This window comes from Streptomyces sp. NBC_00523 (assembly GCF_036346615.1).
Taxonomy (GTDB): domain Bacteria; phylum Actinomycetota; class Actinomycetes; order Streptomycetales; family Streptomycetaceae; genus Streptomyces.
Genome location: NZ_CP107836.1, coordinates 2,164,648 through 2,219,145, shown reverse-complemented (window position 1 = coordinate 2,219,145; position 54,498 = coordinate 2,164,648). Strand labels below are relative to the sequence as shown.

Below are 54,498 nucleotides of genomic sequence, written 5' to 3'. Positions count from 1 at the left end.
TTCTCGGCCTCGGCCCGTACCGCTTCGGCGTCCCGCAGCACGCGGTCAGCGCGCTGCAGCGTCTCGGTCACGCCGTGGCGCCCGGCGCCCTGGTTGAGCTTGGTCAGCTCGGGGGCGAGGGCGGCGAGCCGGGCGGCGAGATCGTCCGCCCGCAGTCCGGACGCCCGCACCGCGTCGAGAGCATTGCTCGCGCCGAGGAGCGCCTGTCGCGCGCGCTCGACGGCGGGGGCGAGCCGGGCGAGCTGCGTCTCGGCGCTCCCGAGGAGCGGCCCGAGCGCGGCGCCGAACCGGTCGAGCTCCCCCTTGACCCGTACCAGCTGCTCCTTCGCGGAGGTCAGCTCGGCCCGGGCCCGGGACGCGACGGACGGTTCGAGATCGTCGCGGTCGAGGTCGTGGGCGTCGACGGCGGTGATGTACGCGTGACTCGCCTCGTCGATGCGCCGGCCGAGCGCGTCGAAGTCGTCCACGGCCTTGCGGGCGGCCGGCGAACTGTCGACCGCGGTGATGGTCTCGATGGAGATCTTGAGGTCGCGCTGGGCGGTGTCCAGCTCGTAGAACGCCTCGGCGGCGGCGTCCTTCGCCGCCTGGGCTTCGGCCCGCTGCCCCTCGCCACGCCCGCCGAACCACCGCCGCGTACCGCCGCCGGTGACGGCGAACGGGAGGGCGACGGCAAGGAGGGGGAGGGGCGCGAGGACGAGAACGCACAGGTCACGGAGGCCGGTGGTGCGCCGGGGGTACCGCTCGCGCGGGCCCGTGGCGCGGCGGGCGTCCTGGTCACGCGGGCCGGGAACGGGCCGGGCACCCGGATCCGCCCCCACCGCACGACGCCGACTCCGCTCCCGGACCGCTCCGGCGATTCCCGCCCGCGGCTGCGCGTCTGTCGCCGTCACATGCCTCTCCCGTGCCGTTCCGCCCTGCTGGATACATTCTCCCACCAGTAAGGACGAACACACGTGCCGGTTAGTTCACGGCGAGCGGGACGACCGCGCCGATTTCTCAGCCGGCGTGCCGGACGGCGACCCCGCCGTTGTCGCTGTGGGCCTTCACCACGTGCCGGCTGTCGTCGCTGCGCGGCACCTTCACGTCGACGTGCCCGTTGTCGGCCGACGCGGAAACGGCGTACGAGGTCGTGCCGGCGGGCAGGTCGATGGCGATGCGCCCGTTGTCGCTGACGGTGTCCACGAGGTCCGGGACCCGGGTGAGGTCGAGGTCCACGGACCCGTTGTCCGACCGCGCCACCACGGACCGGGAGGAGACCCGCTCGGCGCGTACGGACCCGTTGTCGCTCTTCAGCTCCAGGGGCCCGCTGACGTCCCGGACGACGACGCCGCCGTTGTCGGAGTAGAGCTTGAGCGGGGTGGTGAACTTGGACGCGGTGACCTTCCCGTTGTCCGCGTCCACGGTCAACGCGAGGTCGCGCGGCACCTTCACCGTGTGGCGGGCCTCGCAGTTGCTGATCATCGCCTTGCACTTCACGCGAAGGGTGAGCGTGTCCCCCTCCAGCTTCCACACGGGGTCCGGCCCGCTCCCGAGGACGACCCACCCGTCGACCCGCCGGGTCACCTCGATCTCCTTCACGTCGGCCGGGACGACGTCCACCACGGAGTTCTCCGCCTCGATGGTCAGCGCCTTCCCCCCGAACGCGAACGACTTGTGCTCGGCGGGCGCGTCCTCCGCGTCCGTGCTCCCGCACCCGGCGAGCGCCGCCACGAGCAGAACGGTGCCCCCGACGGCCACGAACGCGCTGCGATTACGGATGGTCATGGTGATCAGGTCCCCCTGGGCCGGCGCTGCGATGTGCCCCCACGGTAGGCAACCGGGCCCACCCCGGACGATCCGGACGGCTACCGTCTCCGGGGTGGGGCTATCCCCCGTAACCCCACCCCGAACCGATTGTCGACACGCCCCACGAGCCATGTAACCTGTTCCTTCATCCACGGGTGCGTAGCTCAGGGGTAGAGCGCTGCTCTTACAAAGCAGATGTCGGCGGTTCGAAACCGTCCGCGCCCACCAGTAGAAAGGCCCCCAGTCGATCTTGGCTGGGGGCCTTTGACGTCCTAGTGGTGGTGGGCGAACACTTGCTGCTGTTCTTCCTGCCAGGTCCAGTCGGCTGGGCGGGTGAACGGTTCGGTTCGGGCGAGGGTGGAGAACTGGTCGGACGGCTCCCGGGTGGCCTTGTTCACCACGAGGGCCGAGAGCATCGGTGAGCGGCCGTCATCGTTGTCGTGGAGGCAGACGTCCTTGAGAAGGTAGGTCATGACTCCGCGGTGTGGCGGGATGGAGCCGAACCCCTGCGCCGCCAGCTCGGCGCTCAGTTCCCCGTAGGTGATGGTCTGACCCCGGCGGGCCCGCTGCCGGAGAATATCGACGGCCGCCTCGACCGCTGCAGGGTACTGCGGGTCCTTGGTTCTCATTGCCGTCCCCCTCAGCTGGTTCTGTCTCTCGCCCGCATCGTAGCGGCGAGGAACACTCCTGCTACACGATCACGGTTCATGAGGGGGAGACGGTGGACGATTTCCGCTTCAGTTGGGAACTGAGTGGCGCCGGGGGTGCCACGTATCGGATCGCCGATGGCGTCTCGGAGCATGAGACCCATGTCGGCTACTGCACGGACGCCCTTGCCGACCTGCTGTACGCCATGACGGGGCTCTACGGGGACTTGTCCGGTGAACGCTTCTCCTTCGACCGTGAGCCCATGGAGACGAGGTGGCTCCTGCGGCGCCAAGGGGTGGACGTGACCATCGACATTTTTGGTGACGACGGGGCATGCGCGATGAGCAGCGCGATGAGCCACTGTCGGGCGAGGAGCTGAGGCTCTTCACCCAGTACCTGCACCGGTTCGCCAACCATGACGTGGACATCTCCCTGAGCATGGAGGTCGGGCATCCCGACCACCCCGTCTACGTGGTGTTCGGCAGGGACTATCCCCCGGTCGGGGATGCTTCGGACTATCGGCGGCCGTTCGCTGAACGGCGACAGGCGACATCCAAATCTGACATCAACGACGGTGGATGACGGCAGCCCTGAACGGCTCTTCGTGACGCCCTCGAGCTGGGGCGGTCCCTTGCGAACTGCGGTCCGCGCGAGCTTACGAAGCGGGTGGGGATCGGGCGGCGCAGATTCGGATGCTCGGCAGAGGTCGACTGTCAGTGCGTGGTGGGAGGGTGCTGTCATGCGGGGCGCACTCTTCGGCTTGCTGGGGACGCCTCCGGAGCACGCCGTGATTGCTCGCGCCGGTCTAAGGTGACGTCCCTGCCCTGCGTGATTCTGCGACGTGGGAGGGGAATGCAGCCGTGTGGCGGAGCAAGGCCAGGGAGGGATAGCAGGTGGCGCAACGGGGCAGCGGCCGAGGCAACGACTATCAGCGGCAGCAGCAAGCGTTACGACGTGCCCAGGAGCAACAGGCGCGACAAGTGGAGCGGGAACGCAAGGCCGCTGAGACGGCCAGCAAGCGGCAGGAGCGCGAGCGGAAGGCCGCGTATCAGCAGCACCAGGCCGAGCAGGCGCAGGTGTGCACGATCGCGGTCGAGCATGAGGCCGAGCAGCTAGGGAAGTTGCTCCGTGACGCGGTGGTGGGCGACCCGCCTACAACCTTTGAGCGTCGGCGGAGGACTCACACGCCGAAGAAGTTTGACGAGCGTCCTTGGTCTCGTCCGGAGCCTTCGCCGCGCTGGGAGGAGTTCGCGCCACCGGAGCCTGGCGGTCTGGCTGCTGTCTTGGGTCTTGGCCGGAAGCGCTATGAAGCTGCGGTTGCCGAGGCGCGAGCGCGGTTCGGCGAGGCACAAGAGCGCCACAGGCGAGCCGAGGAGATGCGCCTGGCGACGTTGGAGCGGAAGCGCGCTGAGCATCGCCAGGCCGAAGCGCAGGCCCTTGACAAGGTGGCGGCCTTCAATGCGAAGTTGGACGAAGAACGCGAGGCGTACAGGGCTGGGGAGCCAGCAGCGGTCGAGGCTCATCTAGGGGATGTTCTGGATGCGTCGGAGTATCCATTGGGCTTCCCCCACGAGCATCGGATCGCCTTTCGACCTGCCACGGGTGACGTACTCGTTGAGATCCACTTGCCGCCTGAGGCGATCGTCCCCACCGCGCGGGGCTACCGTTACGTGAAGAACCGGGATGAGACAACCGTGTTGCCGCGTCCGGAGAAAGAGCGCAAGGAGATCTACGCCTCCGTCCTGGCCCAAGTCGCTCTGAGGACTGTCCACGAGGTCTTCACGAGCGATCCGGATCGGATCGTCAATGGGGTGATCCTGAACGGCCATGTGAGAACCATCGACCGGGCCACCGGTCAGGAGGTCTCACCCTGTCTGGTGACGCTTAGTGTCAGCAGGGAGCAGTTCGGGAAGCTTCGTCTCAGTCAGGTTGATCCAGCGCAGTGCCTCAGGAGACTCAACGCGCTGGTGTCTCCCAACCCCTACGATCTCGAACCGATCCGCCCCATCATCGAGTTTGACCTGTCGAAGTACCGGCTTATGGACAGCATGGACGTAGTCGCAGGCCTGGACAGCAGGCCCGTGTTGGTGAAGCTGACGCCCACCGAGTTCGAGCACTTGATTCGTCAACTGTTCGAGGCGATTGGCATGGAGGCCTGGAACACCCAGGCGTCCAAAGACGAGGGCGTTGACGCGGTGGCTGTCAGCAAGGATCCCGTCTTCAACGGTGAGTGCATCATTCAGGCGAAGCGCTACAGCAAGCTCGTGGGTGTGGAGTCCGTCCAGGCGTTGGCCGGAGTGGTCGAGCACAAGCGTGCCGCCAAGGGAGTCCTGATCACCACATCGTGGTTCGGCAGGGCCAGCCACGACTTTGCCCGCCAACATGGGAGGCTCCAGCTCATCGAAGGCCCGGAACTGAAGTACTTGATTAAGGAGCACCTCGGCAAGGATGTGATCCCGGGCCCGGTTCCTCCGAAGAGGCGCCCCGCACGCTGAGGCCGGCGGCCCGCCCACTCAGATCGAGTCGCTGACATCAGCAAAGCCAGTCGGAGGCGATTTCGGTAGGGAGGGGTTTTCGTCTTTTCCTACGGATGTGATGCGGACGCTTTGTACCGGGTGATGGAGCCGAGCTTGCGTGCGCTTCCGCTTTGGCCGGCTCACGTCGTGCTGCGCTACGGGGAGCCTGGCGCTGACGTCGTGAGCAAGCGAATTGTGCTCTGAGCGCGCGTGCCAGTTGCGTGCCAGATCGAGCGGTCAACCACGGTCACTGGAGGGCTGCTGCGGGATCGACAGCTCGGGAGAGCCGTCGCAGCGCGCGATGGGGGTGAGCTGCGGTGACGCATCAGGCGCGGGCGCCAGGCTTACAAAGCAGATGTCGGCGGTTCGAAACCGTCCGCGCCCACCAGCACAAAGACCCCCAGCCGATCATGGCTGGGGTCTTTGACATCCACTTCTGACATCAACGGGCACGATCCCCACGCTCGGGACGCTGCCGCTTCAGCATCCGGTCGAGGTGGCTCACGGCCTCGCGCTGCGTGTCCTGGACGACGTGGGCGTAGATGTTCATCGTGACCGCGATCTGACTGTGCCCCAGGAGGCGAATCACGCGAAGTCCGGCGGTCGCTGCAACGCCGGTGAACGAGCGGTACAGGTTGCGGGGTTGGGTCGACGGCGGACGGGATGGGAGCAGGAGCGGCGGTGATCAAGTTCGGCTCCGCAACTGCTGGGCTCGGACTGGACTTGTGACTGCCTCGCACCCGCTTGGCGAAGCTATGCTCGTGGAGCATCCCGTATGACTGGTAGACCGGGGGAGCTAGTGGACGAGGAGATTCGACTGCGGGCCACTGCTTCTGGCGATGGCCGTGTGTATCAGGCCGCGGGTGACCTTCACATCCATCGAGGCCCGGAGAGTGACGAAAGCGGTCACCGGGCCAGTGGTCCCGCAGTCACTCTGGCTAGCCAAAGGCAGAAGTTCTTCTTCAACTTCCTGGGCCAGTCGCTGCGGCAGGCAGAGATCACGTTTCGATTGAGTGTGATCTTCATGTCGGCCGGTGCTGCCATCATCCTTGCTGGTGGCGTGCTGGCCCTCGTGCACGCCGGGAATCCCGACCTGAACTATCTGCCTTTGGTGACCGCGCTGACGGGTGCTTTGGTCACAACTGGCGGCGGAGCCCTGGCTATTCACTCGAACAGGGCTCGGAAACACGTGACAGACCAAGCGGACCGCATGGATCTTAAGATCGAGGAAGATCATAAGCTCGAGAGGGCTCATGCGCTGATCGATCGCGTCCAAGATGATCGACTCAAAGATCGTCTCAATGCCATTACGGCCATGCGCGTGCTGGGCATGGCGCCCGATCCCGAGACAGTGGTCAATCGTGTCATCCCCGAAGAAGGCAACGTGACCGGTGAGATCGAAACGGGAACACCTACACCTAACACGCCCCTTTAAGGGTGTTCGGTGACATCTGGGCGCCGAGACCGCCTTCGTGCATTCTAAGTTTTTTTGCGACGCTCGTCACAGCTAGCGATACAGCAGCAAAGTACCGAAACCGCAGCAACCACCAGCGATCTGCCATGTCCATCTAGGGCCTTCTCATGGCCCACATGACCGTCAACACCCGGTCCACATAGCGCTACGGATCAGAAGGTCTCTGGCATCTACCGCTGACGTCAACGACGATGGACAGGGGCGTACGTGGGCGTTCCTGTCCGGCCGTCGCTGTTGCAGGAGATTGGGGCCGCGGCGGCGCCCGGCCGAACTTACAAAGCAGATGTCGGCGGTTCGAAACGTCCGCGCCCACCAGCCACAACGCCGCCGCAGCGAGCCGCTGCGGGGGCGTTGACGGTAGTGGGTGACGTGCGTGACAAGCCCGGGATTGTTGGATCTGGGATATGCGACGGCATCATGGGTTCCATGAATTTCGGATCCGACCCAGTGCCGATCGAGAGCACTCATGTCACGGCTGCCGTCGAGGGTTTCGTGCTCCGCTTCTCGTGGGATTCTGATGCCCGAATCGAGGTGCGCAACCTCGGGAGCGAGATCGCCGTCGAGGCGAATGCTGCAGGTCTCAGGACGCTCGCCCGGCATCTTCTGGTGTTGGCGGCCGAAGGAGTTCCGGATGGGGCCCATCTGCACCTCGACGACGGCAACGGGTTGGCGGACGGGTCTGTCGGCCTGGTCCTTGAGCGAAGCGACGAAGAGTGATCGTGCCTCCCCCGTCTACGACGGTTCGGATGACTGCCGTCGTGCGCGATTTGCCGGGGCGGCAGCAGCAGGGGGGCCGCTGTTGACCAGGGCACAGTGAACGGGCTTGCGCAGCAGGCGTTGGCGCCAGGGCTCGTGCCAGTTCGAGCAGCCCGCTGCGAGGCCCGCAGCGCAGGCCGCCTGTCGACAGGGCGGGGGCCACAGCTGCCAAGCGGCCCTACGGCTCCTGGCATCTGGTCGGTCGGGAGGCCCTTCGTCTGCGTCGGTCAGGGCTTCGGTTCGCCGAGGGCTGTGCGGAGCCAATCCAGTGAGTCCTGGCCCAGGAGTTCGGCAGCGAGGCGCTGGCCGGTTTTGGTGACCAGGCGGGCTCGGCTGTTGTCGATCCAGCGTTGGGCGTTCTCGTAGCCCTGGGCCTTGTACTCAATTCCTTGGAGCAGGCACTCCAGTTTGTCGGCATCGCGGGCGCAGACGGCCTCCGGTGATTCCTTTGCCTCGTACTCGGCGACGACATCTTGGATTGCTGACGCCAGGGCTTCGGGCATCCCTGTCGTCTGGTCGGCGGTGACGGCTTGTGGGTCGCCGGCCGGAGCGTACTTCTTCCCTACGTAGTTCACGTCGCCGGTACGGGTCTCCTGGGTGTCGTGCCATACGGCGAGAAGCGCGGCCTTGGCCGGGTCGGCGCCTTCGAGCTTGGCAATGAGCGAGGCGATCAGCGAGGTGCGCCACGAGTGCTCCGCCACGCTCTCCGGGTCTTTGACGCCTGCCATCCACCAGCCGGTTCGGCGGGTGTGCTTCAGCGTTCCGGCCTCGAACAGGAAGCGTCCCACTGCAGACAGATCGTCAGTCACGCCCGTCTCCTCTCACGCCTCGGCGAGGCGGATCGCGTACCGGATGCCGTCGAGCTCCCGGCGTGCCTGCGCCGACAGCTCTTGGTTATCCAACATCACGGGAAGGGCTGCGCGTAGCTCGTTGCTGGTCGCGTTTCCTGGGTGAAGCAGGTTGGGCCGGACAGCGAGTAGGGCCCACAGGGTGTGGACGTTCAGGTCGAAGAAGCCCTGGTTCGGGGTCATGCCCCGCACGAGGTGGCGCATGAGCTTGTCGCCCGGCCATGGGCCTGGGTTCGTTTCGGCAATGAAGTCGTCGGACAGTTGGAGGTGTGGAGCCTCGCCGAGCCAGTACGCCCAGTAGTTGAGGTTGGCCGCCTCGCCCGCGTCGTTGTCTGTGAGGCTCGTTCGAATGAAGTACTCCATGCGATCACGGTCACCCTGCCTGGCGGCGACGGCGGCAACGGAGCGAGAGTTGAGCCAGCCGGCCAGCCAACCGTCCGGGCGCTCAATACGTTGCTGTCGGGCCAGCCATGCGGAGGTATCCGGTGCGTCGTCGTAACCGGCCAGATAGAGGGCTTGGCGGCGGAGCAGGAAGTCGTCGTCGCCCCGCGCCTGTTCGGCGGTTTGGCGCATACGGGAAAAGAAGCGACGACGGTCGTCAGCGGGGAGTTCGGGTCCGCGTGGTACAGGGCCGCGGCGCGGTCGGGGCGGGTCGGGCAGATCCCTGAGCGGGGTGGGGGTCTCGCCGTTCAGCGGCCAGGACAGTACTTCGACCAGGTCTCGTTGCATCACCCATGCGCCGATGGGGCTGGTACCGGCAGGACTCTCCTCGCCGAGGGTGCTCGCCAGAAGGATGTCCGCTTCCATGGCCCTTTCCAGAGCTTGCAGCAGCGCAGGCACGCTGCCCAGATGCAAGAGCTGGTGGCGGTACACGAGCATCTGTCCGACCGGTACGGCAGTCAGGGGCCGACGCCCGGACTCCCACCCGGCGACCGTGTCGGCAGAAATGCGAAGCCGTTCGGCGAGGGTGTCCTGGGTGTGCCCCAACTGCTCGCGGATCAGGCGGAAGACGTAGCCGGAGACGACGCCGCTACGGCCGCGTGGTGCCGTTCCCCGACTGCGGGTCAGGGTGGTTTGTGGGCCAGCTTTCATCGTGTCCCCCTTGATGGCCGGCCGCGGTCGGGTACCCGTACTCACGGTCAGTTCAAGCGGCGGTCTGCGCTGCCTAACGTCTGGAGTGCAGTAACGCCCAGACAACTCAGCGTAGTGGAGGGAGCGGCATGTGGGCCCCATTCTTCGGCGACCGCGGCGGGAGGATCCCGCGGTGATGACGATCAAGGTGTATGAGGTGGACCGCGCCACCGGGGCCAGGAGGGTGGTGCGCGAGACGGAGCAGGTCGTGCCTGTACCCGAGCCGGACTGGACGTCGGCCATGGCGCCCTGCGAGTGCCCGCGCTGCAGCAAAGGCGTCGCCTCGTGACCGCCGCTGCCCGTGCCACCACGGACCAGGCGTACAAGACGTGGCTCGGCCACACTCTCACCTGCGCCGCATGCCGTGCCGGCACGGCATGCGCCACAGCCGTACACCTCGGGCGTGTGTGGCGGAAAGTACGAGCATGAGGTGCGCCAACTGCGGTCGCACACTCGCCGAGGAGGCGACGGTGCGCTACCCGATCGACGGAGCCAGTACCGCCGGCCGCACGGTTGTCCTGTGCAAGTCGCCGTGCCGCCGTTCGCCGATGCACCCGCGCACGTACCCGACGCGCTGATCTTCCGGCTGGGACCACTCCGCCTCGACCGCACGTTCCCTGCGGGGACAGTGGTCGAGGCGGCCCATGCGCTACCCGTCCGAGAGGGAGATGAGCGAGGTCAGCGAACGGTTCGGGATTCCGAGGGGAGGTAGGTTCGTTCTGGCGACCTGGTGGGCGGTCGTTGTGGCTCGGGCGATATTGGAGTGGAACGTGCTGATCACCGTCGCGGATGTGGAAGCCGAGGCCGAGCGGATTGCCGCTTACGTGGTGCGGACGCCGACTGTGGCGAGTCCCGGGCTCTCCGCGCTTCTGGGGGCACCGGTCACCACGAAGCTGGAACTGCTTCAGCGCACCGGGTCCTTCAAGGCGCGCGGGGCGACGGCGAAGTTGCTGGGGCTCAGTGAGGCCGAGCGGGCCGCTGGGGTTGTCGCCGTGAGCGGGGGCAACCACGGCATCGCGGTCGCGGAGATGGCCGGTGCGCTGGACATCAAGGCGACCGTCGTCATGCCCCGGTCCGCTCCCGGCCGCTCCGTGGAGATCGCCGAGGCGGCCGGGGCGAACGTCATCCTCGCCGACACCATGGGCGGAGCCTTCGCTCTCGTGGGCGAACTCCAGGATTCGGGGCTCGCGTTGGTCCATCCCTTCGACGACCCCGTCGTCGTCGCGGGCCAGGGCACGGTCGGGCTGGAGTTCGCGGAGGATGCCGGTGAGCTCACCGACGTACTCGTCAGCATCGGCGGCGGGGGTCTGATCTCCGGTGTCGCGGCCGCGCTGCACGCGCGCCGTCCGGGTGTACGGGTCTGGGGCGTGGAGACCGAGGGTGCGCGAGCCATGTCGGAGGCCCTGGCCGCCGGGGGGCCGGTGCCCGTCGAGCTGTCCTCGATGGTGTCGACGTTGAGCGCCCCGAGCGCCTCAGCGCTCACCTACGAACACGTCTCGGCTCTGGTCACCGATGTCCTCACCGTGACCGATGCCGAGGCCGTGCAGGGGATTCTCGATCTGGCCGACCACGCGAAGGTCTGGGCCGAGCCCGCCGCCGGGTGCCTGCTGCCCGCGGCACGCCAGGTGCTCGAACGCGTCGGGGGGAGCGCCAGGCTCGGCCTGGTCATCTGCGGCGGAAACGCGACCACCGCCGATGTGACCGCCTGGGCCGGACGCTTCGGGCTGCGCTGACCCGGACCGCGCGGCGCACAATGGCCGGATGACGCTGACGATTTGGGTCGATGACTGGCAGATGCAGTGCTGCGGGGACCCCTTCGCGCCCGGGGACGTCGTGTCGTGGGCGTTGATGGAGGTCGATGCCGAGGACTACGCCGACCTCGTCGGCGAGGAGCGCGCGGAGGGGATCGACTTCTGCGAGGAGCATCACGGCGGAGAGGACGGGGTCCCGCCGGTCCCGTTGGAGGTGGTGTCCGTCGTGGAGGTGCACTGCCGTTACGCGGCGCTTCCCGGCGAGACGGACCGGGTTCTCGGGCCCGTTCCCGGCACGACCGTGTTGATTCCGGTCGAGGGCGCGGCGGGCGGGTGGGCGAAGGCCCAGGACGGGGTGAGCTTCGCGGGCTACCTGGTGACGGCCAGGCGGCAGTGAGGGAACGGCCGCCCGTGACGTCAGCGGTCGTACGTGAGCCGTGCCGCCCCGGTCAGGTACGCAGGTGGGGCCAGCCGTCCTTGTTGGAGAAGGATTCGTAGCAGTACCGGGTCATACGGTGCCACTCCTTGCCCGTGGCCCGTTCGTAGGCCTCGTCCGGGATGTACAGCAGGCGTTCGCCGTCGTAGTCGAGTGAGGTGTACGGGGCGAACACGGCGGGGTCCGCGAGGGCGTTCTCCCAGGTCTCGCGGCCCGCTGCCACCACCGCGCAGCGGGCGTAGAGGAAGGAGTCGCCGGACTGCGGGAAAGGGCCGCCGGTCTCGGTCGTCATACCGACCACCGGGAGGGAGCCGAACTGCTCCTGGTCCAGGCGGTACAGCGCTTCCGCGTGGTGTTCCGCGAAGGCGGTGATGTCGGGGAGGGGGCGGCGGCTCAACCGCTCGGCGAGGCGGTGGCAGTTGGCTTCGGTGGCTTTGCCGTTCAGGGTGGCTGTCAGCGCCCAGAAGTCGGCCCATGTCATGGTCACCGGGGCAGGATGGCAGGCTGGTCCGACAATCGTGCCCGCGCCCGTGGAGGATGACCCGTGTCCGAAGTCCTGGTTCGTCTCCGCGAGGACGCCGATCTGGGCGCGGCGGCTGCCGTGCTCGCCGGTGTTCATGAGTCCGACGGGTATCCCGTCGAAGGGGTGGCGGACCCCGAGGCGTGGTTGTCGCCCGAGGGGCTGATCGCGGCCTGGGTCGCCGAGCTCGACGGGCGGGTCGTGGGGCATGTCGCGGTCAACCGGGCCCGGCACGGGGAGGACGTGGCGCGGCTCTGGCGGGAGCGCGGCGGCGCCGGGGACGGGGAGGTCGCGGTGCTGGCCCGGTTCTTCGTGGGGCGGGACGCGCGGGGAGCTTCCGCCGGTGCGCGGCTCATGGACGCGGCCGAGGGGTATGCCCGGGCGCACGGGCTGCCGTTGGTGCTGGAGGTCCTGACCAAGGACGCCGCCGCCATCCGGCTGTACGAGCGGCTCGGATGGCAGCGGATCGGTGGGCTCCGGCACTTCTTCGCCGGGCGGCACTTCGACGCCCTGTGCTTCGTGGCGCCCATCACCGGCACACCTTAGGGGGTGTCACGCCTCCTCCGCCCGGGCCGCCGTGACCAGGACGGACAGGGACGAGCGGGTTTCCCGGAGTGCGGAGATGCGGTCGTCCAGGCCCTGGAGGTGCTGTTCCAGGGTGTCCAGCTTGCACAGGGCCACCGTGCCGTCCTGCCGTACGCACGGGAGCAGGTCGCGGATGGTCCGGGTGGGCAGGCCCGCGTCGAGGAGCGCGCGGATGCGGCGGACCACGGCGGGGGCGTCGGCGTCGTAGCGGCGGTGGCCGCCCGCGAGTCGGTGGGAGGCGAGTAGGGGTCCGGCGCGCGCTGTCCGATCTCGTCGCGCTCACCCGGAGCGCACCCGGCAACCTGGCGTGCCACCTCCACGAGCAGGAGGACGGGCGGTTCTTCCTGTACGAGGTGTGGCGCTCGCGGGAGGACCTCGACCGGCACAACGACCTGCCCGCGCTGCGCGCCTTCCTCGACAACCTGCGACCTTCCTGGAAGGGCCGCCCGAGGTGTACGTCGAGACCATGATTCAGTCCGTACGCGGACTCCGCGGAGAGCGCTCCACTCGGTACAGTCCCCGTGTGACCAGCGAGCCCGAACCGACGATTCCCGAGATCACCCGCACCGACTGCGCGCGGTGCGGCACCGAGGTGCACGGTCTGGCCGGGCGGTACGCCTGCGCGCTCTGCGGGTGGGTCAACCACTACTCGGAAGGGCACGAGGAACTGCCCGGCCTGGACGCGGACCCCGACCACGGCCGCGGCCGATAACGCGTTGTCCCGCTTCCATGCCGTGGCCTACGGTCCCGGTCATGCCGACTGACGAGGACGCCGACCGGACCTTGCCCCATGCGGCGGTCGAGGAGTTGTGCCGGCGCATCGGCGTCGGTGGCGTACCGGTCGTCAGGTTCCCCGAGGGGTTCGTGCCCGTCTACGCGGTCGGTGACGGGCACGTGCTCAAGCTCTTCCCGGACGCCGACGGCCGGCACGCCCTCGTGGAGGAGCGGGTCCTCGCCCATCTGCAAGGACGGCTGCCCGTGCCGACCCCCCGGCTGTACGGGGCCGGCCCGGCCGGCGAGGGGTGGCGGTACGTGCTGATGTCCCGGCTGCACGGCGAGGACCTGGCCCCCGCCTGGGCCCGGGTGCCGCGCCCGCACCGGGAACGGATCGTCACCGAGGCCGGCGAGATGCTGGCGGCGCTGCACGCCCTCGACCCGGCACCGCTCGCCGACGTCCTCGGGCCGGCGGACTGGGGCGGTTTTCTGGACCGGCAGGCCGCCGGCGCGGTCGAGCGGCAACGGGTGCGCGGGCTGTCCGAAGGCTGGCTGGAGCAGATCCCGGACTTCCTCGCCTCGGTCCCGCTGCCGCGCACCCCGCGTGCGGCCCTTCTGCACACCGAGGTGATGCGGCAGCACCTGCTGGCCGACGCGGACGGGTGGCGGCTGACCGGGCTCATCGACTTCGAGCCCGCCATGACCGGGGACCCGGCGTACGACTTCGTGGCCGTCGGCCTGTTCGTCACCGGCGGGGAGCCGGGCCTGCTGGGACGGCTGAGCAGGGCGTACGGCCGGACCTTCGACCCGTCCGTGCTGCTCGCGTACACCTTGCTGCACGTGTACAGCCACCTGCCCTGGTACCTCCGGGAGATGCCGCGCCCCGCCGGGGAGACGCTGCCCGAGCTCGCCGAGACGTGGTTCGGGGCGGCCTGACGCACTCCAGGGCGCCCCGGGCGCGCTCCCGAAACCCGGGTGCCGTGCCGGCCGTACCGCCCCTACCCTGCCGGGATGGGTGACGCGCGTGCTGGACTGATGACCGTCGGCGATCAGGGCGTTTCGCCGTTGCGATTGCCCGCCTTCCGGCGGTTCCTGCTCGCCCACCTCGTTTCCGCGACCGGGTCCGCGATGGCCCCCGTGGCCCTGGCGTTCGCCGTGATCGGGCAGGGCGGGGGAGCGCGGTCGCTCGGGATCGTGCTGACCGCCAACACCGTGCCTGCCCTGGTTCTGCTGCTCGTCGGCGGGGTGCTGGCGGACCGGGTCTCGCGCAGCCGGATCCTCTTCCTCGGCAACCTCGTTGCGGGCGCCGCGCAGGCGGTCGTGGCCGTGCTCGTGGCGACCGGGACGGCGACCACCGCCGCGATCAGTCTGTGCGCGTGCGCCTCGGGGGCGGCGGCCGCGTTCACCACCCCGGCGGCCCAGGGGGTCGTGCCCCGGCTCGTGGGACCCGGGCAGCTTCAGCAGGCCAACGCGCTGGTCCGGGTGCCCAGGAACGCGGTCAAGGTCGTCGGGCCCGTCGTCGGCGGGTTCGTCGTCGCGCTGACCGGGCCCGCCTGGGCGCTCGGGTGGGACGCCGTGACGTTCGTCGTGGCCGCGCTGCTGCTGGCGGGGCTGCGGCTCGCGGGGACGGTGTCCGCCGGAGGTCCGGGCGCGGGGCTGCTGGCCGATCTGCGGGTCGGGTGGGCCGGGTTCAGGTCCCGGGTCTGGCTGTGGAGCTACACCCTGTGCGGTACGGCGGTCGTGGCCGCCTGGCTGGCCGGGTACCAGCTGCTGGGGCCGCTCGTGGCGGACCGCGACTACGCGGGCGCCGGCTCCTGGGGACTGGTGCAGGGGGCGTTCGCGGCGGGGCTGCTCGCGGGGACGGTCGTCTGCCTGCTCTGGAAGCCGCAGCGGCTGGTGCTGGTCTGCGTGGTGACGAGTTCCGGGCTCTTCCTGCCGCTGGCCGCGATGGGGCTCGGGCTGCCGCTGCTCTGGGTGCTGGGGGCGGCCGCCCTCGCCGGGGCGGGGATGGACGTGGCCATCGTCGCCTGGTCCACCGCCATGCAACAGCAGGTCCCCGACGAGGAGTTGGGGCGCCTCAACGCCTTCAACTCGCTGGGGGAGCAGATCGCCATCCCCCTCGGCTACCTCGTGGTCGCGGCCGCGTCCGCGTACTGGACCAGCGGGCACATCCTCCTGGTGTGCTCCGCCGTCATCCTCGCCGCCGGGGTGGCCAACGCCTGCGTGCGCGATGTGCGCCGGATCAGGCGGAAGTGAGGCTCCCCGGCGCCTCCGGTTCCGAACAGGCCGAAGGGTCGTTGGTTTGTATATGTCGTTCACCGACCTATAGTGGCGCCATGGCATCCAAGAAGAACCTCGTCGCCAACCGCGAGTCCCTGGCCCACAAGGTCCGTTACGCCGCGAGCCGGCCGGACCGCATCGCGCCCTATCTGAAGCGGGCCGCCCGTGACCGGTGGCTGGCCTTCAAGCACCCGGACCACGTGAACTACTACCGGGCCGTGATGGCCTCGGACACCCGGCGCAACCCGGAGGCCGCCGTCGGCAGCCAGACGCACGAACGCTGGCTGGCCCTGGGGCAGATGCAGTTCGACTACCTGGTGGAGCACGGGCTCGCCCCCAGGGCCAGGATGCTCGACATCGGGTGCGGGAACCTCCGGGCGGGCTGGCGGTTCATCGACTACCTGGAGCCCGGGCACTACTACGGCATCGACATCTCGCCCGACATCCTGATCGCCGCCAAGCAGACCCTGACCACGCAGGGGCTCCAGACCAAGGTCCCGCACCTGACCATCACCAAGGACCTGACACTGGACTTCCTGCCGGACGCGCACTTCGACGTCGTCCACGCGCACAGCGTGTTCTCCCACTCGCCGCTGGAGATCATCGACGAGTGCCTGGCCCATGTGGGCCGCGTCCTGGCGCCCGGCGGGCACTTCGACTTCACCTTCGACCGCACCACCGGCGCCGAACACCAGGTGCTGCGCGAGGACTTCTACTACCGCACCGAGACCCTGATCGCCCTCGCCGCCCGGCACGGGCTGCGGGCGCGGTTCATGGAGGACTGGGAGAAGCTGGGGCACGGGCAGTCGAAGATACGCGTGACCGCCTGACGCCCCGCGCCCTCAGCCGGTGCATGCCCGGCCCTCCTCGGTGGGCGCCCGCCCGGCCGCCTCAGCCGGTGCCCGCCCGCCCTCCTCGGCCGGTGCTCGTCCCGCCCCGCAGCCGCCACAGCCGCAGCGCCACCCCTGCCGCCGCCACGACGGCCAGCGCCGGGACCACCGTGTCCCGGTCCACCGCCCCGGCGCAGTACCCCATCGCGACGAACGGCGCCCCGGCCAGCGCGAACCGGCCGGGCGTGCGCAGCCGGGCCAGTGCCGGGCGGCCCGCGAGGATCAGGGCGGCGGCCATCGGGACGCCCAACCGCCAGAGCGCGTACGCGAGATGGCTTCCGGTGTCCGCCAGGGTCAGGGCGGACACCGCGAGCCCGGTCCACAGCAGCAGCGCGATCCGGGCCGCGGCGCCCAGGGAGCGGCCGGGCGGGCGCAGATCCGGCGGGCAGGCCAGCGGCAGCGCGGCCACCGCGACCGGGGCCAGGAGATACGGGACGGCGGCGGCCGGGGGCAGCACCCCGGCTGTCAGCGGGACCACGAGGAGCGCCGACTCCTGGGCCAGCGCGCCCGCGAACGCGCACCGCGCCCCCGCCGCGAACCGCCCGCCCAGTGCCAGGACCGCCCCCGCCAGCGTCACCAGGTCGCAGCCGATCATGACGAAGCTGAGCGGGACCAGGAAGTCCGGGTTCCCGCTCAGCCGCCAGTCGCCGAGCATCGAGACCAGGCCGAAGGCGGCGTACGCGGCCGTCGCGGCCAGTGCGAAGGGCGCGGCGGCCGCGAACAGGCGGCCGGCGGGCTGCGCGGAACCGAGGCGCAGCCGCATCCGCAGCGCGTGCGCCACGATGTCGCCCGCCTCCCGGAACCGGGCGGTCCGGCCCGCGCCCTCGGTCGCCTCGCGGTACGCCTCCGCGATGTCCGCCCCGAACGCGCGGCGGTATCCGGCCGGGTAGAGCCGCAGCAGCGGGGTGCTCATGCGGTGGCCGGCTTCCCGGCGACCCCCAGGCGCCGGGTCGCCTCGCGGGCGGTGGCGGCGAGCCGCCGCGCCTCGGCGGCCAGGGTCTCCCGGCCGGTCGCGGTGAGCGTGTAGGTGCGGCGGAGCCGGCTGTCCACGACCTCCTCCGCGTGCACCTCGATCAGGCCCTCGTTCAGCAGCCGTTCCAGCGCCCCGTACAGCGTGCCGGTGCGCATCTTCACCCGGCCGCCGGAGATCGTCTCGACCTCGCGCGCGATGGCGTATCCGTGCCGGGGCTCGTCCGCCAGGGCGGTCAGGAGGAGGAGGGTCGGTTCCTGCATCGCGCGTTCGCTCATGCCCGTATCGTACGCCAGGAATGGGTCACTCACCGGCATATGACGGGCCGCCCTGAGCTGCGACGGGAAGGACCTTCCCCAGGCGGGCCAAGGGGGAGAGCGCCATGAAGAGCGGGGAGAGGGCGAGCGCGACCGCCGTGACGAGGAGGCTCGGGCGCAGCCCCCACGCACCCGCGAGGAAGCCGCCGAGCAGCGAGCCGAAGGGGGTGAGGCCCATCCCCGCGAAGTTGATCGTCGCCACCACCCGCGCCTGGATGCGGACCGGCGTGACCGCCTGCCGTACGGACATCACCGTGACGTTGACCAGCTGGCCGAACGTACCGAAGACCAGGTTGACGGCCATCAGCGCGGGCAGGACCAGGGGCCCGGAGCCGTGCAGCGCCGGTACGCCGAGCATCACGCCGTCCGCCAGGACCGCCGACCCCACCAGCACCACGCCGTACCCCAGCCGCTCCGGCAGCCTCGCCGCTAGCACCGACCCCAGCACCGCGCCCGGGCCCGTCGCCGCGAGCGCCAGGCCCACCTCGGCGCCGGACAGGCCCAGTTCGCGCGGCAGGAACAGCAGATAGACCGTCATCAGCGCGGCGAGCGAGAACTGGAACAGGGCCGACGCCAGCCCCACCGCACGCAGCGCCGGATGCCGGGCCACGAAGCGGAGCCCTTCGTGGATGCGCCGCAGGACCGGTGCCGGGGCCCCGGCGGGGGCGGGCACGCGTTCCGGGCGGCGGATGCGGGCGATCGACACGGCCGACAGCACGAAGAAGCCCGCACCGGTGACGACCGCGAGCAGCGGCGAGAACAGCGACATCAGCGCGCCGCCGAGCGCCGGGCCGCCGATCCGCGCCGCCGACCTGCTGCCCTCCAGCGCGCTGTTGCCCCGCATCAGCAGCTCGCGGTCCACCAGACGCACCAGCGACGCCTGGTACGCCACGTCGAAGAACACGCTGCCCACCCCGAGCAGGGCGGCCACCACGAGCAGGACCGGCAGCCCGAGCACACCGAACAGCAGCGCCAGGGGCACCGCCGCCAGGGCCACCGCCCGGCCGAGGTCCGCCGCCACCATCACCGTGCGGGTGCGGCGGCGGTCCGCCCACGCGCCCGCGAACAGCGACAGCAGCAGGATCGGCGCCTGCTCCACCGCGCGCAGCAGGCCGAGCGCGCCCGCGTCGGCGTGCAGCGAGACGACGGCGACCAGCGGCAGGACGACCAGGAGCGCCTGCTCGCCGAACTGGGAGGCGGTCTGCCCGGCCCACAGGTGCAGGAAGGCGGAGTCCCGTCGGAGGGCGGGGGAGGGGATACGGGAAGCGGAATGCACGGGGGCCCCTTCGGGCTGCGGACGGCAAGGCTCCGCCGCCACGCGACGCGGAGGTGTGCGTCGGCGGTCCGGCGGGAAGGGCTCGCTGTGCCGCGCTCGGAGGCAGCACGCGATGACGGGTCGTTCTACGACGTCAGCGCGTGCGGGGGCTACCGGGCAACTTTCCCTCCTTCGGGTCGTCGGGTGAGGGGAGGCTAGCCGCCCGGCGGAACGGGGAACAACGGATTTCCGCCGCCGCCCTCCTGCGCCTCCTCGCGGGCCAGCTGCCGGAAGCACTCCCGCAGCCAGGCGTGGGCCGGATCCGCGTCGTGGCGCGGGTGCCACGCCATGCCGAAGGGGAGCGGCGGCAGCGCGAAGGGGATCTCGAACGTCCGCAGCCCCAGGGGTTCCGTCAACGGGCGCGCCCGCAGGGACGTGAGGCCGACCAGGTCGCTGCTGAGCAGGATGAACAGCGACGACGGCAGGGTGCCCACACTGGCCACCACCCGCCTGCTCAGGCCGAGTTCCGCGAGGGCGGTGTCCACCGGGCCCGCCGTCCGGCCGCGACGGGACACCGTCACATGGTCGGCGGCGGCGAACCGGGCCGGGGTGATCTCCCCGTCCAGGAGCGGGTGGCCCGGGCGCACCACGCCCATCATCCGGTCGTTGTAGAGGTGTTCGCGGCGCACCTCGGGGGAACGCGTGTCGAGCACCCCCACCTCCAGGTCGGCGGCGCCCTCGCGCAGGAACGGGCCGTCCACATGGCTCTCCATCAGGAAGCGGAGCCGTACGCCCGGCGCCTCGCGGTCGATCCGGGCGAACAGCGCGGGGCCGGAGACCGCCGCCAGGGTGTCCTGGGCCAGCACCGTGAACGTCCGCGACAGGGCGCGCAGGTCCACCTTGCCGCCGGACAGGAACACCCCGCGCGCCCGCTCCACGACCGCGCGCACCTCGCCGTGGATGGCCAGAGCGTGCGGGGTGGGCACCATCGTGCGCCCGGCGCGCACCAGCACCGGATCGCCGAGCGCCTTGCGGATGCGGCCGAGGGTGCGGCTCATCGCGGGCTCGGACAGATGCAGTCGGGCGGCGGCCCCGGAGACGCTGCATTCGTCCAGCAGGACGTCCAGGGCGACCAGAAGATTGAGGTCAAGGCCGGATTGCGTCACGCGCATACATCCCTTGTCGAAGATGCATTGGAAAGCAAGTCGCGCCAACTCTACGGTGGAAACACATCCCACCCGTCACGGCTCCCAGGAGGAGCGTTGTCCCCGTATGCCCGGAAGCCCCCGCGCCTTACCCCGGCCGCGCAGTACGTGCTCTGCGCCTGTGTGCTCGTCGCGCAGGGCATGGTCGCCGCCGTCAACCTGCTCATCCCCCAGCTCGCCGCCTCCGCCCTGCACCCGTCCTCCAGCGAACTGCTCTGGTCGGTCGACGCCTACGTCATCGTCTTCGCCGGACTGCTGATCCCGGCCGGGGCGCTCGGTGACCGAGTCGGCCGCAAGGGGGCCCTCCTCGCCGGACTCGGCCTCTTCGCCGCGGGCGCCGCCGTCAGCGCGCTCGCCACCGTCCCCGCCGTGCTCATCGCCGGACGCGGGATCTGCGGGGCCGGGGCCGCGCTGATCATGCCCGCGACCATGTCCCTCCTGATCACCCTCACCCCGCCGGCCCGCAGGTCCCAGGCGCTGGCGACCTGGACGCTCGCGGCGGGCCTCGGCGGCCTCGCGGGCAACGTCGGCGGCGGTCTCGCCGGCCAGTTCTTCACCTGGCGCGCCCTGTTCTGGGCGATGGTGCCGCTCGCCGCGCTGCTCGCGCTCGCCGTCGCCCGCCTCACGCCCCGCAGCCCCGAACGCACCGAATCCGCGCCCGACCCGCTCGGCTCGCTGCTGCTCGTCGCCGCCCTCACCGCCCTGGTGTACGGAATCATCGAGGGCCCGCCGCAGGGCTGGGGCTCGGCGCGGGTGCTGACCGCCTTCGGCCTCGGAGCCGTACTCCTCACCGTCTTCACCGTCCACGGGCTGCGCGCCGCACGGCCGCTGCTCGACCCCCGGATCTTCGCCTCGCCCGTGGTGCGCGCCGGGACCCTGGGCATCGCCACCGCGTTCTTCGGGCTGTTCGCGCTGTTCTACGTCAACTCCCAGTACCTCCAGTACGTGAAGGGCTTCCCGGTCGGCCTCGCCGGGGTGGCGATCGTGCCGCTCACCGTCGGGATGGCCGTCATGCCGAAGTTCGGGGCGCGCTGGCAGGACCGGTACGGCATCGGCCCGGTGGCGGGCGGCGGGCTCGCGGTCATCGGCCTGGGCCTGCTCCTCGTCTCGACCGCTGACGGCAGTACCCCGTACGCGCTGTACGCCGTCTACCTCCTCGTCATCTCCGCCGGTACGGGGCTCTGCGCGCCCGCGCTCACCGTGGCCGTCGTCGCCGGGCTGCCCGCGCACCGCAGCGGGCTCGGCTCCGGGCTCAACACGGCGGCGCGCGAGATCGGGGCGGCGCTCGGTGTCGCCGTCGTCGGCACCGTGCTGGCCTCCGGGACGGGGGCGGACCACACCGGGGCCGCCCACGCGGCCGCCTTCACCCCGGCGATGTCCGACGGGCTGCGGGTCGTGGCGGCGGTGCTCCTGGTCGCCACGGTGTTCGTGGTCCTGGGGACGTCGGGGCGGCCGCGCGGTGCGGCGGAGGAGGCGGGGAGCGAGGACGGGGCGGAGGCCGGGAGCGTCACCCGTACGGGTGTTTCCACGTAGCCGTGCCGGGAAGGGCGGCGCAAGGTCGGTCTGACCTGTACGTTCCACGCCCCTGGAGTCCTCATGGCACAGACCGCGCCCCCGCCGGGCACCCCCTCCTCGCCCACCACGCCGCGCGCGGGGGACGAGAACCCCTGGGCGTCCGGCGGGGTCATGTTCGCCGGTGTGCTGCTGATGGTCGACGGGGTACTCGACGCGATCAAGGGCATCGCCGGCATCGCGTCGGACGAGGTGTACGCCCGGATCAACGACTACGTCTTCAAGTTCAACGTGACGGCCTGGGGCTGGATCCACCTCATCCTCGGCATCGTCATCGCGATCGTCGGCTGGGGCATCCTCAGGGGCTCCGCCTGGGCGCGCGGGGCCGGTGTGGGGCTCGCGGCGCTCAATATGATCGCCAACTTCATGTGGCTGCCCTACCAGCCGGTCTGGGCCGTGGTCTCCCTCGCCATCGACACGTTCGTCATCTGGGCCCTGTGCACGGCACGGAAGCCGGTCATCTGACCGGTCGCCCCGGTCGGGGTGCGTGCCGTTGTCAGTGGTGCGGGTCACACTGGAAGCATGTGCCGCAGTATCAAGACCCTCCGACCGCCCGTCCTGCCCGAAGAGGCCACCGAGGACGAGATCCGCGCCGCCGCTTTGCAGTTCGTCCGCAAGGTGTCGGGCTTCCGTGCCCCGGCCGCGCACAACAGGGAAGTCTTCGACCGCGCCGTGGACGAGATCGCCGAGGCGACCGCCCGGCTGCTCGACGGCCTGGAGATACGGGGTGGCGTCAGGACGCCATAGGGGGCGCGGCGGCCGCGGCGGCGGCCGGGCGCCGCATGAGCAGCGCGGCGAAGGAGCCCGCGAGGAACAGGGCGAGGACCGAGACAGCCGTGCCCAGCCAGCTCGCGCCCAGCCACTGCGCGCCGAAGTAGCCGAGCCCCACGCTGTACCCGGCCCAGGCCACGCCCGCGACGGCCGACCAGGGCAGGAACTCCTTCACCTTGCGGTGCGAGGCGCCCGCGCCCAGCGAGACGACGGAGCGCCCGGCCGGGGCGAAGCGCGCGATGACGACGAGGATGCCGCCGCCCCGGCTCAGGGCGGCGCCGAGGCGTTCCTGCGCGGAGGTCAGGCGGCGGGAGCGGGCGATGGCGCGGTCCAGCCGCTCGCCGCCGTGCCGGGCCAGCCGGTACGCGGCGAAGTCGCCGAGCACCGAGGCGGTGGCGGCGCACAGGACGAGGGCCAGCAGGGAGGGGACCTCGGTCACCTGACGGGCGGCGCCCGCCGCGTCGGCGGCGACACCGGTCGTGCCCGCCGCCGCGGCCGTGGCGGCGGTGATCACCAGCACGCCGCTGGGCAGTACGGGGAGGAAGACGTCCAGCAGCACGGAGAGGGCGACCGCAACGTAGATCCATGGGCTGCCGGTCAGCGCACCCACACTCTCTAGCACCGTCTACTCCCCGATCGGCAACAGCGCCGCGACGTCGCAGGGGAGCGGCAGGAGCGGCAGGGTCAGCTGTACAGCGTACGCCTGCCGTTCACCCGGTGATCCCTATATATGCGTGATGTTGGGCACCCCGGTCGAGGGCGGCTTGAGCGCGCACCGCCGGGGAGCGGTTTTCCCGGCGGCACGCGAGGGGTGTGCGGGGCCCGGTCGGTCAGCGGGCCCGGGGGGAGTGGGGAGAGGCGTCAGACGGCGACCGGGGAGCTCTGTTCCTGGGTGTGGTCCCGGTCCTGACGGTCCGGGGTGCGGGCGGTGAGGAGGTTGTCCAGGGCCAGGGCGCCGGGGCCGGTGAAGACGAGGAGCAGGAAGACCCAGCAGAAGACGGCCGAGGGCTCGCCGCCGTTCTGGAGGGGGAGGAGGGCGTGCGACTGGTGGACCGTGAAGTAGGCGTAGGCCATGGAGCCGGACGAGACCAGGGCGGCGAGACGGGTGCCGAGGCCCAGGGCCACGAGGATGCCGCCGATGAGCTGGATCACCGCCGCGTACCAGCCCGGCCAGGTGCCGGCGGCTATGGAGCCGCCGCCGTGGGCGCCGCCGAGGACGCCGAAGACCGAGGCGGCGCCGTGGCAGGCGAAGAGGCCGCCGACGACGATGCGGAAGAGCGCGAGGACATAGGGCTGTGCGCGGTGGAGGTGTGGGGTCATGTGGGGAGGCTCCTTCGGTCTGGTGGGGACGTGAACCGACTGGGCGCAAAAGATTAGGTAGACCTCACCAATACTTGCAAGTTCAACGTTTTGTCGACTGGCTGAAATTCAACGGGCTGTTGTGAGCCATTCGGCGCGCCAATACCGCCTCGAACTGGGCGGCCTCGTTCCTTTGCCTGGCCTGAACCAATGGCGGCGCAGTTTTCCGGCCACGGGCGTCCGGTTCCGTCAGCGGGGGCTCCCACCACGGCACCCCCGGCTCTCACTGGAGCCCCAGTGGAGTTCCGCGCCCCTCGCGCCCCGTTGGCGGACTGTGGGCCCGCCGGGCGGTCCGCCGGACGGCGGGTGGCTTGTCATGGACAGTCGTAGTAGGCCGAAAACACGTCGGTGGCCCCGCCGGCCGGCCCGTCGTCGGGGCATCGGCCGGTGGAGCCACCGGGGTTGGGGTAGCGGTTGGGTGTTTCCGGGGTCAGCAGCCGCTGAGCGCGGACTGCAGGGCCGACTTCTCGGCCGAGTCGACGGACAGGTTGTAGTAGTGCTTCACGTGGATCCAGGCGCGCACATAGGTGCACTTGTACGCGGCGCGCGGCGGCATCCAGGAGGCCGGGTCCTTGTCGCCCTTGGACTGGTTGACGTTGTCCGTGACCGCGATCAGCTGCGGGCGGGTCAAGTCGTTCGCGTACGCCTGGCGTTGGGCGTTGGTCCAGCTGGACGCGCCCGAGCGCCACGCCTCGGCGAGCGGCACCATGTGGTCGATGTCCACGTCGGACGCCGCGGTCCAGGTGGCGCCGTCGTACTCCGAGTACCAACTGCCGCTGGTCGCGGAGCAGCTGGAGTTCTGGGAGACGTTCGTGCCGTCCCGCTTCAGGACGACCTCGCGGGTGTCGCAGGCTCCCGACTGGGTGATCCAGTGCGGGAACTTGTCCCGGCTGTAACCGCTGGACGAGCCCTCCGCCTTCACGGTGAGCTGGCTCAGATAGGTGCGGGCGGTGGACGCGGCGATCGGGGTGGGCATGGCCGCCTGGGCGCTCGGTGCGGTGAGCAGGCCGGTGGTGGCGGCGAGTGCGGCGGATGCGGCGAGGACGGCTATGCGACGCGCGTAGACACCTGACATGCGAACTCCCTTGATGTGGGGGGATGTGGACGGGCTGTCATGAACGGCCCGGCCATCGTGGCGGCGCCGGGTTTCCGTGGGGTGGGCGCCAGGTAACAGGGTGGCGACATGGGCACGTCACATCAAGGGATCTGACAAAGGGGTTCGTGGTGCGGGGGGCGTGCGGACCCGTGCGCGCGGGCGCGGTGAGCCGGTCCAGCGCGGCGCCGGCGCCCGTGACCTGCGGAAGAGCGCATGCGTAGGGCCCCCGCCCGGAGTGGGCGAGGGCCGTACGGAGGTTCGTGGTGCTGGTGTTTGACGTGGGGTCAGCGGCCCCGGCGTGCGCGCAGGCGCACGCGGTCGGCGGGGCTTTGGGCGCCCCGCCGGGAGACTACCGCGCCTCGACGTGCAGCGTGATCGTGCCGTCCGCCGCCGCCTCGACGCGCAGCTGCGTCAGGTCGGCCACATGGGCGTCCGGGGAGTGGGCCCCGGCGCGCGGGCCGACGCCCACCACGCGCATACCGGCCGCCCGGCCCGCCGCGATGCCCGCCTCGGAGTCCTCGAACACCACGCAGTCCGCCGGGGCGAAGCCCAGCGCCGCGGCGCCCTTGAGGAAGCCCTCCGGGTCCGGCTTGCTGGCGCCCACGCTCTCGGCGGTGATGCGGAGGTCCGGCATCCGCAGCGAGGCGGCGCCCATCCGGGCCGTCGCCAGCGCCAGGTCGGCCGAGGTGACCAGGGCGTGCGGAAGGGCGGCGATGGCGTCCATGAACGCGGGGGCGCCGCCGACCGGGACGACGCCCTCGGTGTCGGCGGTCTCCTCGGCGAGCATCACCTTGTTGTCCGCGTGGTTCTGCTCCATCGGGCGCTCCGGGAGCAGGACCGCCATCGTGGCGTAGCCCTGCCGGCCGTGGACCACCTTCAGCGCCTCTTCCGGGTCGAGACCGTTCCGCAGCGCCCAGCGCCGCCAGCAGCGCTCCACGACGGCGTCGGAGTTCACCAGGGTGCCGTCCATGTCGAGCAGCAGGGCGCGGGCGGTGAGGGCGGTGGCCGGCATGGGCGGGCTCCAGAGCGGGGGGAAGCGATCGCCGCGGGGGTGAGCGGCGCGGGAGATCAAGCGGCCCCCGCCCGCCGGTCAGGGTGTGCGCGCAGGGGCCACTTTGTTTCTCCACGATACAAAAACGGGGTCGCGAATGCGAATCCCCTCCCGGAGGTGGTCCGTCAGTGGCGCCCGCGCCCCGTCGTCACCGCCTCCAGGCGGCTCCGGGTGTTCGGGCCGTAGACACCGTCCGGGTCCCCGTCGATGTTCCACCAGGTCTGGAGGTCGCTCACGGCCTGCTCCGTGCGGTCCCCGTAGGCCGAGTCGACCGGGCCGTTGTACACCCAGACCTCCCGGAGCCGGTTCTGGAGCTCCGCGACCTCCGTGCCCCGGTCCCCCCGCCGCAGGGTCCCGGCGTCGTCCGTCGACGAGGGGGGCGGGGCCACGCCCTCGACCGGGGCGCTGCTGCTCGCGGTCGCCGACGGGGACGCCGGGGCGCCCGCGCCGGGGGCCGAGGAGGACGCCGTGGCGGACCGGGAGGGAGAGGCGGAGGACGAGGCGGAGGCGGACGACGACGCGGAGGCCGATGCCGACGAGGTGGGGGAGGCGGAGCGGCTGGGCGCGGCGGAGGCCGAGGACGAGGCGGACGGCGCGGGCTCGCCGCTCTCCTCGGGGAGGCTGGTCACCGTGGAGGGCAGGGCCTGGTCCAGGTCGGCCTCCCCGCCGCCGTCCCCGTTGAACAGCCCGCCGACGAAGGCCGCGGTGCCGACCACGGCGACCACGGCCGCCACCGCGATCACCGCGGCGAACGGTTTGCGGCGGCGCGGGGCCACCGGGTCGGGGCCGGTGAGCAGGAGGGCGGTGTCGTGCTCCCCGGTGCCGGGCTCCCCGGCCCGCGGCGCGGCGCCCGGGTCCAGGAACAGCGGCATCGTGGTCGCCGCGTCGCCCTCGGGGCCGTAGACCTGCGGAGCACCCGGCGGGGGCGTCGTGGGCGCCGTCGCGGTGCCGTCGCCCAGGGTCACGTACGGGCGGATGCGCAGCGGGTCGAAGTCCTCCGCCGCGGCCATCTCCGCGGACCGGCCCGCGTGGTGCTCGTCGGCGACGCGCTGCTGCTCGGCGGCCCGCTCCGGGTCGGTGACGTAACCCGGCGTACCGGTGTTCCGGCCCGCGCAGGCGCAGCCGGGAGCGGCGCCCGGTCTGCTCTCCGTACCGCACTCCGGGCATATATGTCCGGCCATCGTGGGTCCCCTCCCCTTGAACTGCCTGCGATTATGCAGCCCGCCGCCGAGAAGCCCAATCATCCGGCCTCCCGGCAGGCCATAACGGGGCAGAGCGGACAGGATGGGGGTGTAGCGGATCCGAGGAGATGTCTCATGGCCCAGCAGCTGAGCCCGACGGCCCAGGCCCCCGGCGGGGACCGCTCCACGCGGTCGGTCCTGGTGGCGATCGGCGCACTGCTCCTCGGCATGCTGCTCGCGGCACTCGACCAGACCATCGTCTCGACCGCGCTCCCCACCATCGTCAGCGACCTCGGCGGGCTCGAACACCTGTCGTGGGTGGTCACCGCCTATCTGCTGGCCTCGACCGCCGCGACCCCGCTCTGGGGGAAGCTGGGCGACCAGTACGGGCGCAAGAAGCTGTTCCAGACCGCGATCGTCATCTTCCTGATCGGCTCCGCGCTCTGCGGTCTCGCCCAGAACATGCCCCAGCTGATCGGCTTCCGCGCCCTCCAGGGGCTCGGCGGTGGCGGTCTGATGGTGCTGTCGATGGCGATCGTCGGCGACATCGTCCCGCCGCGCGAGCGTGGCAAGTACCAGGGGCTCTTCGGTGCCGTGTTCGGCGCGACGAGCGTCCTCGGGCCGCTGCTCGGCGGCTTCTTCACCCAGCACCTCAGCTGGCGCTGGGTCTTCTACATCAACCTCCCGATCGGCGTCGTCGCCCTGCTCGTGATCGCCGCCGTGCTGCACATCCCGGTCCGCCGGACGAAGCACACCATCGACTACCTGGGCACCTTCCTCATCGCCTCGGTCGCCACCTGCCTGGTCCTCGTCGCCTCGCTCGGCGGCACCACCTGGGCCTGGGGCTCGTGGAAGATCATCGGCCTCGCGGTGCTGGCCGTGGTGCTCCTGATCGCGTTCGTCCTCGTGGAGCGGCGCGCCACCGAGCCGGTGCTGCCGCTGAAGCTGTTCCGGATCAGGACCTTCAGCCTCGTCGCGGTGATCAGCTTCGTCGTCGGCTTCGCGATGTTCGGCGCGATGACCTATCTGCCGACCTTCCTCCAAGTCGTGCACGGCATCACGCCGACGATGTCCGGTGTCCACATGCTGCCCATGGTGTTCGGGCTGCTCATCACCTCGACGGTGTCCGGGCAGATCGTCAGCCGTACGGGCCGCTGGAAGGTCTTCCCGGTCGCCGGTACGGGCATCACCGCGATCGGGCTGCTGCTCCTGCACCGGCTGACGGTGTCCAGCGGCACCTGGGAGATGAGCGCCTACTTCTTCGTGTTCGGCGCGGGCCTCGGCCTGGTGATGCAGGTGCTCGTCCTGGTCGTGCAGAACGCCGTCTCGTACCGGGACCTCGGCGTGGCGACCTCGGGGGCGACGTTCTTCCGGTCCATCGGGGCCTCGTTCGGCGTGGCGATCTTCGGCACCATCTTCACCAACCGGCTCACCGACAAACTCGGCGACGCGCTCGCCGGGCGTCCGCTGCCGCCCGGGGTCGACGCGAAGAGCCTGGCCGCCGACCCGCGCGCCCTCGGGCAGCTGCCGGACGCGCTGCGGGGGCCGGTGCTCCAGGCGTACTCGACGTCGATCACGGACGTCTTCCTGTACGCGGCACCCGTCGTCCTGGTCGCCTTCCTCTTCGCCTGGCTGCTCAAGGAGGACAAGCTGCGCGGATCGGTGACGGCGCCGGACCCGAGTGAGACCCTGGCGTCGAACCCGGTCGAGCGCTCCTCGTACGACGAGTGCGCGCGGGCCCTGTCCGTGCTGGCCACCCGGGAGGGCCGCCGCGAGGTCTACGTCAAGATCACCGAGAAGGCGGGCTTCGACCTGCTGCCCGCCGCCAGCTGGATGCTGCTGCGGATCAAGCGCCACGGCACGGTGGAGCCCGCCCGGCTCGCCGAGGTGGCGCCCGTGCCGCTGCGGGTGATCAACGACGCCGCCCGGCAGCTGGAGGGGCGCGGGCTCGTCCGGCGGGTCGGGGTGCAGATGGTGCTCACCGAGCCGGGCGCGGAGGCGGTGGTGAAGCTCTCCCAGGCCCGCGAGGACTCCCTGGCCGAGCTGCTGGGCGACTGGTGGGGGCCGGACCGGCCGACGGACCTGGTCGCCCTGGTCTCCGAGCTGACGCGGGAGACCAGCGGGTCCAGCAAGGAGCGCCCGCACAGCCCGGAGCCGAAGCGCGACCACGCGGCGGGGCACCCGTACCGGGACTGACCTGCTGTTATACGGGGAAGGCGCCGGCTCTCGGGGCCAGTTCCTTGGCGAACCAGCGTTCCCTGTAGGGACCGCTGCTGAACGCCGGGACCTCCCGGTAGCCGTGCTTCGCGTACAGGCCCCGGGCCTCCACCAGGTCGTGCCGGGTGTCCAGCCGGAGCACCGCCACCCCCAGCGCCCGGGCCCGCTCCTCCAGCGCCGCGAGCAGCAGCCCGCCGCCGCCCGTGCCCCGGAACTCCGGGCGGACGTAGACCCGGGTCAGCTCGGCGGTGTCCGCGGCCACGAGGACCAGGCCCGCGCAGGCGGCCGCCCGCCCCCCGTGGCGGCCGACGACGAAGTCGCCGGTCGGGGCGGTCAGCAGCGCGGCGCCGTCGTCGGTGAGCCCGTCCTCGATCTCCTCGGCCGTCGCCGGGCGCCCCCAGTACCGGCTGGCCACCTCGTCGTAGTAGTCCCACCGGAGCAGGGCCGCGTCCGGGGAGTCGAAGGGTTCGGGTGCCACGGTCCAGGTCATGGGGGCATTCTTGCTACCGCACAGGTGTATGAGCCAGGCGATTTCGAGGGGGCGGCGTGGTGGCGCAGGGGAACGGGGCCGAGGTGCTCCGGCGGCTCGGCGAGCGGTGGATCCGGGAACTGGCCGGTCCTGGCGGCGACTTCGTCTGTTCGCCCGCCGGGCTCTGGCTGGCCCTGACCGCGCTCGCGGCCGGGGCGCGCGGGGAGACCGCCGAGGAGCTGCGGGCGGTGCTCGGGGCCGCCGGGGACGAGGCGGCCGGAGCGGCGACGGCCACGGCCCGGGCGCTGGCGGCCACCGACGGGCTGGGCGTGGCGACCCGGGTGTGGACCCGGACCCCGGTGCACCGCAGGCTCCGGAAGGCGCTGCCCGACATCGGCTTCGGGCCCATGGAACCGGACGAGGCGGACGCCTGGGTGCGGAAGACGACCGGCGGGCTCATCGAGCGGCTGCCGGTGACCGTGACCGACCAGATGCTGCTGCTGCTCGTCAACGCCCTCGCGCTCAAGGCGGACTGGGCGATCCCCTTCGAACGGGAGGCGACCGAGGACCGGCCGTTCACCGACGCGGACGGCGTCACCCGCGAGGTGCCGACGATGTTCGGGACGCCTTTGTCGTGGGACGTCTGGATGACCGGGGGCGCGTTCGTCGTCGATCTGCGGTGTGCCCGGCGGCGGAACGGGCCGGACCCGGTCAAGGTGCGCCTCGTGCTGGGGCGGCCGGGCGAGGGGGCGGCGGAGGTGCTGCCGGCGGCCTGGGCGCCGAAGGAGGCGCGGACCGCACTGAACGCGGACGCCGTGACCCTCGCGGTCCCGCGCTTCACCCTTCGTACGCACATCCAGGCCACACGCCATCTGGCGGCGCTCGGGATCCGCCTCGCGACGACCCCCGCCGCCGACTTCTCCGGGCTCTCGGCCACCCCGCTCATGCTCTCCGAGGCGGTGCAGGAGGCCGTGCTGAAGGTGACCGAGGAGGGCCTGTCGGCCGCCGCCGTGACGGCGCTGCCCGCCCCGGCAGGCGCGGCGCCGGGCCCGCCCCCGCGCCGCCTGCACCTCGCCTTCGACCGGCCCTTCGGCATCGCCGTCCTGGACCCCGGCGAGGAGGTCCCGCTCTTCGCCGGCTGGCAGGCGGAAACCCCCTCCGGGGACTAGGGCCTGTCCGGCGGATCATGGCCGGGGTCGCGACGCCTGGCACGGCACCTCGCCGCGTTGCCGAAACGCCCGAATAGCTCCGCTATCAGGACGCTCCGGCGCCTTGCGATGCACCGCACCAGACGCCGCGCCCTATCCGACCCTGATCCGCCGGACAGGCCCTAGCGCAGCGGCGGCGGCGTGAAGACCGGCGGCGGGGGCAGGACCGGGCGCCGTCGCCGGGCGCGTACCACCAGGAACAGCGGCAGGGCCACCACCAGCAGCGCGCCGCCGAGCAGCGTCAGCACCCAGGCGGGCATACCGCCCCAGGTCAGCAGTGCGTCCCGGTGGACCACGGTCCGGTACGGGGTGTCCTCGGCGGTCGCCCGCAGCTCGTGGTCGCCGTCGATCCGCTGCGGCGACGGGAAGTACTGGTCGATGGCCGTCACGAAGACCGGCTTGTCCCCGGTGACCGCCGCCAGCGCCTCGTACGGCTGCTTCGCGGGGTCGACGCGGCCCGCGTACGAGACCTTCGGGGGCCGCCCGCCGATCGCGCCGCGCGGTTCCATGCGGTGGTCGGCCAGGATGTACAGGCCGAGCGACTGCGGGGTGGCGGCCAGCTTGGACAGGCGCATCGGATAGACCAGCCGGTCGCTGGCGAAGCGCAGCCGCAGCGGTTCGAGCGTCCCGCTCAGCGTGCCCCCCTGGTTCTCCGGCGCGAGGCGCACCGCCACGTACTCCCACTTCTGATCGACGTACGGGGTCAGGGCCGTGGCGAGGCGGTCCGGCAGCTCGAAGCCGTTCTCCTTCAGCCAGCTCTCCAGCGCCTCCGGGTCGGTCGCCGCAAGGCGCGCCACGTCGAACGGGCCGAGCCGTTCCCGGCCGACCACGTCGACCGGGGCAGCGGCCTTGGGGGCCCCGGCGCCGTCGGCGGAGGAGTTCCCCGAACCGCCGAACGGCCAGTCCTTGTCGCGGGGCCAGAAGTAGTGCCGCTCCTCGGTGACCGGGGCGGTGATCGCCCGGAGCTCGGAGAAGAGGGCCGCGTCGCCCAGCTCGACCGTGGCGCGGTGCGGCACCGGCATGATCCAGGCTGCGTCCGGCGCGTTCCCCCGGACGCTCAGCTGCATGACGATCTGCTCGGTGCGGCCGTCCCAGCCGACCGCCGACGTCTCCCGGTCGACCGACACCTGACTGTCCCGGTGCACCACCATCGCCCCGCAGCCGCAGGCGTACGCCGGTGCGATCAGCGACCCCACCTGGAGCGACACCAGCATCAGGAGCAGAGAGAGCCCCCGGACCGCCCAGCCCCCCGTCCCTCTTTCTCTCCCCGCGCGGCGCATCTTCCGTCCTCCCCGTCGTTACTGATCACGGGCTCAGACGTGCGCGGGCCCCGGCCGGTTCCGGCCCCTGCGCCCACCCGGGCGGGCGGACTTTCCGCCAAAGCCGGGTGACAGTCAGGCGTAAAAGGGGTTGATTGGGTCTACCCAAGAGCACAATGCGAAGGTTTCACACATGCCGGACAATCGGCCGGCACCAGACCTGGGAGGGTCGGCGCAGCGTGGCGAACGCGGAGCACGGTGGCAGCACAAGCGCGACGGCGGGAGCGGGAACCGGAACGGTACGGGCGGTGCTCTGGCTGGTCGCGGCCGCACTGGCCGTCCGGCAGATGGCGGTGGTGCTGCGGCAGCCGCCGGGGCAACGGCTCACCGATCTGGAGACCTGGACCGGTGACAACGGGGTGCTCCACGTGACCGGTTCGCTGTACGACACCGACCGGTTCACCGGCACCCCGTTCTCCGGGCTCGTCCTCAAACCGCTGACCCGCACCGCCGAACAGAGCCTCGGGGTCGCCTGGACCTTCGGCTCGCTGCTGCTCGTCGCCGCCCTCGGCCTCGTCGCCGCCCGCGCCCTGCCGGGGCCGGTCGGCCGGCGCACCGCGCTGCTCGCCGCGCCCGTCGCGATCAGCCTGCTGATGCTCTCGCTGCCGGTGCGCAACGCCCTCCACCTCGGCCAGGTCAGCATCCTGCCCGTCCTCCTGGTCCTCGTCGGCCTCTTCGCCGTCCGGGGAGAGCGCAGGGCCGGGGTGCTCATCGGCGTGGCCGCCGCCCTCCAGCCGACCGTGCTGCTCTTCGCCCTGCTGCTGTGGCTCACCGGAAGACGCCGTTCCGCACTCACCGCGGCCGCCGCGTTCGCCGCCTGCACCGCACTGGCGTGGGCCGCGATGCCGCACGACTCGTGGACGTACTGGGTGCACCACGTCGCCGGGGCGGGCCTCGGCGACCAGACCGACGGCCTCGCCAACCAGTCCCTGCACGGGGCGCTGCTGCGCCTGGGCCTCGCCGGTCCGGCGGAGATCGCGCTGTTCCTCGCGCTCGCCGCCGCCGTCTGCGTCATCGGCCTGCGCCGCGCCGTGCGGTACGCGCGCGACGGGCAGCTCCTCCTCGCGGCGGCCGTCACCGGCTGCGTCGCCGTCGCCGTGTCCCCGACCGCCTGGCAGCACCAGCTGCTCTGGGTGCTGCTCGCCGTGGTCGGCCGGGCGGGCCGCAGCGCCTCCGACCGGCTGGTGTGGCCGGCCGTCGTGGTCCTGGTGACGACGCTGCCGGGCACGATGCTGCTGCCGAACGTGGGGGCGCTCTTCCCGGTACGCGACAACGTGCTGCTGATCGCCGCGCTCGGGGCCGCCTGCGTGACGCCGTTCCTGCCACGCACCTCCCCGTACTGGCAGAAGCCCGTGCCCACCGCGTACGCGGAGCCCGTCCCGGCCCGTTGGAGCAGGGTGCCGCTGCTGCCCGTCTGGCGTCGGGTGCTCAGCCGGCCCAACCTGCTCCTGGAACTCCTCCTGATCCGCGTCGTCTACTCCGCGTACGGGCATGTCCGGCTGGCCGCCACGGCCGGGCGGGACACCGCCGAGCGGCACGGGCACCAGATCCACTCGCTCGAACAGTGGCTGCACATCGACATCGAGCACCGGATCAATCACGCGGTCGCGGGCGTCGGCCGGCTGCGGGACTTCTTCGATTACTACTACTCGACGTTCCACTTCATCGTCCCGCTGGCGATCCTCGCCGTGCTGTACGTGCGCCGCCCCGCCGACTACCGGTGGGCCCGGTCCACCCTCGGCTTCGCCACGCTCCTCGCGCTGGTCGGCTTCTGGCTCTACCCGCTGGCCCCGCCGAGGCTGATGCCCGGGCTCGGCTTCATCGACACGGTGCACGGGGTGCAGGACTTCACCAAGCCGGACTACGGGGCGCTGACGGCGGTGACCAACCAGTACGCGGCGATGCCCTCGCTGCACTTCGGCTGGTCCCTGTGGTGCGGGGTGATCATCGTGCTGCTCGCCCCCAAGGTGTGGATGAAGGCGCTCGGGGCGCTGCATCCGCTGTTCACGGTCTCCGCGATCGTCGCGACCGCCAACCACTGGGTGCTGGACGCGGTGGGCGGGGCGGCCGTCGTCGCGCTCGGGTTCCTGATCACGTACGTGCTCGCGGGGCCGCGGCGGCTGCGCGTGGCGCCGGAGGCGGCGGAGGGCGAGGTGGTCCGCGCGCCGGAGGGCGAGGCGCTGGCGGGCAGGCGGTAGCCCGCGCGCGGACGAAGGGGTGCGGGAGAGGTGAAAACGCCCTCGCACCCCTTCGCCCTGTGGATCGTCGCCCCTCCAGCATCCGCCCGGAGCCTCCGCCCCGCCACCCGAACGGCTCACGGCCCCAGCGCCCACGCGGCCACCGACAGCGTGACCATCGACACCAGCGTGGAGGCCACGATCGCGTCGCGGGCGAGTCCCGTGTCGAGGCCGTACTCACGGGCGTAGATGAAGGAGTTCTGCGCGGTGGGCAGCGCCGCGCACAGCACGACCGCCAGCAGCTGGTGGTCCGGGAGGTGCAGCAGTGGGCCCGCGACGAGCAGGGCGGCCAGCGGCTGGCCCAGCGTCTTCACGGCGATCACCACCGCCGTCTCCGCCCGCTCCCGGCGCGCCCGGCCCCCGCCGCCCGGGCCCCGGTGCAGCGACAGGCCGAGCGTGATCAGGGCCGTCGGCACCGCCGCCGCGCCCAGCACGTCGCACGGTTGCGTCACGGCGGCCGGCAGCCGCAGCCCCGTCGCGGAGACGGCCACCCCGAGCAGCGAGGCCAGGATGATCGGGTTGCGCAGGGGCATCGTGAGCAGCCGCCGCACCCCGCCGCCTGGGCGCCGCCCGTCCGCCCCGTCCGCCCCCTCCGTCCCGGACTCCACCAGCGTCAGGACCACCGGCGAGAGCACCAGCACCTGGAAGAGGATGACCTGCGCGACGAACGAGGCGTCGCCCAGCACCTGCACCGCCACCGGGATGCCCAGGTTCGCGGAGTTCACATGGCCCGAGGACATGGCCCCGATCGCCGCGTCCGGCCGCCCCCGGCCGAAGACCCGCCGGACCAGGACGTACCCGGCCCCCGCCGCCACGGCCGTGCTCGCCGCGAACGCCACCATCGACGGATGGCCGAACACGTCCGGGCTCGCCCCCGACACCATCGTGAACAGGGCGGCGGGCATGGCCACATGGAAGACGAACCGGCCGAGCACGGCCTCCGCCTGCTCCCCGAGCAGCCCGCCGCGCCCGACCGCGTAACCGATGCCGGTCAGGACCCAGATGGGGGCGAAGGCGGAGAACAGGGCATGCATGGCCGCCATGATCCCCGTACGCCTGTTCGGCACGGTGGCTGCCCCCCGGCGCGGGGTGCACTCAAGTCCACTCCGGGCCGGGGGGCCACGCGGATGCCGACGCGGAGATTCCGTTCCTACGGTCGTGGACATGGACAACGAAGCGATCAACTCGCCCCGGAAGCACGGCGTTCGGCGCCTTCTCGCGGCGGCCACCGTGGTGGTCCTCGCCGCCCTGGGCACCGTGCCGGCCACCGCCGCGCCCCGGCCCGCGACCGGCCACGACGCGGCGGTCACCGGCCGGCACGAGGCGCGCGGGACCCTCCTCGCGGTCACCCCCGTCGCCCGCCACGACCGGGCCGGGGTGACCGCCTTCCTCGCCGGGGCCGGGATGAGCACGGACACCGTCCGCCACGGGGTCCGCGCCTACCGCCTCACCTACGCGACGATCACCCCGCAGGGCCGCCCCACCACCGCGACCGGCCTCCTCGTGCTGCCCGACGGCGGCGGCCACCGGCTGGACCTCGTCTCCGACACCCACGGCACGATGGCCCACCGCGACTACGCCCCCTCGGTCGGCGAGGACTTCGGCCGCTACGCCCCCTATCTGCACGCCGCCGCGGGGCGCGCGGTCGCCGCCCCGGACTACCTGGGCCTCGGCAAGGGCCCCGGCCGCCACCCGTACATGGACACCGCCTCGGCCGTCAGCGCCTCGCTCGACATGCTCCGTGCCTCGCGCACCGCAGCGTTCCGGCTGGACCGCCCGCTCACCGGCGACGTGTACGCGAGCGGCTTCTCGCAGGGTGGCCAGGTCGCCATGGCCCTGGGCAAGGCCCTTCAGCACGGCGCCGACCGGCACTTCCGGCTGCGCGCGCTGGCGCCCGTCTCCGGCCCGTACGACATCGAGCACGCCGAGACGCCCGCCCTCTTCGACGGCCGGGTCAACGACACCAGCGGCCTCTTCTACATGACGTACTTCCTCACCGCGCAGAACCGGCTGCACCCGCTGTGGAAGGACCCGTCCGAAGCGTTCCGGGAGCCGTACGCGGATGCCGTGGACGACCTCTTCGACGGCAGCCACTACGAGGAGGAGATCATCCCGGCCCTCCCGGCGAACCTGAGGGAACTGCTCACCGACCGCTACTACCGCGAGCTCCAGCACCCCACCGGTGCCCTGCTCGCCGCGATCCGCGCCCAGGACGGAACCTGCGCCTGGAAGCCCGCCGTCCCCGTGCGGCTCTACACCTCCTCGGGCGACACCGACGTGCCCGTCGCCAACGCCCGCAGCTGCGCGGCGGATCTGGCGCGGCGGGGAGTGCGGGCGCCGGTCGTGGACCAGGGTGACCTCAGCCACAACGAGACGTACCTGACGTCGGGCCCACAGATCGTGCGCTGGTTCGACCGGCTGGCGGCGCGCCGCTGACTTCCGGCTCCGGACAGGCCGAAAGCCCCGACCGCGCAGGGCGGTCGGGGCTTTCGGGTTCACTGGCTCGAGCCGGGCCGGCTCAGTACCAGTTGTGGGCCTGCCAGAAGGACCAGGCGCCACAGGGGCTGCCATAGCGGGAGTTCATGTAGTCCATGCCCCACTTGATCTGCGTGCCGGCGTTGGTCTTCCAGTCCGAGCCGGCGGACGCCATCTTCGAACCGGGCAGCGCCTGGACCAGGCCGTACGCGCCGGACGAGGCGTTGGTCGCGCTCGGGTTCCAGCCGCTCTCGTGGCTGACGATGTTGCTGAAGCACTGGAACTGGGCGTCGTCACCGATCATCTGCTTCGCCGTGTCCTGGGCACTCCCGGCGGAGGTCGGTGCGGCGGACGGGGCCGCCATGGCCGGGGAGACACCCAGGCCGATGCCGGTGGCGCCCAGCAGCACGGAGGCGCCTGCGATGGCGGCCTTGCGACGGGTGGTGCGGGGCTTGGCGATGAGGTTACGGGCGAACGTCACAGGGAACCTAACGGTCGGGAACGGGGGAGTCGCGGCTCGGTCCGAATCCTGCGTGGACCGGCGCTCGTTGACCGCGATCCATGGTGAGGACCCTGCGGTGCTCGGCGACGAGATCCAGTCTTAGCGAGCCCGTTCGGCCGTGGCAACGACCCCTGATACGACCCCGCCTCGCACCCGGGGCCGAAGGTCCCGAACCCCCTCAAACCGCTCCATAGCAGGTCGTGGGCGGTGCGGTGGGGCCGCGCGATCCCCGTGGGCGGCTCCTAAGCCGCTTCGTACAGGACCAAGGTCCTGTGGGTGCCCTCACTCGCGAGGAGCGTCGAATGTGACCTGGGCCTCGAAGGAGGCCCGCCGCGTCGCCCGCCGCAGCGCCTTCAGCAGCGGCGCCCCGACCGCCAGCGTCAGCACGATCGTGAGCACCGCCCGGCCCAGGTCCCAGCCCAGCGAGGTCGTCGCGCAGTACGCGAGGAAGCGGACCAGGTTGTCGCCCAGCGGGTCACCGGCCCGGAACGAGATGCCCGAGGCGAGGCCCGGCACGATCGTCCACCCGTACAGATTCATGATCGTCCCGTACGCGAGCGAGGCGACGGCCCCGTAGGCCGCCAGCATCAGCAGCTCGCCGCGCCCGCGCAGCCGATCCGGTCCGGGCAGCAGCCCGGCGCCCATCGTGAACCAGCTCATCGACAGCATCTGGAACGGCATCCACGGCCCCACCCCGCCGGTCAGCAGCGCGGAGGCGAACATCGTCACGGACCCCAGCACGAAGCCGAAGCCCGGCCCCAGCACCCGCCCGCTCAGCACCATCAGGAAGAACATCGGCTCCAGGCCCGCCGTGCCCGCCCCCAGCGGGCGCAGCGCCGCCCCGACCGCGGCCAGCACCCCCAGCATCGCGACCGCCTTCGCGTCGAGCCCGGCGTCCGCGATCATCGCGACCACCACCCCGACCAGCAGCGGCAGCAGCGCGGCGAACAGCCACGGCGCGTCCTGCGCGTGCGCGAGCCCCGAGTCCCGGTCCGCGAGCAGCGGCCACCCGAAGGCGGCGATCCCGATCGCGCTGATCAGCACCAGCGCGACGACCGCCCGGGGGCCCAGCCGGACCGGGCGGCCACGCCTCAGCACCTCGCTCACGCGCCACCTCCCAGGGCCGCGCGCACCTGGGGGACGGTGAGCCATTCCTGCGGGGCGAGGATCTTGGCGGTCTGCGGGGCGAACGCGGGCGAGGACACCACGACCTCGGCGGTCGGGCCGTCCGCGACGACCTCCCCGTCGGCGAGGATCACCACCCGGTGCGCCAGCTCGGCGGCCAGCTCCACGTCATGGGTGGCGAGCACGATGGCGTGGCCCTCGGCGGCCAGCGCGCGCAGCACCCCGACCAGCCGGGCCTTCGCCGCGTAGTCCAGACCCCGGGTCGGCTCGTCCAGGAGCAGCAGCGGCGGCCGGGCGGTCAGCACCAGGGCGAGGGCCAGGGCCAGGCGCTGCCCCTCGGACAGATCGCGGGGGTGCGTGTCGTCCCCGACCCCCGGCAGCAGCTCCGAGACCAGGGCCCGGCAGCTGCCCGGCTCCGCCCCGGCGTCCGCGTCGGCCGCCGCGCACTCGGCGGCGACCGTGTCCGCGTACAGCAGATCGCGCGGCTCCTGCGGTACGAGGCCGACGCGGCGCACCATCTCGCGCGGCGGAGTCCGGTGCGGGGGCAGGCCCCCGGTCAGGACGGTGCCGGAGGTGGGCTCGACCATGCCGACGAGGGCGCCGAGCAGCGTGGACTTGCCCGCGCCGTTGCGCCCCATCAGGGCCACGGTCTCCCCGGCCCGGACGGTGAGCGACACCCTGCGCAGCGCTTCGACGCGGCCGCGTCGGACGCCGAGCCGTTCCACCTGGGCGGCGGGGGCGCCGGTGGCGGGTTCGGGGGCCTCGTGCGGGTCGCGCCGGAACAGCCGGGCGAGGGCGCCCCGGGCGGGAGCGGGGCGTGGCTCGGGGAGAGGGGCGTCGGGCATCGCGGACCGGGGCGCGTCCTCGTCCACCGGCCCCGGCGCCGCCTCCGCCAGCCGCTCGCGCAGGGCGCCGGCCCTGCGCCGCGCGTCCCGGACCGTGAGGGGCAGCGGGTCCCAGCCCGCGAGGCGGCCGAGCGCGACGACCGGGGGGTGCACCGGGGAGACCGCCATCACCCCGGCGGGCGTCCCCATCACCGGGGCGGCGCCCGGCGAGGGGAGCAGGACGACCTGGTCGGCGTACTGCACCACGCGCTCAAGGCGGTGCTCCGCCATCAGGACCGTGGTGCCCAGGTCGTGGACGAGCCGCTGGAGGACCGCGAGAACCTCCTCGGCCGCCGCCGGGTCCAGGGCGGACGTCGGCTCGTCCAGGACGAGGACGCGTGGGTGCGGGGTGAGGACCGAGCCGATCGCGACGCGCTGCTGCTGGCCCCCGGACAGGGTGGCGATCGGGCGGTCGCGCAGCCCGGCCAGGCCCAGCAGGTCGAGGGTCTCCTCGACCCGCCGCCGCATCACGTCCGGGGCCAGGCCCAGCGACTCCATGCCGTAGGCGAGCTCGTCCTCCACCGTGTCGGTGACGAAGTGCGCCAGCGGGTCCTGGCCCACCGTGCCCACCAGGTCCGCCAGCTCCCGCGGCTTGTGCGTCCGGGTGTCGCGCCCGCCCACGGTGACCCGCCCGGTCAGCCGGCCGCCCGTGAAGTGCGGCACCAGCCCCGAGACGGCGCCGAGCAGCGTGGACTTGCCTACCCCGGAGGGGCCGACGAGCAGCACCAGCTCACCCTCCGGGATCGTCAGGTCGACCCCCGAGAGTGTGGGGCGCTCGGCCCCCTCGTACCGCACCGAAACAGCGTCGAACCGGATCACACCTGCTCCTGGAAGCCTGTGGGGGAGGGCGGGACGGGCGCGACCACCGCCGGAAGGAGCCCGAGCAGCACCGCGGCGGCCGGCCACAGCGGCAGTACGGGAGCGGTCAGCGGTATGACACCGGGGTGCAGTGCCGCCGGGTCGGCGGTCCCGGCCCGGATCATCGCCGCCGCGACCGCCGCGCCGGACCCGGCGATCAGCCAGGCCCGTACGCCCCAGCGGTCGGGCCGGTAGCGGGTCCGCACCGAACGCGCCCCGCCGAGGCGCAGCCCCGCCATCGCCGCGAGGAGACCGGCGACGAGCAGCGGAACGCCGTAGCCCGCGCCCTCGGCGGCCAGCAGCCCGTACGTACCGGCGCACACGCCGAGCAGCCCGCCGAGCGTCAGGACGTTCGTGGTGTGCCGGACGGCGGCCGGGACGCGGGCGGTACGCCCGTAACCCCGCGCGTCCATGGAGGCGGCGACGGCGACCGACCGTTCCAGGGCGCCCTCCAGAACCGGCAGCCCGATCTGGAGGACGGCCCGCACCCCGCCGGTCGGGCGGCCGCGCAGCCGGCGGGCGGTGCGCAGCCGCAGCACGTCGGCGACCATGTTCGGCGCGAACGTCATCGCCACGACGACGGCGACCCCGGCCTCGTACAGCGCGCCGGGCAGCGACTTCAGCAGCCGGGCCGGGTTGGCGAGGGAGTTCGCCGCGCCGACGCAGATCAGCAGCGCCGCCAGCTTCGCCCCGTCGTACAGCGCGAACAGCATCTGCTCGGCGGTGACCCGGCCGCCGATCCGGACGCCCTTCGCCCAGTCGGGCAGCGGCACCTCGGGCAGCGTGAACAGGGTGTGCGTGCCGGGGATCGGCGAGCCGAGGAAGACGGAGAACAGCAGCCGGACCGCGATCACGAAGAGCCCGATCCGGATGAACATCCCGTACGACCGGGCCCACGGCGCGTCCGTGCGGCGCGCGGCCACCACATAGCCCGCGACCCCGACGAGCAGGCCGAGCAGCAGCGGATTCGTGGTCCGGGACGCGGCGGTGGCCAGGCCCAGCGCCCACAGCCACCACGCCCCGGCCGGGACCGCGTTGGAGCGGGTCGCGGCGGGGGCGCGCCAGGCGGGGAGCCGGTGTGTCGCGGTGTCCGCGCGGCCGGCCGTCGTGCCGGTCATCCGCGGCGGCGGCGGGCCTGCGCGACTGCGGCGATGCCGAGGAGCAGCACGGCGCCGATCCCGACGAGTATGCCGACGGACGGGCCGCCGTCGTCGCCGTGGGCTTCCGTGGAGGAGGCGGTCGAGGTGGGTGCCTCGCTGCCGCCGTCCGTGCCGCCGTTCGAAGCGCCGCCGTCCGTGCCGCCGCCGGTCTGGGAGACCTGCTCGCCGCAGCCGGTGGACGGGTAGTCGGAGATCGCGCAGAGCATCGCGCTCGCGTCGTAGCGCAGCGGCTTGGCGACCGCCGCCAGGGCCTCCGCGCTGCTCGCGTCCTTCGCGACCCGCGCGCAGGCGGTACGCAGCGGGGGCGGGGCCTCCCCGTCCGGCGCGTCGGCGGCGGTGCCCGGGTCGATGACGACCGCGACGCGCTTGCTGCCGTTCTTCGCCGGGGTGTCCGCGCAGACCTTCGCGAAGTCGGGGGCGCTGCGCGGCTTGGACGCGTCCTGGGAGTCCGCGCTCACCGCGAAGCGGAAGCCCTGCACCGAGCCGTCGTCGGGCCGGACGAGCGACGGCCCCTGGGTGGCGTACGACCAGCCCTTCCCCGAGCCCTCCCAGAACGACCAGTAGCGGTAGCCCGCCGCCTGTGCCGCGCCCGCGCCGACCAGCGCCAGCACGGCGCCGACGACGAGGAGCGCGAGCGCCCGTGCGACGCGGCTCACAGCTGCTGGTTCTTGCGGCGGCCGCTGATCAGGAAGCCGGCGCCCGCGCCGACCGCGAGGCCGATGCCGACGAACCACCAGACGCCGCCGATGCCGTCGCCGTCGCCGCTGTCCTTCTTCTCCTCGTCCTCCGTGGCCGTCGGCTGCGGCTTCTTCACGCCGGCCGGCTCGGGGCCGGTCGCGTTCAGCTGGGAGACGAGGTCGGCGCCGCCGAAGTCGTGGACGTCGGCGCCGGTCGCGTGGGCGGCCAGGATCAGCTGGGCGTACGCGGCGGGGCCGCTCTGCTTCGCCCAGGCGGCGGAGTTCTTCTTCAGCCAGGCGACCGGGGCGGCCGCCTTGTCCTTGTGCCCGGCGGCGGACAGGGCGACGACCGCGTCGGCGGTGTTGCCGAAGTCGGGCTGCGGGGCGCTGTCCTCCGCACCGGGCATCGGGGCGGCGTCGAGGTGGCCGCTCTTGGCGAGGGCCGTCGCGAGGTAGGAGGCGCCGTTCTGAGCGGCCTGCTCCGGTTCGAGCGGGGAGCCCTTGTGGCAGGCGGGGTCCTTCACGGCCGCGTTGTCCGAGACGACCAGGCCCTTGCCGAGCGCGCCGAGGACACCGGCGGCGGTGGCGTCACCGTTGGCGGCGAGCTTCCCGGCCTTGTCGGGCTGGTAGGCGAAGGCGCCGCCGTCCTTGCCGCCGCAGGGGATGGAGAACGTGAGCAGCGCGGCGTACGGGGTCTTGCCGCCGTGCGTCGTGACGTCGCCCAGCTTCTCGCCGGCCCGGGCGAGGGTGCCGATCACGATGGACGTGGAGTTCGCGTCGCTGGGGCTGCCGGCGGTGTAGCCCCAGCCGCCGTCCTCGTTCTGGACGGACTTGAGCCAGCTGACCGCGTTCGCGACGGCGTCCTGGTGCCCGCCGACCGCGCGCAGGGCCTGGGCGGCGGCGGCCGTCGCGTTGGTGTCGACCATCGTCTTGTCGGTGCAGGGCGCGGAGGCGTCCGGGCGGTACGCGGGGAACGCGCCGCTGTCGCACTGCTGCCCGGTCAGCCAGTCGACGGCCTTCGCGGCCGGGGTCACGCCGGTGGCCTGCTGCGCGAGGAAGGCGAGGGACTGCCGCCACACCCCGTCGTACGTCGGGTCACCGGTGCCGTACAGCCCGGAGGGCAGCGCGGCCGAGGGGGAGGGCGAGGGAGACGGCGCGGCGACGGCGGCCGGGGCGGCGGCCGCGAGGAGCGCGGCGGCGGTGACGGCGAGCGTGGTGGCGCTGCGGCGTGCGGTCATGGCGGGTGGTGCCTCTCCTGGGGACCGGGCACGGCACACACGGCACCAGGCTCCGGCTCCGTATACCTCGACGGGGCGGGCCACCGGGGTTCCGGCGGCGTGAGCGGGTCACGACGCGGACAGGGCATTCCGACTTCCGCCTGGGGCGGTTTACGGCTGCGGGTCAGTGCCGGATTCGCACCGGCTTCCCCCTGAACGGGCATAGTGACGACGCGGCCAGTCTAGCGGGCGGGGTTTGTACCCCCACCCGCCCCTTCCCGAAACCGGGGCGCTGCCCCGGGCCCCGCTCCTCAAGCGCCGGAGGGGCTGAGTTTCGGGGCGCTGCCCCGACCCCGCGCCTCAAACGCCGGCAGCGGCAAAATCAAACCCCTGCGGCGATTGAGCAGCGGGGGTTCGGGGGCAGCAGCGGGGGTTCGGGGGCAGGGCCCCCGAGAGGTGTGCGGCCTAGACTCGGGGCCGTGAGCAGTGATGATGCCGCCCTGGACGCGCTGGCGGTGCTCGGGGACCCCGTGCGCCGCAGCTTGTACCGACACGTGGCCGCCGCCCCCGGCGACGTCACGCGGGACGCCGCCGCGGACGCGGTCGGGGTGACGCGGGCCGTGGCCGCGTTCCATCTGGACAAGCTCGTGGACGCGGGGCTCCTGGAGACCACCTTCCGCCGGCTCTCCGGCCGCACCGGACCCGGCTCCGGGCGGCCGTCCAAGCTGTACCGGCGGGCGGACGGGGAGTACGCCGTCTCCGTGCCGCCGCGGGCGTACGACACCGTGAGCCAGTTGCTCGCCGAGGTGGTCGAACGGGCCGGGCTCGACACGGAGTTGCAGGCGGCGGCCCGGGCCGCCGGGGAGGCGGCGGGCGTGGCGGACCCCGTCGTGGCGCTGCGGGAGCGCGGCTACGAACCCTACTGGGACTGCGGGAAACTCCGGCTGCGCAACTGCCCGTTCCACGCGCTCGCGGAGCAGTTCCCGGCCCTGGTCTGCGGGATGAACCTCGCGGGCATCGAAGGGCTGCTCGGCGAGGGCTGGAGTGCCGCCATGGACCCGCTGCCGGAAGGGTGTTGCGTCGCGATCGAGGGGCCCGAAGGGGTCGGCGAAGTCTAAAAAAGAATCCGTTGACTTTAGAAGGTTCGCCCGGCCATGCTGGGGCCGTGAACGACTTCCACCTTGCCCAGGTCAACGTCGGGCGCATCCTCGCCCCGCTCGACAGCCCCCAGCTCGCCGACTTCGTCGCACAACTCCCCGAGATCAACGCCCTCGCCGACCACGCCCCCGGCTTCGTCTGGCGGATGGTGGACGACGGAGGGGCCGACGCGACGGGGCTCCGCCCCGAGGACGAGGACGACCTCCTCCTGTTCAACTGCTCCGTCTGGGAGTCGGTCGACGCACTGAAGGCGTACGTCTACCGCAGCGACCACCTGAGGGTCATGGCCCGCCGCCGTGAATGGTTCGAGCGGCTGGCCGACCACCACATGGCCCTGTGGTGGGTCCCGGCCGGCCACCGCCCGGGCGTCGCCGAGGCGATGGACCGCGTCGCCCTCCTCCGCGCGAAGGGCTCCACCCCCGAGGCCTTCACCTTCCGCGCCCCGCACCCCCCGCCGACGGGCAAGGCCTCCTAGGGCCTGTCGTCAAACTGGCGTCGCCCGGCAGACGGCAGTTTGACGACAGGCCTTAGGGCCTGGGGGCCGGGGTGCGCCGCGCGAGCGGGACCGGGGCCGGGCCCTCCTCGGAGAGGAAGAGGCGGCGGACGACGCGTTCGGCGGCGTGGCCGTCGTCGTACGGGCAGAAGCGCTCCCGGAACGCGGCCCGCAGCGCGGCCGACTGGGCGTCGCGCCAGCGGCCGCTGCGGAAGACCTCGACGAGCTCGTCCTCGGTGGCCGTGACCGGCCCCGGGGTGTCGCCGGGAAGGCCGGAGAGCAGGTCGAAGGTGACCCCGCGGACCTGGTTGTACGTCTCCCAGTCGTCGGCGTGGATGACGATGGGGCGGTCGAGATTGGCGTAGTCGAAGATCACGGACGAGTAGTCCGAGACGAGCACGTCCGCGGCCAGGCACAGCTCCTCGACCGAGGGGTGGCGGGAGACGTCGATGACGCCGTCCTGCCCGGCGAGTTCGCCCAGGCGCGGGCTCCGGCTGTCGAGCGGGTGCGGCCGGACCAGCAGGACGAAGTCCTCGCCCAGCGATGCGGCCAGCCGGGCCGGGTCGAAGGGCGGCGTCCACTCCTTGCGGTAGTCCCGGTGGGTCGGCGCGTACAGCACGGCCGTCCTGCCGGGGGCGATGCCGAGCCGGGCCCGGGCGGCGGCGACGTCCTCCGCGCTCGCCGTGCAGAAGCGGTCGTTGCGCGGATAGCCCGTGGCCAGGGACTCGAAGGTGCCGGGGTAGACACGCTCCCACTGGGCCGTCGAGTGCGGGTTGGCGGACACGCTCAGGTCCCACTGGTCCACCCGCTCCAGGAGCCGGCCGAAGTCCAGGTTCCGGGCGGCGGCGGGATAGGACTTCCGGTCCAGGCCCATGCGCTTGAGCGGCGTGCCGTGGTGCGTCTGCGCGTAGACCTGGCCCGGGCGCTTGACGATGCCGTCCGGGAAGTCGCCGTTGCTCACGAAGTACGTGGCGCGGGCCATCACCTCCCAGTAGCGGCCCGACCCGGGCACGACGTAGTCGATGCCCTCGGGCACCTCGCGGGCGAGTTCCGCGCGCACCAGCCACACCCCGCGCACCTCCGGGGCCAGCTCCTTCGCCTTCTCGTGGACGGCCAGCGGGTTGCAGGAGGGCAGTCCGCCCCCGTACGAGGAGTAGACGGCGAGGTGCGGGTCCAGCGGGCGCCTGCGGTGCACGCCGTACAGGCGCTCGGCCGCCCGCTCGCCCGCCTTCGCCGTGATCCTCCGGACCTTCTTCGGGCCCTTCCGCCTGGCCCGGACGGCGAGCTCGGTCGCCCGGTAGGTGGCGAACGACCGCTTGGCCAGGGCGCGCAGGGAGGCCCCGACCGCCCCGCCCGGCGGCGTGAACCCGGCCGGGAGGTGCTTCGCGTAGAAGTCCGCGGTGAGGGCGAAGAAGTCCTTGCGGTCGGCGGCCTGCACCCGGTCGGGGCGCTTCAGCACGAACAGCATGTGGTCCATGGCGCGTTCGAACAGCAGGCTGTGCGCCCAGGCCAGTCCGGGGCGCTCGGCGAGCGCCGCGAACAGCCCCTCGTACTGCCCGAAGATGTCGAAGTGCTTGCGGCCCGGCGTCTTGGTGATCGCGCCGTGGCGGCGCTGGCGGTACTCGACGCCGACCCGGTCCAGGCAGCCGATGCGCTCGGCCGTGACCATCGCCAGATGGGAGACGGGCGCGTCCTCGTACAGGCCGGGCGCGTACTGGAAGCCCTCCTGCAGGAAGAACTCCCGGCGGAACGCCTTGTTCCAGGCCACCAGGAACAGCTCGATGAACTCGGGCCGGTCCTGGATGCGGAAGACGTCCGTGCCCGCCCGCGCGACCAGGTCCGCGGTCTGGCTGCGCGGACCCTTGCCGTACCAGTGGGTGCGCACATGGTCGAAGACGAGGATGTCCAGGTCACCCGCCGCGTCGAGCCGGTCCGCGAGCGCCTGGAGCAGGCCGGGGGTGTAGGAGTCGTCGCTGTCCAGGAAGAGGACGTAGTCGCCCCGCGCGTGCTCCAGCCCGGCGTTGCGCGCCCGCCCCAGGCCCACGTTCTCGGGCAGGTGCACCGCCTTGACGCGCGCGTCGCGGGCGGCGTACTCGTCGATGATCGCCCCGCAGGCGTCCGGCGAGCAGTCGTCGACCGCGATCACCTCGATGTCCCGGAACGACTGCCCCAGCACCGAATCCAGGCACGCGTGCAGATACCCCTGCACCTTGAACACAGGGACGACAATGCTGAATCGGGGCATTCGGGAACTCCAGGTGACGTGCGGGACTGCGGGAGGTCGGACAGACAAGACTCCCGAGCCCGCCGAAGCGTTGTACGAGGTGAGGAGGGGTGCGTCCGCACTCTGCCGGTACCTTACGGGCTCGGCGCCGGGCAGAAGGTTTCAGGACGGGCCCGGGCGGGCCCTAGGACCTGTCCGCCCCCGACAGCAGGTGCAGTCGCAGCGCGAGCTGCAGTTCCAGCGCCCGGTCCGGTTCGTTCCAGTCGCGGCCCAGGAGCACCTGGATGCGGTCCAGGCGCTGCACCACCGTGTTCACATGGACGTGCAGCTCGTCCTTGGCCCGGATCAGGCTGCCGCCCGCCCCGAAGTACGCGCTCAGCGTCCGCACCAGATGCGTGCCGCGCTGCGCGTCGTACTCCAGCAGCGGCCCCAGCGTCGCCGCCACGAAGCCGTCCACGTCCTGCGCGTTGCCCAGCACCACGCCCAGGAACCCCAGCTCCTCCACGCACGCGCCCTCGCCCGTCCGCCCCAGCACCCGCATCGCCCGCAGACAGCGCGCCGCCTCCGCGTAGGCGGCGGCCAGCTCCCCGGCGCCCCGGGCCGGACCGGCGGCCGCCACCGTGACGGGGGCCTGGGCCAGCTGCCCCAGCTGGGCCGCCGCCGCCCGGGCCGCCGCCCCCGCGTCCGTACCGGTGGCCTCGGTCAGCAGCACCACCGTGCCCGCGTGCTCGGCGCTCACGCCCTGGTGCTCGCCGCCGAACAGGAAGCGCATCGCGGCCGGGGCCAGCCGCTCGCGCGCCCCGGTCTCCGCCACGAGCAGCAGATGCGGGCGGTCCAGGTCGATGCCGAGGCGGCGGCCCCGCTCGGCCAGCCCGGCCGGGTCGCGGGCCGGGTCCGACAGCAGGTCCGCGATCAGCTCACCGCGTATCCGGTTCTCCGTCTCGGCCACCGTGCGCCGCAGCAGCAACAGCAGCCCCGTCACCACCGCCGACCGCTCGAACAGCCGCCGGTCCGAGTCGTCCAGCGGGCGGGCCCGGTGCAGGACGAGCCCGGCCAGCAGCTCCTGCCCGGCGAGCACCGCGCACACCACCCGCCCGTCGCGGTGCACCGCCCGCGCGCCCGTACGCGACTCCTCGGCCGCCTCCGCCAGCCAGCCGGCGTCCATGCTGTCGGCGGCGAAGCCCGTCCCGTCCGGGCGGACGGCGGCCAGCGGGCGGCCGCCCGGGTCGTGGATGGTCAGCGGCGAGCCGAGCAGCCCGGCGACCGCCGCCGCCACGTCCTTGACGTCCCGGCCGCGCAGCACCAGGTCGGTGAGCCGGTCGTGCGACTCCTCCGCCCGCCGCATGGCCGCCGAGTGCGCCCGCACCGAGGCGTTGGCCTCGGCCAGCTCCGCGTTCGCCTCGGCCAGTTCCGCCAGCGCCGCCGTGGTGTCGGCGAGCGCGCGGGCCGTGTCGATGGCGATCGCCGCGTGCGCCGCCAGCGAGCAGAGGAGGGCCACCTCGTCCGGGCTGAAGACCCGGGGGGAGCGGTCGGCCGCGAACAGGACGCCGATCACCTTGCCCGTACCGCCCCGGTTCGACCCCAGCAGCAGCGGCACGCCCAGGATCGCGACCAGGCCCTCGTCCAGGACCCCGGCGTTGATGTTGCGGGTGTGGCGGAAGCGGTCGTCGGTGCGGTAGTCCGGCGTCGCGTACGGGCTCGCCGTCTGCGCCACCAGGCCGCCCAGGCCCTCGCCCAGCTCCAGGCGCAGCCGCTGGAAGAGCACGGAGACCGAGCCGTCGGTGACCCGCATATAGGTGTCCCCGGCCTCCTCGTCCGGGAGCGTCAGATACGCGGTGTCCGTGCCCAGCAGCATCCTGGCCCGCCGCACGATCGCCTTCAGCACGTCGTCCAGGTCGCGCGACGCCGCCAGGTCCCCCGCCGTGTCGAACAGCGCGGTCAGCTGGGCCTCGCGGCGCCGGTGCTGGCGCAGCGCGCTCCTGATCCGCAGCGCGGTCGCCGTCGCCCGCTCCACCTCCGCCAGCTCCTCGGCCGGCACCCCGTCCGCCCGCGCCTGCGAGGAGACCGCCCCCAGCGCCTCGGCCGGGGCGTCGTCGGCCAGCAGGTCGAACAGGCGCCGGAGGTGGGGCGCGGCGGAGGGGAGCGGTTCAGGCATGGCGTTCCAGGGTTCCTCGGGGGTTCGGGCAGGCGGGTCAGTTCGCGGTCCAGCCGCCGTCCATGGAGAGCGAGGAGCCGGTGATGTGCCCGGTGCGCGGGCCGCACAGCCACAGGACCGCCTCGGCCACGTCCGCCGGTTCGATCAGCCGCTTGACCGCGCTGCGCTCCAGCATCACCCGCCCGACGACCTCCTCCTCGGAGATGCCGTGCGTGCGGGCCTGGTCGGCGATCTGGTTCTCCACCAGCGGGGTGCGCACGTACCCGGGGCAGACGCAGTTGCTCGTCACCCCGTGCTCCGCCGCTTCGAGCGCGACCACCTTGCTCAGCCCCTCCAGCGCGTGCTTGGCCGTCACATAGGCCGATTTGTACGGGCTCGCGCGCAGCCCGTGCACCGACGAGATGTTGACCACGCGCCCCCAGCCGCGTTCGTACATGCCCGGCAGGGTCCGGCGCAAGACGCGGAACGGGGTCTCCACCATCACGCGCTGGATCAGCGCGAACCGGTCCGGCGGGAACGCGTGCACCGGGGCCACGTGCTGGATGCCCGCGTTGTTGACCACCACGTCCACATCGGCGGGCAGGGTGTCCACGACGTCGGGCTCGGACAGGTCCACCACCCAGGGCGTCCCGCCGATCTCCTTCGCCAGCCGCTCGGCGGCCTCACCGGCCCGGTCCACGACGTGCACATGGGCGCCCGCGGCGGCGAGCACCTGCGCACAGGCCCGCCCGATGCCGCTCGCCGCCCCGGTCACCAGCGCGGTGCGCCCGGCCAGGACGGGTTCTGCGGGCGCCTGCGCGGGGCCGCCGGGCGCGGGGGCGGCGGGCTGGTGATCCGGTCTGCGGGAAGTCTCCATGGCGGTCACGGTAGGTACGCGCGGCCCCGCGTCACACGGCGTCGGTGCACACACCCGCGTACCGGGGCATGGTGCGGGCGTACATGGTGCGGGGTCCCGGGCGGCCGCCGGGGCGCGACCGGCGGGGGCCGCCGCCCGGGGCCCCTCGCCGCGCCCCGTCGCGCAAGGGCGTCGGAGCACACAGCGGGGGCCCGGGTGTGGCCACCGGTCCCATGGGCGGGGGGCGGTGCCGCTCGTAGGTTCCGGCAGCAACCCGTACCCCCACGGCAGGGAGAAAGCACCCGTGCGCCCACCGATCCTGAAACGTCTCGCCCGCCGCCTCGCGGCGACGGCCGTCCTCGGCCTGCTCGCGGCGACGCTGAGCGTCACCACCGCGCAGCCCGCCGCCGCTGCCGCCGGCCTCCAGCAGGTGACCGGCTTCGGCTCCAACCCCGGCAACCTCCAGATGTACGCGTACACCCCCGCAGGACTCCCCGCGAACGCCCCCCTGGTCGTCGCCCTGCACGGCTGCACGCAGACCGCCGACGCGTACTACACCAACTCCGGCTGGCCGAAGTACGCCGACGAGTGGGGCTTCGCCGTCGTCTTCCCGCAGACCACCTCGGCGAACAACGCGCTGTCCTGCTTCGGCTGGTTCGACCCGAACGAGGACACCCGGGGCAAGGGCGAGGCCGCGTCGATCGTGCAGATGGTCGACTACGCGAAGAAGACCTACGGCTCCGACGGGCGCCGGGTGTACGTCACCGGGCTCTCGGCGGGCGGCGGGATGACCGCCGACCTGCTCGCCGCCTACCCGGACGTCTTCGCGGGCGGCTCGGTGGCCTCCGGGCTGCCCGCCCAGTGCGCGACCAGCCAGGCCGCCGCGTCCGGCTGCCAGACGGGCCCGCAGAAGCTGACGCCCGCGCAGTGGGGCGACAAGGTCCGCGCCGCGTACCCCGGTTACAGCGGTCCGTGGCCCAAGGTCGCGATCTGGCAGGGCACCTCGGACTACACGGTCTACCCGGCCAACGCGACGGCCCTGCGCGACCAGTGGACCAACGTGTGGGGCATCAGCCAGACCCCGTCGTCCACGGACAGCCTCCCCGGCAACACCACGCGCACCGTCTACAACGACGCCTCCGGGCAGCCCGCGGTGGAGATGTACTCGGTCTCCGGCATGGGCCACGGCCTGCCCGTCGGCCCCGGTTCGGGCGCCCAGCAGTGCGGCTCGACGGCCGCGTACTTCCTGAACACCCTCTGCTCCACGTACTACACGGGCGTCTTCTGGGGCCTGGACGGCGGCACCGACCCGGGCGACCCGGGCGATCCCGGTGACCCCGGCGACCCGGGGGACCCCGGCGACCCGGACCCCGCGCAGTGCTACACCGCCACCAACTACGCCCACGTCACGGCGGGCCGGGCGCACATGTCCGGCGGGTACGTCTACGCCAACGGCTCCAACCAGAACATGGGCCTGTACAACGTCTTCGTCAGCCACACCCTGAAGGAGACCCCGGCCGGCTACTTCGTCATCGCGGACAGCGGCTGCACCACCTGACGCCACACGGCGAGCGGGGCCCGGCACACCACCGCCGGGCCCCGCTCGTACGGGCTCTCAGCCCCGCGCCAGCGCCACCAGCCGGTCCGCGATCTCCCGGCCGCCCCGGTCGCCCGTCAGGACCGTGTAGTGGTTCACGTCCTTCACCGCGACCGGCTCCACCCGGGTCCCGTCCAGTCCGGCGGCGGCGAGCCGGCCCTCGTCGTAGAGGCCCTGCTCCTCGTCCATCAGACCGCGCGCGGCCCACAGCAGCGTCGCGTCGACGGGCAGCTTCCGGACCGCCGACAGGACCTCCTCGTCGAACAGCCCGACCCCGTCCGTGCGGATCGCCTCGATCCGGCAGGACGAGCGCAGCTCCGGCTCCTCGCCGGTCAGGTCGCGCTGGATGTACGCGTCCACCTCGTCCGACCACGCCCCGGCGAACGCCGGATGCGCCTGCCAGAACGCCCGGTAGGCGGCCCGGTCCGGGAAGGTCATCGACAGCCGGTCCATCGCCGGGCCGATCACCGCCGTCATCAGCTCGTCGGGCGTCAGGTGCGTCGGCGCCGGGAAGCCGACGCCGCCGTCCACGAGCAGCAGCGGCCCGAAGCGGTCCGGGTGGCGCACCGCCGCGAGGGCCGCCACGAACGCGCCCATCGAGTGGCCCGCGAGCACCACCCGGTCCTGGCCCAGCGCCTCGGTCAGGGCGGCGATGTCATCGGTGTGCGCGGCGATCCCGTACGGGCCCGGCAGCCGCGCGCTCCCTGCCCGGCCGCGCAGATCCGGCGCGACCAGCGTGACCCGGCCGTCCAGCAGCCGGGCCACCGCCGCCCAGGACAGAGCGTTGGAGGTGATCCCGTGCAGGGCCACCACCACCGGCGCGTCCGGGGCGGCGGCCGGCCAGCGCAGGGCCGCCAGGGAGCCCCCGCGCACCGGGACTTCGATCTCTTCGTACTCCGCGAGCGGGCTCAACTGACTCCGGTCTCCTTACGGTTCGACGCGCCCCTCAGCCGGGACGGAAGGCGGGCCAGGCCGCCGGGCAGCAGATGTACCACGGCCACGAACACCACGCCCAGCAGGAACAACGGCTGCGACAGCGGGACACGCAGGACCGCCGGAAGGTCCGCGACCGCGCCCGAGCCCGCGAGGTCGCCGAGCCGGTGGTCGGCCCAGGTGTAGAGGATGCCGCCGACCAACGGGCCCCACCGGGTGCCCGAGCCGCCCAGCACCACCATCACCAGCAGCGACAGCGTGAAGTCCGAGGTGGTCGTCTGCGGGGTCGAGCCGCCCGTCAGCAGCAGGTGCACGATCCCGCCGAGCGCGGCGAGCGCCCCCGCGACCACGAAGGCCGTCAGCTTGAACCCGTACGGCTTCAGGCCCAGGACCTCCACCCGGCGCTCGTTCTCCTTGATGCCCTCCCAGACGCGGCCGGTGGGGGAGCGGACCGCCCAGTGGACGACGCCCAGGGTGAGCACCAGGTAGGCCAGCGCGATCCAGTACAGGTTCGCGGTGTTGTCGATGCCGACCAGCGAGGACGGCAGCAGCTCGGACGGGGCCGCCCGGCCCTCCTCGCCGCCGGTGACCCCGCCGGGGTTGCGGGAGACCAGGATCGAGCCCGCCTGCGCGAAGGCCAGGGTCACCATGGAGAAGCCGATCCCGGTCACGCGCAGGCTCACCGACCCCAGGACCAGGGCGAGCGCGATCCCGGAGAGCAGCCCGAGGACCGTGGCGAGCGCGAACGGCAGACCCGCCTCCAGGAGGAACAGATTGGTGGCGTAGCTGCCCGCCGCGAAGTACAGGGCGTGCCCGAAGGAGAGCAGCCCGGTCCGCCCGAGCAGCAGGTCGTAGCCGGTGGCCAGGGCGCCGAACAGCAGGCAGGTCGCCAGGAGTTGCAGGCTCCCCGCCGAGCCCAGCGGCCCGTCCAGCAGCCCCGGCACCGGCACCGCGCTGAACGGGGCGACGGCCAGGACGAGCAGGACGGCGGCGGGCCACCAGCGCAGCAGCCGGGCCCGCCCGGCTGCCGGGGCCGGTCCCGCGGTGGTGCGGCCCGCGGTGCGGTCGGATGTGTCGGTGGCGGTGCTCACGCGAGCCTCCCCGTCAGTCCGCGCGGCCGGATCAGCAGCAGCACGGCGAGCAGGACGACGACCGCCAGATCGCCGAGCCCCGCTGCGGTGTAGTAGTTGGCGAACTGCTGGACCAGGCCGATGACCACGGACGCCACGGCGGCGCCGGTCACCGAGCCCATGCCGCCGGTGACCACGACGACGAACGCGAAGATCAGCAGCGAGGTCCCCTGGCGCGGGTCGACCGAGCCGAAGTACAGCCCGCCGATCGCCCCGCCCAGCGCCGCCGCGCAGCCGCCGATCGCGAAGACCAGCGTGAACGCCTTGCGGACGTCGATGCCGAGCGCGGTGACCATGGCCCGGTCCTCGACCCCGGCCCGGACGACCAGGCCGTGCCGGGTCCGGCCGAGGAACAGCCGCAGCGCCACCAGCACCACGACCGCCGCACCCACCAGGACCAGCCGGTTGACCGGGACCTGCGCGCCCAGCAGCCCGAAGGTCCCGGACAGCGCCTCGGGCCCCGGGAACGGGTGGGCGTCGGAGCCCCAGATGCCGGAGAGCAGCGCGGGCACCG

Annotated in this window: 54 protein-coding genes, 1 tRNA gene, 2 pseudogenes and 1 riboswitch (2 of these 58 cut by a window edge); of the genes and pseudogenes, 25 read left to right on the top strand and 32 right to left on the bottom strand. The window is 72.5% G+C overall.

The features are described from left to right. Both OHS17_RS10035 and OHS17_RS10030 read right to left on the bottom strand, forming a co-directional pair. Window positions 1-890, bottom strand: partial view of a hypothetical protein gene (locus tag OHS17_RS10035; protein WP_330311893.1) — the 5' portion only. It extends 604 nt beyond the left edge of the window; only the first 890 of its 1,494 coding nucleotides appear in the window; its start codon is at window positions 888-890; its stop codon lies beyond the left edge, outside the window. 106 nt (window positions 891-996) lie between these two features. Further along, window positions 997-1,764: a DUF4097 family beta strand repeat-containing protein gene (locus OHS17_RS10030; protein ID WP_330311892.1), complete on the bottom strand. Its 768-nt coding sequence runs from the start codon at window positions 1,762-1,764 to the stop codon at window positions 997-999. 174 nt (window positions 1,765-1,938) lie between these two features. On the opposite strand from OHS17_RS10030, the gene OHS17_RS10025 reads away from it, so the two are divergent. Next, a tRNA-Val gene (locus OHS17_RS10025) sits at window positions 1,939-2,013 on the top strand. A gap of 44 nt (window positions 2,014-2,057) precedes the next feature. On the opposite strand, the gene OHS17_RS10020 is transcribed toward OHS17_RS10025, so the two are convergent. Continuing rightward, window positions 2,058-2,414, bottom strand: coding sequence for a hypothetical protein (locus OHS17_RS10020; RefSeq protein ID WP_330311891.1), 357 nt, complete (start codon window positions 2,412-2,414; stop codon window positions 2,058-2,060). Window positions 2,415-2,506: 92 nt separating this feature from the next. On the opposite strand from OHS17_RS10020, the gene OHS17_RS10015 reads away from it, so the two are divergent. From OHS17_RS10015 to OHS17_RS10005, 3 genes are all read left to right on the top strand, one after another. Next, window positions 2,507-2,812 (top strand): hypothetical protein, encoded by a 306-nt coding sequence (locus tag OHS17_RS10015; RefSeq protein ID WP_330311890.1) that lies wholly within the window; start codon window positions 2,507-2,509, stop codon window positions 2,810-2,812. Next, a complete protein-coding gene (locus OHS17_RS10010) occupies window positions 2,767-3,015 on the top strand; it encodes a hypothetical protein (RefSeq protein ID WP_330311889.1) in 249 nt (82 codons plus the stop codon). Before OHS17_RS10015 ends, OHS17_RS10010 begins: the two co-directional genes overlap by 46 nt. Window positions 3,016-3,326: 311 nt before the next feature. Then, window positions 3,327-4,928, top strand: a complete 1,602-nt coding sequence (locus OHS17_RS10005; RefSeq protein WP_330311888.1) for a restriction endonuclease — start codon at window positions 3,327-3,329, stop codon at window positions 4,926-4,928. Window positions 4,929-5,391: 463 nt separating this feature from the next. On the opposite strand, the pseudogene OHS17_RS10000 reads toward OHS17_RS10005, so the two are convergent. Continuing rightward, a pseudogene (locus OHS17_RS10000) lies at window positions 5,392-5,595 on the bottom strand (site-specific integrase); the annotation flags it as partial. A 153-nt stretch (window positions 5,596-5,748) separates the two neighbouring features. Here OHS17_RS10000 and OHS17_RS09995 point away from each other — a divergent pair. Together OHS17_RS09995 and OHS17_RS09990 are read left to right on the top strand one after the other, a co-directional pair. Then, on the top strand, window positions 5,749-6,384 hold the full coding sequence (locus tag OHS17_RS09995; RefSeq protein WP_330311887.1) for a TRADD-N-associated membrane domain-containing protein: 636 nt from the start codon (window positions 5,749-5,751) through the stop codon (window positions 6,382-6,384). Window positions 6,385-6,849: 465 nt separating this feature from the next. Beyond that, window positions 6,850-7,140: an Imm32 family immunity protein gene (locus OHS17_RS09990; RefSeq protein ID WP_330311886.1), complete on the top strand. Its 291-nt coding sequence runs from the start codon at window positions 6,850-6,852 to the stop codon at window positions 7,138-7,140. A 266-nt stretch (window positions 7,141-7,406) separates the two neighbouring features. Here the strand turns inward: OHS17_RS09990 and OHS17_RS09985 are convergent, their stop codons facing one another. Next, complete coding sequence (locus OHS17_RS09985; protein WP_330311885.1) at window positions 7,407-7,988, bottom strand: HD domain-containing protein; 582 nt, start codon at window positions 7,986-7,988, stop codon at window positions 7,407-7,409. A gap of 12 nt (window positions 7,989-8,000) precedes the next feature. Then, window positions 8,001-9,119 carry a helix-turn-helix domain-containing protein gene (locus OHS17_RS09980; protein ID WP_330311884.1) on the bottom strand — a complete coding sequence of 373 codons (1,119 nt, stop codon included), beginning with the start codon at window positions 9,117-9,119 and terminating at the stop codon, window positions 8,001-8,003. Between the two features lie 175 nt (window positions 9,120-9,294). Here OHS17_RS09980 and OHS17_RS09975 point away from each other — a divergent pair, with 175 nt between their 5' ends. From OHS17_RS09975 to OHS17_RS09965, 3 genes are all read left to right on the top strand, one after another. Beyond that, window positions 9,295-9,447, top strand: a complete 153-nt coding sequence (locus tag OHS17_RS09975; RefSeq protein WP_330311883.1) for a hypothetical protein — start codon at window positions 9,295-9,297, stop codon at window positions 9,445-9,447. A gap of 469 nt (window positions 9,448-9,916) precedes the next feature. Further along, window positions 9,917-10,891: a threonine/serine dehydratase gene (locus OHS17_RS09970; RefSeq protein WP_443066165.1), complete on the top strand. Its 975-nt coding sequence runs from the start codon at window positions 9,917-9,919 to the stop codon at window positions 10,889-10,891. Between the two features lie 28 nt (window positions 10,892-10,919). Further along, window positions 10,920-11,306 (top strand): DUF6578 domain-containing protein, encoded by a 387-nt coding sequence (locus OHS17_RS09965; protein ID WP_330311882.1) that lies wholly within the window; start codon window positions 10,920-10,922, stop codon window positions 11,304-11,306. A gap of 52 nt (window positions 11,307-11,358) precedes the next feature. Here the strand turns inward: OHS17_RS09965 and OHS17_RS09960 are convergent, their stop codons facing one another. After that, window positions 11,359-11,826, bottom strand: a complete 468-nt coding sequence (locus OHS17_RS09960) for a DUF4240 domain-containing protein (protein ID WP_330315207.1) — start codon at window positions 11,824-11,826, stop codon at window positions 11,359-11,361. 63 nt (window positions 11,827-11,889) lie between these two features. Between OHS17_RS09960 and OHS17_RS09955 the strand changes: the two genes are divergently transcribed. Beyond that, window positions 11,890-12,411: a GNAT family N-acetyltransferase gene (locus OHS17_RS09955; protein ID WP_330311881.1), complete on the top strand. Its 522-nt coding sequence runs from the start codon at window positions 11,890-11,892 to the stop codon at window positions 12,409-12,411. Between the two features lie 6 nt (window positions 12,412-12,417). Here OHS17_RS09955 and OHS17_RS09950 read toward each other — a convergent pair. Beyond that, window positions 12,418-12,639 (bottom strand): annotated as a pseudogene (locus tag OHS17_RS09950) (MerR family transcriptional regulator); the annotation flags it as partial. A 71-nt stretch (window positions 12,640-12,710) separates the two neighbouring features. On the opposite strand from OHS17_RS09950, the gene OHS17_RS09945 reads away from it, so the two are divergent. The 5 genes from OHS17_RS09945 (at window position 12,711) to OHS17_RS09925 (ending at window position 16,274) form a co-directional block, all read left to right on the top strand. Further along, on the top strand, window positions 12,711-12,920 hold the full coding sequence (locus OHS17_RS09945; protein ID WP_330315206.1) for a putative quinol monooxygenase: 210 nt from the start codon (window positions 12,711-12,713) through the stop codon (window positions 12,918-12,920). Window positions 12,921-12,973: 53 nt separating this feature from the next. Next, on the top strand, window positions 12,974-13,162 hold the full coding sequence (locus tag OHS17_RS09940; protein ID WP_330311880.1) for a hypothetical protein: 189 nt from the start codon (window positions 12,974-12,976) through the stop codon (window positions 13,160-13,162). A gap of 41 nt (window positions 13,163-13,203) precedes the next feature. Further along, window positions 13,204-14,100, top strand: a complete 897-nt coding sequence (locus OHS17_RS09935; protein ID WP_330311879.1) for a phosphotransferase family protein — start codon at window positions 13,204-13,206, stop codon at window positions 14,098-14,100. Between the two features lie 75 nt (window positions 14,101-14,175). Continuing rightward, on the top strand, window positions 14,176-15,420 hold the full coding sequence (locus OHS17_RS09930) for an MFS transporter (RefSeq protein ID WP_330311878.1): 1,245 nt from the start codon (window positions 14,176-14,178) through the stop codon (window positions 15,418-15,420). Between the two features lie 80 nt (window positions 15,421-15,500). Next, complete coding sequence (locus OHS17_RS09925; RefSeq protein WP_330311877.1) at window positions 15,501-16,274, top strand: class I SAM-dependent methyltransferase; 774 nt, start codon at window positions 15,501-15,503, stop codon at window positions 16,272-16,274. A gap of 61 nt (window positions 16,275-16,335) precedes the next feature. Here the strand turns inward: OHS17_RS09925 and OHS17_RS09920 are convergent, their stop codons facing one another. From OHS17_RS09920 to OHS17_RS09905, 4 genes are all read right to left on the bottom strand, one after another. Continuing rightward, window positions 16,336-17,247 (bottom strand): hypothetical protein, encoded by a 912-nt coding sequence (locus OHS17_RS09920; protein ID WP_330311876.1) that lies wholly within the window; start codon window positions 17,245-17,247, stop codon window positions 16,336-16,338. Continuing rightward, window positions 17,244-17,582 (bottom strand): PadR family transcriptional regulator, encoded by a 339-nt coding sequence (locus OHS17_RS09915; RefSeq protein WP_330311875.1) that lies wholly within the window; start codon window positions 17,580-17,582, stop codon window positions 17,244-17,246. The genes OHS17_RS09920 and OHS17_RS09915 overlap by 4 nt, the downstream gene beginning before the upstream one ends. A 25-nt stretch (window positions 17,583-17,607) precedes the next feature. Then, window positions 17,608-18,897 (bottom strand): MFS transporter, encoded by a 1,290-nt coding sequence (locus OHS17_RS09910; protein WP_330311874.1) that lies wholly within the window; start codon window positions 18,895-18,897, stop codon window positions 17,608-17,610. 194 nt (window positions 18,898-19,091) lie between these two features. Beyond that, window positions 19,092-20,048: a LysR family transcriptional regulator gene (locus OHS17_RS09905; protein WP_330311873.1), complete on the bottom strand. Its 957-nt coding sequence runs from the start codon at window positions 20,046-20,048 to the stop codon at window positions 19,092-19,094. A gap of 90 nt (window positions 20,049-20,138) precedes the next feature. Between OHS17_RS09905 and OHS17_RS09900 the strand changes: the two genes are divergently transcribed. The 3 genes from OHS17_RS09900 (at window position 20,139) to OHS17_RS09890 (ending at window position 22,400) form a co-directional block, all read left to right on the top strand. After that, window positions 20,139-21,614 carry an MFS transporter gene (locus tag OHS17_RS09900; protein ID WP_330311872.1) on the top strand — a complete coding sequence of 492 codons (1,476 nt, stop codon included), beginning with the start codon at window positions 20,139-20,141 and terminating at the stop codon, window positions 21,612-21,614. A gap of 63 nt (window positions 21,615-21,677) precedes the next feature. Beyond that, window positions 21,678-22,118 carry a DUF7144 family membrane protein gene (locus OHS17_RS09895; protein WP_330311871.1) on the top strand — a complete coding sequence of 147 codons (441 nt, stop codon included), beginning with the start codon at window positions 21,678-21,680 and terminating at the stop codon, window positions 22,116-22,118. A gap of 57 nt (window positions 22,119-22,175) precedes the next feature. Beyond that, window positions 22,176-22,400 (top strand): DUF2277 domain-containing protein, encoded by a 225-nt coding sequence (locus OHS17_RS09890; protein ID WP_330311870.1) that lies wholly within the window; start codon window positions 22,176-22,178, stop codon window positions 22,398-22,400. Here OHS17_RS09890 and OHS17_RS09885 read toward each other — a convergent pair. The 5 genes from OHS17_RS09885 to OHS17_RS09865 all read right to left on the bottom strand — a co-directional run bounded on the left by OHS17_RS09885 (window position 22,387) and on the right by OHS17_RS09865 (window position 27,111). After that, window positions 22,387-23,046 (bottom strand): DedA family protein, encoded by a 660-nt coding sequence (locus tag OHS17_RS09885; RefSeq protein WP_026171563.1) that lies wholly within the window; start codon window positions 23,044-23,046, stop codon window positions 22,387-22,389. The genes OHS17_RS09890 and OHS17_RS09885 overlap by 14 nt on opposite strands. Window positions 23,047-23,285: 239 nt before the next feature. After that, window positions 23,286-23,744 carry a DoxX family protein gene (locus tag OHS17_RS09880; protein WP_330311869.1) on the bottom strand — a complete coding sequence of 153 codons (459 nt, stop codon included), beginning with the start codon at window positions 23,742-23,744 and terminating at the stop codon, window positions 23,286-23,288. Between the two features lie 469 nt (window positions 23,745-24,213). Then, entirely contained in the window at window positions 24,214-24,858 is a 645-nt protein-coding gene (locus OHS17_RS09875; RefSeq protein ID WP_161207754.1) for an HNH endonuclease family protein, read from the bottom strand. Window positions 24,859-25,228: 370 nt separating this feature from the next. Then, on the bottom strand, window positions 25,229-25,891 hold the full coding sequence (locus tag OHS17_RS09870; RefSeq protein ID WP_164629825.1) for an HAD-IA family hydrolase: 663 nt from the start codon (window positions 25,889-25,891) through the stop codon (window positions 25,229-25,231). Window positions 25,892-26,055: 164 nt separating this feature from the next. Continuing rightward, the gene (locus OHS17_RS09865) at window positions 26,056-27,111 is read right to left on the bottom strand and encodes a peptidoglycan-binding domain-containing protein (RefSeq protein ID WP_330311868.1); all 1,056 of its coding nucleotides are present in this window, start codon (window positions 27,109-27,111) and stop codon (window positions 26,056-26,058) included. A 135-nt stretch (window positions 27,112-27,246) separates the two neighbouring features. Here OHS17_RS09865 and OHS17_RS09860 point away from each other — a divergent pair, with 135 nt between their 5' ends. Beyond that, window positions 27,247-29,307: an MDR family MFS transporter gene (locus OHS17_RS09860; protein ID WP_383165970.1), complete on the top strand. Its 2,061-nt coding sequence runs from the start codon at window positions 27,247-27,249 to the stop codon at window positions 29,305-29,307. A gap of 7 nt (window positions 29,308-29,314) precedes the next feature. Here OHS17_RS09860 and OHS17_RS09855 read toward each other — a convergent pair whose 3' ends face one another. After that, the gene (locus OHS17_RS09855; protein WP_330311866.1) at window positions 29,315-29,818 is read right to left on the bottom strand and encodes a GNAT family N-acetyltransferase; all 504 of its coding nucleotides are present in this window, start codon (window positions 29,816-29,818) and stop codon (window positions 29,315-29,317) included. Between the two features lie 56 nt (window positions 29,819-29,874). Here OHS17_RS09855 and OHS17_RS09850 point away from each other — a divergent pair, with 56 nt between their 5' ends. Then, window positions 29,875-30,966 (top strand): serpin family protein, encoded by a 1,092-nt coding sequence (locus OHS17_RS09850; protein ID WP_330311865.1) that lies wholly within the window; start codon window positions 29,875-29,877, stop codon window positions 30,964-30,966. Window positions 30,967-31,127: 161 nt separating this feature from the next. On the opposite strand, the gene OHS17_RS09845 is transcribed toward OHS17_RS09850, so the two are convergent. Continuing rightward, window positions 31,128-32,219, bottom strand: a complete 1,092-nt coding sequence (locus tag OHS17_RS09845; protein ID WP_330311864.1) for a DUF2330 domain-containing protein — start codon at window positions 32,217-32,219, stop codon at window positions 31,128-31,130. A 353-nt stretch (window positions 32,220-32,572) separates the two neighbouring features. Between OHS17_RS09845 and OHS17_RS09840 the strand changes: the two genes are divergently transcribed. Further along, complete coding sequence (locus OHS17_RS09840; RefSeq protein ID WP_330311863.1) at window positions 32,573-34,522, top strand: bifunctional glycosyltransferase 87/phosphatase PAP2 family protein; 1,950 nt, start codon at window positions 32,573-32,575, stop codon at window positions 34,520-34,522. Window positions 34,523-34,638: 116 nt separating this feature from the next. Here the strand turns inward: OHS17_RS09840 and OHS17_RS09835 are convergent, their stop codons facing one another. Beyond that, window positions 34,639-35,595, bottom strand: coding sequence for an AEC family transporter (locus OHS17_RS09835; RefSeq protein WP_330311862.1), 957 nt, complete (start codon window positions 35,593-35,595; stop codon window positions 34,639-34,641). Between the two features lie 130 nt (window positions 35,596-35,725). Between OHS17_RS09835 and OHS17_RS09830 the strand changes: the two genes are divergently transcribed. Beyond that, window positions 35,726-36,997 carry an alpha/beta hydrolase gene (locus tag OHS17_RS09830; RefSeq protein ID WP_443066127.1) on the top strand — a complete coding sequence of 424 codons (1,272 nt, stop codon included), beginning with the start codon at window positions 35,726-35,728 and terminating at the stop codon, window positions 36,995-36,997. Between the two features lie 82 nt (window positions 36,998-37,079). On the opposite strand, the gene OHS17_RS09825 is transcribed toward OHS17_RS09830, so the two are convergent. The 6 genes from OHS17_RS09825 to OHS17_RS09800 form a co-directional block, all read right to left on the bottom strand. Then, complete coding sequence (locus OHS17_RS09825; RefSeq protein WP_330311860.1) at window positions 37,080-37,517, bottom strand: transglycosylase SLT domain-containing protein; 438 nt, start codon at window positions 37,515-37,517, stop codon at window positions 37,080-37,082. A gap of 303 nt (window positions 37,518-37,820) precedes the next feature. Next, window positions 37,821-38,690, bottom strand: coding sequence for an ECF transporter S component (locus tag OHS17_RS09820; RefSeq protein ID WP_383165956.1), 870 nt, complete (start codon window positions 38,688-38,690; stop codon window positions 37,821-37,823). After that, entirely contained in the window at window positions 38,642-40,366 is a 1,725-nt protein-coding gene (locus OHS17_RS09815) for an ABC transporter ATP-binding protein (protein ID WP_330311858.1), read from the bottom strand. Before OHS17_RS09815 ends, OHS17_RS09820 begins: the two co-directional genes overlap by 49 nt. Continuing rightward, window positions 40,363-41,523, bottom strand: coding sequence for an energy-coupling factor transporter transmembrane protein EcfT (locus OHS17_RS09810; RefSeq protein WP_330311857.1), 1,161 nt, complete (start codon window positions 41,521-41,523; stop codon window positions 40,363-40,365). Before OHS17_RS09810 ends, OHS17_RS09815 begins: the two co-directional genes overlap by 4 nt. Next, entirely contained in the window at window positions 41,520-42,221 is a 702-nt protein-coding gene (locus OHS17_RS09805) for an SCO2322 family protein (RefSeq protein WP_330311856.1), read from the bottom strand. The genes OHS17_RS09810 and OHS17_RS09805 overlap by 4 nt, the downstream gene beginning before the upstream one ends. Further along, a complete protein-coding gene (locus OHS17_RS09800) occupies window positions 42,218-43,480 on the bottom strand; it encodes a prenyltransferase/squalene oxidase repeat-containing protein (protein ID WP_330311855.1) in 1,263 nt (420 codons plus the stop codon). Before OHS17_RS09800 ends, OHS17_RS09805 begins: the two co-directional genes overlap by 4 nt. Window positions 43,481-43,602: 122 nt before the next feature. Continuing rightward, a riboswitch (cobalamin riboswitch) is annotated at window positions 43,603-43,671 on the bottom strand. Between the two features lie 267 nt (window positions 43,672-43,938). On the opposite strand from OHS17_RS09800, the gene OHS17_RS09795 reads away from it, so the two are divergent. Beyond that, window positions 43,939-44,577 (top strand): helix-turn-helix transcriptional regulator, encoded by a 639-nt coding sequence (locus OHS17_RS09795; RefSeq protein WP_330311854.1) that lies wholly within the window; start codon window positions 43,939-43,941, stop codon window positions 44,575-44,577. A gap of 47 nt (window positions 44,578-44,624) precedes the next feature. Continuing rightward, window positions 44,625-45,092: a DUF3291 domain-containing protein gene (locus tag OHS17_RS09790; protein ID WP_330311853.1), complete on the top strand. Its 468-nt coding sequence runs from the start codon at window positions 44,625-44,627 to the stop codon at window positions 45,090-45,092. Between the two features lie 52 nt (window positions 45,093-45,144). Here the strand turns inward: OHS17_RS09790 and OHS17_RS09785 are convergent, their stop codons facing one another. The 3 genes from OHS17_RS09785 to OHS17_RS09775 all read right to left on the bottom strand — a co-directional run bounded on the left by OHS17_RS09785 (window position 45,145) and on the right by OHS17_RS09775 (window position 50,345). Further along, entirely contained in the window at window positions 45,145-47,355 is a 2,211-nt protein-coding gene (locus tag OHS17_RS09785) for a bifunctional glycosyltransferase/CDP-glycerol:glycerophosphate glycerophosphotransferase (protein WP_330311852.1), read from the bottom strand. A gap of 163 nt (window positions 47,356-47,518) precedes the next feature. After that, a complete protein-coding gene (locus OHS17_RS09780) occupies window positions 47,519-49,489 on the bottom strand; it encodes a helix-turn-helix domain-containing protein (RefSeq protein ID WP_330311851.1) in 1,971 nt (656 codons plus the stop codon). A 37-nt stretch (window positions 49,490-49,526) separates the two neighbouring features. Next, the gene (locus OHS17_RS09775) at window positions 49,527-50,345 is read right to left on the bottom strand and encodes a 3-hydroxybutyrate dehydrogenase (protein ID WP_073863392.1); all 819 of its coding nucleotides are present in this window, start codon (window positions 50,343-50,345) and stop codon (window positions 49,527-49,529) included. Between the two features lie 283 nt (window positions 50,346-50,628). Here OHS17_RS09775 and OHS17_RS09770 point away from each other — a divergent pair, with 283 nt between their 5' ends. Next, window positions 50,629-51,882 carry an extracellular catalytic domain type 1 short-chain-length polyhydroxyalkanoate depolymerase gene (locus tag OHS17_RS09770; protein WP_161210033.1) on the top strand — a complete coding sequence of 418 codons (1,254 nt, stop codon included), beginning with the start codon at window positions 50,629-50,631 and terminating at the stop codon, window positions 51,880-51,882. A 57-nt stretch (window positions 51,883-51,939) separates the two neighbouring features. Here OHS17_RS09770 and OHS17_RS09765 read toward each other — a convergent pair whose 3' ends face one another. The 3 genes in view from OHS17_RS09765 to OHS17_RS09755 are tightly spaced (each overlapping or abutting the next) and all read right to left on the bottom strand, a layout consistent with a single transcriptional unit that may run on beyond the window. Continuing rightward, the gene (locus tag OHS17_RS09765) at window positions 51,940-52,833 is read right to left on the bottom strand and encodes an alpha/beta fold hydrolase (protein ID WP_330311850.1); all 894 of its coding nucleotides are present in this window, start codon (window positions 52,831-52,833) and stop codon (window positions 51,940-51,942) included. Further along, window positions 52,830-53,945 (bottom strand): branched-chain amino acid ABC transporter permease, encoded by a 1,116-nt coding sequence (locus tag OHS17_RS09760; protein ID WP_330311849.1) that lies wholly within the window; start codon window positions 53,943-53,945, stop codon window positions 52,830-52,832. Before OHS17_RS09760 ends, OHS17_RS09765 begins: the two co-directional genes overlap by 4 nt. Continuing rightward, window positions 53,942-54,498: the 3' portion of a branched-chain amino acid ABC transporter permease gene (locus OHS17_RS09755; RefSeq protein ID WP_330311848.1), read on the bottom strand. The gene runs 331 nt beyond the window's last position; only the last 557 of its 888 coding nucleotides appear in the window; its start codon lies off the right edge, out of view — the gene reads right to left on this strand; the stop codon is at window positions 53,942-53,944. The genes OHS17_RS09760 and OHS17_RS09755 overlap by 4 nt, the downstream gene beginning before the upstream one ends.

Bases quoted from the DNA above. Each gene is read 5' to 3' on its own strand.
- OHS17_RS10030 (WP_330311892.1), bottom strand. From the start codon at position 1,764: ATGACCATCCGTAATCGCAGCGCGTTCGTGGCCGTCGGGGGCACCGTT.
- OHS17_RS10020 (WP_330311891.1), bottom strand. From the start codon at position 2,414: ATGAGAACCAAGGACCCGCAGTACCCTGCAGCGGTCGAGGCGGCCGTC.
- OHS17_RS10010 (WP_330311889.1), top strand. From the start codon at position 2,767: ATGCGCGATGAGCAGCGCGATGAGCCACTGTCGGGCGAGGAGCTGAGG.
- OHS17_RS09990 (WP_330311886.1), top strand. From the start codon at position 6,850: ATGAATTTCGGATCCGACCCAGTGCCGATCGAGAGCACTCATGTCACG.
- OHS17_RS09980 (WP_330311884.1), bottom strand. From the start codon at position 9,119: ATGAAAGCTGGCCCACAAACCACCCTGACCCGCAGTCGGGGAACGGCA.
- OHS17_RS09975 (WP_330311883.1), top strand. From the start codon at position 9,295: ATGACGATCAAGGTGTATGAGGTGGACCGCGCCACCGGGGCCAGGAGG.
- OHS17_RS09965 (WP_330311882.1), top strand. From the start codon at position 10,920: ATGACGCTGACGATTTGGGTCGATGACTGGCAGATGCAGTGCTGCGGG.
- OHS17_RS09960 (WP_330315207.1), bottom strand. From the start codon at position 11,826: ATGACATGGGCCGACTTCTGGGCGCTGACAGCCACCCTGAACGGCAAA.
- OHS17_RS09935 (WP_330311879.1), top strand. From the start codon at position 13,204: ATGCCGACTGACGAGGACGCCGACCGGACCTTGCCCCATGCGGCGGTC.
- OHS17_RS09930 (WP_330311878.1), top strand. From the start codon at position 14,176: ATGGGTGACGCGCGTGCTGGACTGATGACCGTCGGCGATCAGGGCGTT.
- OHS17_RS09925 (WP_330311877.1), top strand. From the start codon at position 15,501: ATGGCATCCAAGAAGAACCTCGTCGCCAACCGCGAGTCCCTGGCCCAC.
- OHS17_RS09920 (WP_330311876.1), bottom strand. From the start codon at position 17,247: ATGAGCACCCCGCTGCTGCGGCTCTACCCGGCCGGATACCGCCGCGCG.
- OHS17_RS09915 (WP_330311875.1), bottom strand. From the start codon at position 17,582: ATGAGCGAACGCGCGATGCAGGAACCGACCCTCCTCCTCCTGACCGCC.
- OHS17_RS09905 (WP_330311873.1), bottom strand. From the start codon at position 20,048: ATGCGCGTGACGCAATCCGGCCTTGACCTCAATCTTCTGGTCGCCCTG.
- OHS17_RS09895 (WP_330311871.1), top strand. From the start codon at position 21,678: ATGGCACAGACCGCGCCCCCGCCGGGCACCCCCTCCTCGCCCACCACG.
- OHS17_RS09890 (WP_330311870.1), top strand. From the start codon at position 22,176: ATGTGCCGCAGTATCAAGACCCTCCGACCGCCCGTCCTGCCCGAAGAG.
- OHS17_RS09880 (WP_330311869.1), bottom strand. From the start codon at position 23,744: ATGACCCCACACCTCCACCGCGCACAGCCCTATGTCCTCGCGCTCTTC.
- OHS17_RS09875 (WP_161207754.1), bottom strand. From the start codon at position 24,858: ATGTCAGGTGTCTACGCGCGTCGCATAGCCGTCCTCGCCGCATCCGCC.
- OHS17_RS09870 (WP_164629825.1), bottom strand. From the start codon at position 25,891: ATGCCGGCCACCGCCCTCACCGCCCGCGCCCTGCTGCTCGACATGGAC.
- OHS17_RS09865 (WP_330311868.1), bottom strand. From the start codon at position 27,111: ATGGCCGGACATATATGCCCGGAGTGCGGTACGGAGAGCAGACCGGGC.
- OHS17_RS09860 (WP_383165970.1), top strand. From the start codon at position 27,247: ATGGCCCAGCAGCTGAGCCCGACGGCCCAGGCCCCCGGCGGGGACCGC.
- OHS17_RS09855 (WP_330311866.1), bottom strand. From the start codon at position 29,818: ATGACCTGGACCGTGGCACCCGAACCCTTCGACTCCCCGGACGCGGCC.
- OHS17_RS09845 (WP_330311864.1), bottom strand. From the start codon at position 32,219: ATGCTGGTGTCGCTCCAGGTGGGGTCGCTGATCGCACCGGCGTACGCC.
- OHS17_RS09835 (WP_330311862.1), bottom strand. From the start codon at position 35,595: ATGCATGCCCTGTTCTCCGCCTTCGCCCCCATCTGGGTCCTGACCGGC.
- OHS17_RS09830 (WP_443066127.1), top strand. From the start codon at position 35,726: ATGGACAACGAAGCGATCAACTCGCCCCGGAAGCACGGCGTTCGGCGC.
- OHS17_RS09820 (WP_383165956.1), bottom strand. From the start codon at position 38,690: ATGGCTCACCGTCCCCCAGGTGCGCGCGGCCCTGGGAGGTGGCGCGTG.
- OHS17_RS09810 (WP_330311857.1), bottom strand. From the start codon at position 41,523: ATGACCGGCACGACGGCCGGCCGCGCGGACACCGCGACACACCGGCTC.
- OHS17_RS09800 (WP_330311855.1), bottom strand. From the start codon at position 43,480: ATGACCGCACGCCGCAGCGCCACCACGCTCGCCGTCACCGCCGCCGCG.
- OHS17_RS09785 (WP_330311852.1), bottom strand. From the start codon at position 47,355: ATGCCCCGATTCAGCATTGTCGTCCCTGTGTTCAAGGTGCAGGGGTAT.
- OHS17_RS09780 (WP_330311851.1), bottom strand. From the start codon at position 49,489: ATGCCTGAACCGCTCCCCTCCGCCGCGCCCCACCTCCGGCGCCTGTTC.
- OHS17_RS09775 (WP_073863392.1), bottom strand. From the start codon at position 50,345: ATGGAGACTTCCCGCAGACCGGATCACCAGCCCGCCGCCCCCGCGCCC.